Here is a 55,855-nt window from a genome sequence, read left to right as displayed (position 1 = left end):
GCCATGCGCCAACAAGCAGCCACCGACTACCTGGTAGCGGTCGAGGGCTGCTGAGCCACGGTGAGATGGGCTTTGCGCCTGCGCCGGCGCAGATGCCCGCGCGTGGACCTGTAACCGGTCGATGCCCACGGCTTCAGCTGTATCGTGAGCCATGACGATTCGTGATCCGCACTGGGACCATGCTTGCTACGGCGCGTCAGAAACATGGATCGGCGCGCACGCGACGCGCAGGAGTATCCTTTCCGAGTCTGCGGCATGGTCGTAGGCACACGGGCCGATCCTCACAAGGAGATAGCGCCATGACAGTACACGACCTGAGCATCAAACTGCCCATCGAGCCGCCCGGGCCCGGACCGTGGAAACAGGACAGCGTGCACTTCCCTCGGCCAATGACGCGCTACTTCCAGGAGATGCACCCAGGCCCGTTCCGCGCCGGCACGCAAGCCTTTGCGCGCTACTACGGCATGCTCATCGACGGCCTGCAGATGGCCTACGTGCAGGGCTTCGGCTACAACCAGGTGGTACCGGCACCGGAATCCGAGCTGCCCGAACGCTTTCAGCGCGCCGAGCAGGTCTATGCGCAAAAGCTCTGGCGCGAGCAGCTGCGAGAATGGGACGACCAGTGCAAGCCCGCGGCAATCGCGATGCACCGCGAGCTGCAGCTTGTCGACGCGGATGCGCTGTCCGACGCCGAGCTGGTGGCCTATCTGCGGCGCTGCCGCGACCATCACGCGGCGATGATCACGCAGCACATGCGCTTTACCGGTGGCGCGGTGCTGCCAGTCGGCGACTTCCTTGCCCATGCGGGCGCCTGGACCGAGTTGCCACCGTCGGAGTTGCTGGGCCTGATGCGCGGTTCGGCCGAGGTCTCGTCCGGCGGATCCGACGAGATGGCGCGCCTGAAGGGCGCCTTCGCCACGGACGCGGCGGCACGCACGCTGCTGGCCAGCGACGCCGACCCGGCGCAACTGCTCGAACGTCTGCGCACGCTCGGCGGCGATGCCGGCGCGGCGGTGCGCGGCTATCTCGACCTGGTCGGTCACCGACTGATCGACGGCTTCGACATCGCCGAGCCCACGGCACTGGAGCTGCCTGACGCCCTGCTCCGCTCTCTTCGTATCGCGTTGTCGGGCGAGGCCGCGGTCGCGTCGGACCTCGACGTGCGCGTCGCCGAGGTGCGTGCCCACGTGCCCGTGGCGCACCAGGCGCAGTTCGATGAATTGCTGGGCGAGGCCCGCTTGATGTACCGGCTGCGCGACGAGCGCGGTATCTACAGCGACATCTGGGCCTCTGGCCTGATGCGGCGCGCGGCGCTGGCGGCCGGCCGGCGCGTGTCGGCGCGCGGCCGCATCGCCACCCCACTGCACATGCTGGACGCCGGCATCGACGAGATGTGCGCACTGGTTGCCGCCAGTGGTGGCCCCATGGCCGAGGAGCTGGCACAGCGCGCCGCCTATCGCGCGGCGCACACCGCCAAGGACGTGCCGCCGCTGCTCGGCCCGCCGCCCCCGCCGCCGCCGGACCTGGCGGCGCTGCCGCCGCCTGTGGCTCGCCTCATGCGCGCGACCTTCATCGCGCTGGGCCATTTGTTCGGCAGCTCCGAGGCCACCAACGAAGACCGGATGCTCTACGGGCTGGCCGCCAGCAAGGGGGTCTATGAAGGCCCGGCGCGGCGCGTCTCGGGCCCGTCGGAATTCGGCCGCATCCAGCAGGGCGACGTGCTCGTCACCGAATCGACGACCGAGGCCTTCAACATCCTGCTGCCGCTGCTGGGCGGCATCGTCACCGACAATGGTGGCTTGCTGTCGCATGCGGCGATCGTCGCGCGCGAATACGGTATACCCGGCGTGGTCGGCACGCGCGAGGCCACCGAACGCATCAGCGACGGCATGCGCCTGCGCGTCGACGGGGATGCCGGCGAGGTCACGGTGCTTGGGTGAAACAGCAAGTCGTCCCTTTTGCGAAGGCGCGCGACGCTGCGCTCTTCGGCTCCAAGGCGGTGGGCCTCGGCAATGCCGTGCATCACGGCCTGGCGGTGCCGCCAGGGGTGGCGCTGTCGGGCGACTTGGTCGAGGCCGTCGCCGGCGGCGACGAGAAGGCCATCGAGAGGCTCGCAGCGGCAATTGCCGAGCTGCCGGCGCCGTTCGCCGTGCGCTCCTCGGCCGTCGATGAAGACGGCGCCGCAGCCAGCTTTGCGGGCCAGCACCTGACGGTGCTCAATGTGCACACGCCCGCCGATGTGCCCGGCGCAGTGCGCGAGGTGTGGTGGTCGGCCAATTCGGATTCGGCCATCACCTACCGCCAGAAGGTGGGGCTGTTCACCAGGCCGAGTGTCGGCGTGGTGGTGCAGACGCTGCTCAGTCCCGATGTGGCCGGTGTCATGTTCACCGAACACCCGGTCACCGGCGCTGACGAGCGTCTGATCGAGGCCAGCTGGGGCCTGGGCGAAGCGGTGGTTGCCGGCCTGGTGGTGCCCGACCACTTCCGCCTCGATCGCGCCGGCGTGGTGCTGGAACGCAAGCCCGGACGCAAGCGGATCGCCGTGCGCTCGCTGCCCAACGGCGGGACCTTCGAAGAACAGGTGCCGGCGGCGCAGGTGACGCAGTTGTGCCTGGACGATGCGCAGCTGGCGTCGCTCGCCGGCCTGGCGCTGCAGTGCGAGAAGGCCTACGGCCCGCGCCGCGACATCGAATGGGCGATGCAGGAAGGCACGTTGTACCTGCTGCAATGCCGCGCCGTGACCACCGGCCAGTCGCGCAGTGAGGCCACATTGCCCAGCCCTCCGCCGCGCGACCCGGTGGGCGCTCTGCAGCGTGTGCGCTTCTTCGTCGACCTGGACCGGCGCCAGACCGAGCAGATTGCGCGGCTGCTGAAGCAGCGCCATTTCGCCCAGGGCGAGACCGTCATCCGCGAAGGTTCGGGCGCGGCTGCGTTCTTCATCATCGAATCGGGCGAGGCCGCGGTGTCGAGCAAGGGCGTGTCGATCAACACGCTGGGCCCGGGCGACCATTTCGGCGAGATCGCGTTGATCGACGGCGGGCCGCGCTCGGCCACCGTCGTCGCCACCACCCAATTGGTGTGCTACGGCCTGACCTTCTGGGAGTTCCGCCCGCTGATCGAACGCAACGGTGCCATCGCCTGGAAGCTCTTGCAGGCGCTGGCGAAGAGGCTGCGCGTGGCCGAACAGGACTGAGCCCAGGCAGGTGCGCGCTCAGCGCGCTGTCGCCCGCTTCAGCGGGCAGCTCTGGTGAGCTACGTTGCTGGCGTAGTTCGGGCTGGAGGCGTGCTCGATTGCCTCGCCGTGGCTCGCCTGGTCGGTGAGGGTTGCACCATCTTCCACTTCTGCGGTGTCGAGCCTAGACTTGCGTCGGGCGCTCTGCGCGCCCTCGATCAGCATCATGACCCTCGGGCCTCGTGATCGCCTTGGCATCGTTCGAGTGCCCAGCTTTATATGACGACAATCGTATACGTGGGCGAAGACAGGGCGATGCCGGTCGCCGATCCCACCATGACCATCCTCGACGTGTCGATCGCGCACAAAATCCCGCACGTTCGGGCATGCGGCGGACACGGGCGCTGCACGACTTGCCGCGTCCGCATCTGTGACGGGATTCAGAACGTCTCGGCGCGCACGCCGCGCGAGGTCGAGGTGGCCAGCGCGCTTCGCTGGGATGGGTTCACGCGCCTGGCGTGTCAGACGAGCGTCAGCGGGGACGTGAGCCTCGAACGGCTGATCAGGACCCACTCGGACGTGTCGTGCCTGCAGGTGGAAGAAGCGTCGGTCGCGCCGTCGCAGGAGCGAACGCTCGCCATCCTGTTCAGCGACATCCGCGACTTCACGCCCTTGGTCGAAGCGCACCTCGCCTTCGACGTGGTGCATATCCTCAATCGTTTCTTCAAGGCGGTCGGCGACGCGATTCTGATCAACAACGGTGTCATCTATCAGTATGTCGGCGACCAGATCGTTGGGCTGTTCGGTGTTGGCGGCGATCCGCCCGAGAAGAGTTGTCTCGACACGATTCGAGCCGGCTTGGGCATGCTCGCAGCGCTGAACGATCTCAATGCGGAGTTGTCCGACGAATTCGGAACGACGCTCGAGATCGGCGTCGGAGCGCATTTTGGCCCTCTCATCGTTGGCATGATGGGGCATCCGGATCACCGGCAGTTCACGGTAGTCGGTGATGCGATAAACATCGCCAGCCGCATCCAGGATGCGAACAAAACGCTTGGTACGAGATTCCTGATGTCGGAGGTTCTGTTCAATCAAGTTCCGCAGGCGCCCGTGAAGGTGCGCAAAGCACAAGCCGTATTGAAGGGTAGGCGCGGCGCGTTCCAACTCGTGGAAGCCATCGGCTTTGACGCGCCGGACTCCGTCTTGCTGGTCCAGTCGACGATCGGCGTTCTCCTGCAACATCAGAAGCGCTTTACGCAGGATCTTTATCGACGTTTGTTCGCGCTGGCTCCTGCGGCGGAAGGACTTTTCCGTGGCGACATGGACAGCCAGGGCCAGATGCTCTCTCACATGATGCAATTTCTCGTGCACGCGATGAGCCGCCCCGAGATCATGGCGCTCGGCCTGCGAGATCTCGGACGGCGACATGATGGCTACGGTGTCGCGGCCGAGTACTACCCGGCCTTTCGGCAAGCGTTTCTCGAGTCGGCACGTGGGATTCTCGATGAGAGGTACACGGCGCAGGTCGAGAAGGCCTGGGCGGAAACGATCGACATGATCATCGAATCGATGAGAGGGCCGGTAGCGGCATGGCACTCTGAATAACGGCAGGCAGGCAACGAGCTTGCGCGCTGTTACATCGGTTGAACAGGCCTATTCCTTGAGCTACTTCAAGGATTGGGTGGCAAGCCATGGCTCGAAGCCGGCGTCGACCTCAGGTCTCGGGCCTTGATCGCAATCAAGGCCTCGCGGCCCAGCCATCCCAGAATGTCGTGCAACGCCTGCCTCCGCGAGACGCTTCAGGCGGTCGGCGAGGATGTTGGACGGTGTGTCACGGTTGCCTTGTTGTTTGCTCCCATGTGATACATCGACGTTCACAAAGCTTTGATAGAGGTCAAAACGCCCTGCTGTCCGTCCGCCTATATTGCGACGGTACGCGATGCGGCCCGGTCAACACGCCAGTCGCTGCTCAGCCCCCGAGCCGGAATCGCCCTCCGCGGGTCGTCGACAGCATCCCGTTGTGAGGGGAGCGGCACGCGTGACCCGAAGGGAGTGCCTTCATGAATGAATTGCGCAACCGAGTCGTCCAGGTGAGCGGCTTCGGCGGTCCCGAAGCGCTCGAGGTGGTGGACGCCCCCCTGCCAGTGCCGGGCAGGGGTGAGGTGCGGGTCCGCGTGCTCGCCTCTGGGCTCGAGTACACCGATGTCCTGATTCGGCGTCATCTCTACCCGCAGACGTCGCAACGCCGGCCGCCGTTCGCGCTGGGTTATGACTTTGTCGGTGAAATTGACTTGGTCGGCGCAGCGGTGAATGACTTCCGGGTTGGCGATCGGGTCGCCGACATGACGGTTGTCGGCTCGAACGCGGCCTATCGCACGATCCGGGCCGACCGCCTCACCCGCGTGCCGGCGGGCGTCGACGCTTCGGAGGCAGCAGCGCTGATCCTGAGTTGGACGACGGCGTACCAGTTGCTTCACCGCGCGGCCCACGTGCGAAGGGGTCAGCGGGTCCTCGTGCATGGCGCCGCCGGCGCGGTCGGCCAGGCATTGCTCGTCCTCGGGCAACTCGCCGGCGTGGAGCTGTGGGGCGCTGCGCATGGTCGGCATGCACCGCTCATCCGCGAACTCGGCGCCACGCCGATCGACTACCAGGGCGAAGACTTCACGCGCGTCGTGCCTGGAGGGTTCGATGTCGTCTTCGACGGCATCGGCGAGGACAGTTATCGCCGATCCTTCTCGGCTGTCGGCCGCGGCGGCCTGCTGTGCGCCTATGGGTACTCGGCAGGCGTGCAGGCGCAGCGCCGCATGATCACCATGCTGATGTGGATCGCGCGCCTGTACTTGTGGAGGTGGCGGCCGGGCGGTAGGCGCGCCGCCTTCTTCTCGATCAACCTGCTGCGCGCCCTCCATCCCGCTTGGTTCCGCGAGGACCTCGAGCAGCTCTTCGGCTTGCTGGCCCGCGGGGCCATCCGGCCCCGCGTAGCGGGCCGCATCACCTTCGACGAGGTGTCCGAGGCACATCGCCGACTGGAAGCCGGCGGTCTCGAGGGCAAGCTGGTCCTTTGCCCGTGAAGATCGGCATCCGCTGCCGCCGCTGATGGGCCGGCAGGTCCCACGTGCGACTCAGTTCGCTCAGGACCAGACGTTCGTAGCTGGTTCGCAACGCACTACCACGTGAGCGCGTGCGCACTGACTGAGGTGCCAATCACAATAGGCCGGCGAAGAAGATTCCAATGACGTCAGCCGCGCTACCAATTCGTACGGCACGCACAAGTATTGCCTCGCACATCTCACGCCTGAATTTCTCCGGTGCCGCAGCACGTAGCCGGAATCGGGGCGCCATCGACCTCCTCCCACGAAGCAACCTCAATGTATCAACCGCTGAAACTAGCTTTCCTCTCGACGATTCTGGTCCTCACGGGCTGCGCGGCGAACGTGCAGCGCCAAGGCGGCACCGAGCAGAAGTTCGCTCTCTCGCCTGCAGCAGCCAAGCGAGTGACGCTAGACGTCCGGGCGAGCAAGGAACTGGCGGCCTCGAAGGACTGGGAACAGTTCCGCAACGAATGGCGAGTCGGCATGACCGAGGCCACCGCGGCTGCGGGCATGACGCGGGCCCCCACCGACACAGCCGTTGCATCGGCGACCGAGCCCTCGACATTGGTCACGGTCAACATTAACGACTATCGATACATCACGCGCGGTGCCCGTGTCGCTGCCGGCATCATGACGGGCAACGCCTACATCGATGCCGATGTTTCATTTTCCGAACTCCCGGGTGCAACGCCCATGGGCACGCGAAAGTACGCGACGACGTCGTCGGCCATGCAGGGCGTATTTGCGCCCATGACGGAGAACCAGATTCGTAGCATCTCCGACGAAATCGTGAAGGACATTGCTCGACGCTAGGAACGGGTACACACGGTTCTCGTGTGCTTCCGTTCGCATGCCGACCAAGCGGCTGCTTCCCAAAATCATCCCTGGAAGCTCATCATCGAATACCGTTGACCGACCGGATTGGCGGACCGAGGTCGGCCTTCAGCGGACCGTCGAAGTTGACCTGCAAATTGCCTCAGGAGCCAACGTGTTTTCCCATGCCTTCGTCAGCGTCAGCGATTTCGAGCCGGCATGTTCGACGTCTACTTCCTTGCAGTATCAAAATGCGCGTGAACCCTTTATTGCTCATCATCGCGCTGGCGCTGACACTCCCCGCCATCGCCCAGCCCGCGGGCCGCACGGACAGCACTGAATGCAAAGCCGAAGAAGCAGCCATCGAGCGGGACATGGAACTCGCCCGCTCCAAAGGCCAAATGCTGCGTCGCCAACAACTTGCAGAGACATTGGCCGCGCTGCAAGCCCGCTGTGACATCCTCCCCCCGGAGCAGAGCCGCGCGGCGAACATCAACAGGTTGGAGCACGAGATACAGGACCTGCGCAAGGCCCTCGACCATGCGGAGGAGCAACTACGCAGTTTGAAGAGTGGCGGCTCCTGACGGTTGGCCTTGCGCCGGTCCGAAGCACGCAGGCCGTGGTGGAGTACGCCAAAGCGCGGCGTGACGGTCTATGAACGGGTCGCGACCAGCATCGGCATTCTTGTCTCCGTGTGTTATGGATGCGCGGCCGCGTGATGCCCATGGCGCCAGGTGCCCGGCGAGCTTGCTCAACTCGTCAGCGCCGGGCGCGCGGAGGTCACCGGCCGGTGTCGTCGCCGCTACTCGACGAACAGCAGCGCCGGGGTTTCGATGAATGCGCGCATCGCCTGTACGAACCGCGCGGCATCCATGCCGTCGACGACCCGGTGGTCGAACGAGGACGACAGATTCATCATCCGGCGCGACACGATGGCGCCGCCGCGCAACACCGGACGGTCCACGATCCGGTTGACCGCGACGATGGCCACCTCGGGCCGGTTGATCACCGGGGTCGACGCAATGCCACCGAGCGCGCCGAGGCTGCTGAGGGTGATCGTCGAGCCACTCAGTTCCGCGCGCGTCGCCCGGCCTGCCCTCGCAGCGTCGACCAGGCGCGCCATTTCGGCGGCCACGGCCCACAGATCGCGCGCCTCGACGTGCCGGACCACCGGCACGACCAGCCCGTTCGGCGTCTGCGTCGCGACGCCGATGTGCACTGCGCCGTGACGTGTGACGACGCCAGCTTCATCGTCGAAGCGGGCATTGATCTGCGGGAACTCGCGCACCGCGAGCACCGTCGCCCGCATCAGCAGAGGCAGCAGGGTCAGGCGCCCGCGCTCTGAGGTCCACTTCGCGTTGAGCGCCGATCGGAGGGCCTCGAGCTCGGTGACGTCGACCTCCTCGACGTAGCTGAAATGTGGGATGCGCCGCTTGGATTCCTGCATCTGCAACGCGATGCGACGGCGCAGGCCGATGACGGGGATGGCCTGCTCGTCGTCGCGTTCGGCGTTCGCTGCGCCGGGCGCACGGTCCGCCGGGCGGCCGCCATGCGCGGCGAAGTGGGCGTCGAGATCGGCGTGCACGATGCGGCCGGCGGTTCCGCTCGGCACGACGTCCTTCAGATCCACGCCGAGCTCCCAGGCCCGCCGGCGCACCGCCGGCGAGGCAATCGGACGATCCTCCGCGGCCCGCGTGGACGACGGCGCCGGTCGCGCCGACGCTGTCGCCGGCGCGTTCGGCACTGCCACGCGCTCCACGGGCGGGGGTGGCGAGGCCGCGCGCGTGGGCGCGGGCGCCCCCGCATCGTCACGCGAGCGCTCGATACGGATCAGTTCGGAGCCGACGGCCAGGATCTGTCCGACCTCTCCACCAAGCGCGATCACGCGGCCGGCGACCGGCGAAGGGATCTCGACATTGGCCTTGTCGGTCATCACGTCGGCCAGCCCCTGGTCCTCGACGACCGCATCGCCCGGCTCGACGTGCCAGGCCACGAGCTCGACTTCGGCGATGCCTTCGCCCACGTCGGGCACCTTGATCACATGGATGCTGCCGGACATGTCAGGTCTCCATCGCTCGCCGGAAAGCCGCAGCCACGCGCGCCGGCCCGGGGAAATAGGCCCATTCGAGCGCATGCGGATACGGGGTGTCCCAGCCGGTCACGCGTTCGACGGGCGCTTCCAGGTGATAGAAGCAATGCTCCTGCACCAGCGCCACGAGTTCGGCACCGAAGCCGCTGGTGCGCGTCGCTTCGTGCACGACGACACAGCGACCCGTCTTCTTCACCGAGGCGATGATCGCCGGCAGGTCCAGCGGCCAGATGCTGCGCAGATCGATGATCTCGGCATCGACGCCGCTCTCGGCCGCCGCCGCTTCGCAGACGAACACCATCGTCCCGTAGGCCAGCACCGTCAGGTCGGCGCCGGTTCGGAACACCTTGGACGTGTCGAGTGGCACCGTGTAGTGCCCTTCGGGCACCTCGCCCAATGCGTGCTGCGACCAGGGCACCAGCGGTCGATCGTGATGGCCGTCGAACGGCCCGTTGTACAGCCGCTTGGGTTCCAGAAAGATGACCGGGTCGTCGTTCTCGATCGACGCGATCAGCAGGCCCTTGGCATCGTAGGGATTGCTCGGCATCACGGTGCGCAGGCCGCAGACATGCGTGAACAGCGCCTCCGGGCTCTGGCTGTGCGTCTGCCCGCCGTAGATGCCGCCGCCGCAGGGCATGCGGATCGTGATGGGCGCTGAGAAGTCGCCGGCCGAGCGGTAGCGCAGCCGCGCCGCCTCCGAAACGATCTGGTCCGAGGCCGGATAGAAGTAGTCCGCGAACTGCACCTCGACCACCGGACGCAGGCCATAGGCGGCCATGCCGATCGCCGAGCCGACGATGCCGCCCTCGGAGATCGGCGCATCGAAGACGCGCGAGCGCCCGTATTTCGCCTGCAGCCCTTCGGTGCAACGGAACACGCCGCCGAAGTAGCCGACGTCCTGCCCATAGATCACGACGTTCGGGTCGCGCTCGAGCATCACGTCCATCGCCGAGCGCAGGGCCTGAACCATCGTCATGCGGGCCATGTCAGTCGTCCACCGCCCTATCGCGCGGCTTGCGTCCTCGCCTGCCGCATCTGCTCATGCAGGTGCGGCGGCATGTCCTTGTAGACGTCCTCGAACATCGACTCGAGCGGCGGGACATGGCCGTCGATCAGCGTGCCGCCGTAGGCCTCGGCCTCCTTCATCGCGGCCGCGACTTCGGCCTCGAGTTGCTCCTGCGCGCGCCGATGCTCTTCGTCGGACCAGGCGCCCAGGCGCACCAGATGCTGCTTCAGCCGTGCGACCGGATCGCCCAGCGGGAAATGCTGCCAGTCGTCGGCAGGTCGATAGCGCGAGGGGTCGTCGGAGGTCGAGTGCGCGCCGGCCCGATAGGTGACCCACTCGATCAGCGTCGGCCCCAGGTTGCTGCGCGCCCGCTCGGCCGCCCAGCGCGACGCGGCGAGCACCGCAAGGAAATCATTGCCATCGACACGCAGCGACGCGATGCCGCAGCCGACGCCGCGTGCCGCGAAGGTCGTTGCCTCTCCACCGGCGATCGCCTGGAAGGTCGAGATCGCCCACTGGTTGTTGACCACGTTGAGGATCACCGGCGCGCGATACACATGCGCGAAGGTGAGCGCTGTATGAAAGTCTGATTCGGCCGTGGCACCGTCGCCGATCCACGCCGAAGCGATCTTCGTGTCGCCCTTGATCGCCGAGGCCATGGCCCATCCGACCGCCTGGATGAACTGCGTGGCCAGGTTGCCGCTGATCGAGAAGAAGCCGGCGCGCTTGTACGAGTACATCACCGGCAGCTGGCGTCCCCGCATCGGATCGCGTCCGTTGCTCATCAACTGACAGATGAGCTCCACCATTTGGATGTCCTCGCGCGCCAGCAGCAAGCCCTGCTGGCGATAGGTCGGGAAGCACATGTCGCCCTGCTGGATGGCGAACGCATGCGCAGTCGCGATCGCCTCCTCGCCGAGGCACTGGATGTAGAAGGAGATCTTCTTCTGCCGCTGCGCAATCAGCATCTTGGCGTCGAAGGCGCGCGTCTTCATCATCGCGCGCAGCCCGCGCTTCAGAAGCGGCACATCGGGCTGCGGTGCCCACGGGCCCACAGCGCGGCCTTCGTCGTCGAGCACGCGCACCAACGTGAAGGCCAGGTCCGCGGTGTCGGCCGGTGTCGCGTCGACCGCGGGCTTGCGCACCGCGCCGGCAGGCGACAGGTGCAGATAGGAGAAGTCGGTCTCGTGACCCGGGCGCCCGGTCGGCTCGGGAACGTACAAGCGAAGAGATTCCGGCGAAGTCATCCTTGTTGTCTCACTGGCGGGGCTGGCTGGAAGTATGCGCTCCAAAGCGCCGCTGGGGAACGTGCGGGCCGAGGAGCCCGACGCTCGCGTGCGCACCCTGGTCATCCGAGGCAGACGGTCAACGCTTCGTGTGCTCCGACGACGGGTGACGCGACAGCACCCTGTGCCGGGCCTTCCGGCAGTTGTTCACGCTTTCGGAGCCCCTGCATGCGTGGGCGCGAATATTCCGGGGCGCACCACCGTACTGCACTACGAGGCTCAGAGGCCTCGACCACGGCACAGGTGGTGCCGCTCACCCCAGGAGATCATCATGCGTACATCCAAGCTCGCCCGCGCCACTGGCACGCTGTTCCTTCTCGCCGCACTCGGTGCAGCCGCCCATGCCGACGGCGACCTGACACGCGCGCAGGTCAAGGCCGATCTGGCCGAGGCAATGCGAACGGGCAACATGCTCGCCGCGGGCGAAAGCGGCATGACGCTGCGGGAGCTGAACCCGCAGCGCTACCCCGCTCCAGTCGTGGCAGAGGGCAAGACACGCGCTCAGGTCCAGGCGGAACTGGCCGACGCCATCCGGACGGGCGACATCATGGCCAATGACGAGAGCGGGCTGAAGGCCAACGAGGAGAACCCGCAGCGCTACCCTGCGCGCGTCATCGCGGCGGGCAAGACGCGCGCACAGGTCCGGGCCGAGTTGGCCGAAGCGATCCGGACAGGCGACATGCTCGCGAGCGACGAAAGCGGCATGAAGCTCAACGAGGAGCACCCGCAGCGCTACGCCAGGGCGCGGGCGACGACGGCCGCCGAGGCAGCCACGGCCTCGAACGTTGCCACGCAGTGAAGCATCTGCACGGGTTGGCTCGCGATGGTCGCGGCCGCCCGGATCGTCCGAACCGGAGCGCCGGCGTGCCAGTAGTGCCGGCGTTGCCGCACAATTCGCGCGCAAGCACATGCCTGGTTTCAGACGTCTTCGCACCCTGCGACCGGCCGGAGCGCGTTCCGTTCGGCTGGCGAGCGGGCTCGTGCTGTTCGTCTATATCGGGACGCACCTGCTGAATCATTCGCTCGGCAATGCCTCCTTGGCATGGCTCGAACGAGGCCTGCTGGTGCAGAAGTTCATCTGGCAGGGATGGCCCGGCACGATCCTGCTGTACAGCGCACTGGCGATCCATTTCTGCCTCGGCCTGTGGGCGCTGTATGAGCGCCGTTCGCTGCACTGGACGCCAGGCGAAGTCGCCCAGCTCACGCTGGGCTTGTGCATACCGCCGCTGCTGGCCAACCATCTCGTCAACACGCGCATCGCCTTTGCCGCGTTCGGCCTGGACAAGGGCTATGCCCAGTTGCTGTACTCGTTGTGGATTGCCCAGCCGTCGTTCGGCAGGGTGCAGCTGATGCTGCTCGTGGTGGCCTGGGTGCACGGGTGCTACGGCATCTGGTTCTGGTTGCGATTGAAGCCATGGTTCGGCGCATGGCGCAGTGTGTTGGCGAGCCTCGCAGTGCTCGTGCCGGTGCTGGCCTTGCTGGGCTACCTGCAAGGCGGCCGGGAGGTGATGGCGCTGGCGCAAGACCCGGGCTGGCGCGCCCATGCGCTCGCGCAGACAGTCATCGGGACGGCAGCGCAAGATCGCTGGCTCGTCGACTTGCGCAATGACTTCCTTCTCTTCGACGGTGGCGCGCTGTTGCTCGTGCTTTCGGCGCGAGGTGCGCGCTCGCTGTGGGAGCGCAAGAGAGGCCGAGTCTGCGTGCGCTATCCGGATGGGCGCGAGGTACACGTGCCCCTGGGGTTCTCGGTGCTGGAGGCAAGCAGGATGGCCCGCATTCCCCACGCAAGCGCCTGCGGCGGCCGTGCCCGGTGCTCGTTGTGCCGGGTGCGTGTGGTCGGCGACGCGAAGCTGCCGGCGCCGCGAGAGGCGGAACGACGCGTGCTGGCACGACTCGACGCGGACCCACGCTTCGTGCGTCTCGCATGCCAGCTGCGTCCGAAGGCGGATCTTTCGGTTTGGCCACTCGTGCCGACGTCGACCAACGTGAACTTCGAGCCGGGTCGGCGATGGGGCGTCATGCCGAAGGAGCGATTCGCTGCGTTCATGTTCGTGGACATGCGTGACTCCACGCGGCTCGCAGCAGAGCAATTGCCGTTCGACAGCCTGTTCATCGTCAGTCGCTTCCTGGCTGCGACCTGCGCTGCGATCGTGCGGGAAGGCGGGTTGCCGAACCAGTTCCTGGGCGACGGGGTCCTCGCCATATTCGGCCTGGATACCGAGCCCGCCATCGCATGCCGCCAGGCGCTCGACGCGGTGCCGCGGATCGCCACGAACATCGCGGCGCTGAACGATGCGATCGAACCCCAGTTGCGCCAGCCCATCCGCTTCGGCATCGGCGTGCATTGTGGCCGCGCCGTCATGGGCGAGATCGGCTTTCGCGAGCACGTGACATTCACCGCCTTGGGGGATCCATTGAACGTGGCCGCCAGGCTTCAGCAGTTGACCCGCGACGTCGGCTGCGAGGCCATCGTCTCGGATGCGGTGTTCCGGCACGCCGGGATCTCGGCCGGCCTACTGGCGCCGCTCGATGCCCACCTGCGCGGTCGTGACGAGGCGGTACGTGTCCGCGTCGTGCCGGATGCGCGGCTGATGCCTCGCTCGGAGGGCTAATGCGCAATAGCACCTTCGCGCGGCGCGACGCTTCGAACTCGCGCTGGAGTTTTCGCTGCAGGCGTGCCAGCTATGGGCGCTCTCAACGAACCGGGCTGTCTGGCTTGGTGTCACCAGACATCGAAGCCCGGACAGCCGCCGAAGCGCTCCCGATGAAAGGGATGGCCTGATTCGCCTGCACGAGCAATGACACCACCGTCGCGCGCAGAGGTTCGAGCTTCGCGTCGGAGAGGACGTTCTTCTTGCGGATCGTGTCCTTGAAGATGCTGATGAACACAACGACAGATTGCGGCTCGGCGTCTGTCAGATCAATCAAGACCATGTGAGTGTTCCCGGGTGTCGCATTTCCTGAGGCTGAGATCTCCACGATCTCGTTCACCGGAAGACGAGTTGCGACGAGGAATGGGCCCAGGCCGGCGAGTTTGCCTTCGAGCTCAGTGCGACCTTGGAGCAGATCGGCGAAAGTCGTCCGATAGACGCCCGCCAACTGAAAGTCATACGACGCATCCTGTGCCATCCCGACTTTCGACGGAACGAGGAACAGGTTCGCATTCACAACCGTCGGATCAAAGACGCCCCCCTGATCCATGGCACGCACCTCCTTTACGAGGGCCTTCAGATTGGCCCGGGCCTTGATCACCCGCTCGTCAGAGCCCCTGTACTCGTCCTGGCGGCCGACGTCACCCGCAAGCACGTAGGTATAGACCGCTGGGCGCACCCCACTCCAGGGTGCGGATGGCTGGACAGAGATGTTCCGCCATAGTTCGCTGGAGATCCTCGCCGCCTGTCCAGCGGAAGCAGGGGCATGGGAGCCACCGGCTCCAGGATAGGGCGATGGTCTCGGTAAACGAGGGACTCCCGGGGTGACGATGATGGCGCCAGGAGAGCGCCCGCCAATATCGCCGGGACCCGCACCAGGCGACGGTGAAGGGGCCACGGCCGAGGGCTGGTCACTCTTTCCATCTGCGCCAGCGACGGGAGGGGGAGGAGAAGGTATCGCGTGCGCTTCCGTGCGCGCACAGAAACAATGGCCACCCGACATGCATACTCTTTGCTCTCCGGGAGCGCACTGCTGCGCGAGGGCCGCCGCGCTTGCCAGATAAGCAAGCGCGCTTGCCACAAGCCAGAGACGGCGAGTCATGGCGAGTCCCCTTTCTTGCCGATTCGCCCTTTCGTCAAGAACCCTCCCAAGGCGCCGCCCGCGATCGCCACAACGCCGATCAGGTTTGTGAAAGCGCGTGGATCTACCTCGGGCGCAAACCAGCGAATGAAGAAATAGGCGGCCAGTCCGCAGAGCACCGCCGAAAGTGAGAATGACGCGAGGGCTTTCATCGCACCTCCTCAAGACTTCGCCTACTTCATTTTGGGACGAGTAGTTGCCCGCCGATTCATCAATTGGTTGTACGCCTTTAGGCATACGGTGCTGAGGCTCTCCTGGAGCGGCTCGGAGCCATGGAACCCCGCGCGAACAGGAAGCCTCCGCAGAGTAGATGCAGGCTCGGCCGGTCAGCGCCCGCAAGCGGCGCATCGTACGCCGCCTGCTCGCCAGAATGCCTCAGACGTCGATCTGCTCTGCAATGTCCAGGGCGTCATCTACCTCAATTCCGAGGTACCTGACGGTGCTTTCCAACTTGCTGTGAACCAGCAGAATCTGGACGGTTTTGTCGCGTCAAGTCGGTCGAGGCGGACGAAGTCCGGCACCTTCGGGTCAACGGACGGCGAGACTGTAGAAGAAGTCGGCATCCGAAAATGCCAGGCCACCGGGGCAGCGCAGCTGCCCCTTCTTGACCATGTGCATGGTCTCGATGCCGGCGATCAGCCGAGCAGCACAGACAAAGGACTTGAATCCCATCATCGGTCGGGTTCGCCGCTTGATGCTTCGATGGTCCTGCTCAACAAGATTGTTCAAATACTTGGACTGCCGAAGTTCGATGGTGACGCCGCTATCGGCGATCAGACCGCGCACGGCGGCGCTTCCGGCCGGTCAGCGGCACCAGGATGACGACGGAAGTTCGCTGCGTTCCGCTTCAATCATTGAATTTCATCGCACCAGACCTTGAATCCGTCCAGCTCGTTGGGGCCGAAGGTGTTGGACAAGGCCACGTCGCTGGCGTCGCGCCCCTGCGCAATCAGCACCCGGCCGATGCGCGGCACGTTGTTGCGCGCATCGAAGGTGTACCAGCGGTCACCCAGAAAAGCCTCGAACCAAGCGGCAAAGTCCATCGTGCCGTACGGCGGCAGGGTCCCAATATCGCCGAGGTAGCCGGTGCAATAACGGGCCGGAATGTTCAGGCAGCGGCATAGGGTGATCGCCAGGTGCGCATAGTCACGGCAAACGCCTTGCCCTTCCTTGAACGCTTCAAAGGCCGAACGCGTGCGCCGGGCGTGCTGGTAGCCGAACTCGATGTGCTGGTGCACGAAATCGCAGACCGCCTGCACGCGGCCCCAGCCGGTCTGTCCGGCCCCAAAGCGCTGCCAAGCGAAATCGGACAGCAGGTCGGTTTCGCAGTAGCGGCTGCCCAGCAGGTAGACCAAGGTGGACTCGGGCAGGTACTCCACCGGCGTCTGCGGCGCCGAGGGCACGACGACGTCCAGGGCGCCGCTGTCGTGGATCACGGCATCGGTATTCAATACAAAGCGGCCCGCGGGTGCGACCAGGCGTGTGCACCAGTTGCCAAACAGATCGCGGTACGCAGTGATGGGCACGGCCGGCTTCGTGAGCAGATAGTCCGGGCGCAGGAGATCCGAGGCGCGCGAGTAATGAATGCTGAGGGTCAGAATCATCGGCGTCGCGCGGGGAAACTGATAGGCGATCTCAAAACCGAGCTGGATATTCATCAGCCCATGATGCGCCTTAATTCGTACTTCCGCAGTGAATGCTCGGGTCGGTTCACAAACTGTCCTCGCCCCTGGTCCTGCAGATCAGCTCTACGGTCGCCGTGTGCAATAGGTGCGCGGTTTCCGGCAACTTGGCAACAAGGATTGTGGCCAGGCTAGGCATCCGTGGCCGGCACATCTCCCTGAAGCTGGCCGTCGTAGATATCGTATTGCTCCGACGGTTGCTCGTGCAGTGGCAGATTGTCCTTGTGGTTGAGCTGGTGCGCCGTCCGTTCGGTCAAGGTATCTGGATCTGGAGTACGCACAACATCGAAATGGGGCCCATACTGATTGCAAGTCGTCCCTAGCACTCTGACACCGCTTCCGACCTCCCGCCCGACCCTTGGGCAATCCAGAGGGCAATGGAGCAAACGTCATGTCAGAGCGCCTTCCTCCTGCCCCGCCGGCATCAAACCGGATGCTGGGTCACGAGAAGATCGTAGCCTGCCGCCGCTGGTTCATCCGAGTGCTGTTGTGCGTCGTGGCGATTCCCACCCTTTCCGATGATCCAGTACACGCGCAGCGCGTGTACCTGAGCAAGACGGAGATCGAGCAGACCCTGATTGGCAAGGCCATGATCTCGAGCAATCTTGCAACCGGAATGATCTCGCGGTGGGAATTCCATCCGGACGGCCGCGTAGATTTCGTCAACAGGAGCGGGCCCGGCAGCGCGTCCGGCAAGTGGATCGTCAATGCCGACGGATTGATGTGCGTCACGATGGTTTTGCGAACGCGTTGCCGCTACTGGTTCAGGAAGGACGGCACCATCGCGAATGCAGATGCCAAGGGACCGGATTCCCCGACGCGGGCTGAAATACGTCTTGAATAGCCAAACGAGTCAGCTATCAGGTCGGGGCGGAACATCCTACGTGCATGGCGACTCGCACTATCACCGCATCGACAAGCCGTTGCTCGATGCGTGGGACGTCGTCTGGAAAACTTCACCCGTGTCGAGACTTTCGGAAACAACCACCAGGCGAACGGCACCAACGACGTGAACCGACTGAAGGTGACAGTCGACACGCGCAGCCGCGAGGTGTTGTCCTACCAGGCGCAAATCGTTTCGGCAAATCGGTCGCGGTGCCGGCAGCGGGGTTAGCCTGTTCGTCGTGGGCCGGGGTCTACTTCTTGGGGGCCCCTGAAATCTGTGAAAGCATCGCCGAGCGGCAGACTTCCAGAATCTCATCAGCAAGTGGCGAATCGTCCGGGCAGGCGCGGGACAACATGATTGCGCCCACGGCATGTGCAATGCTGTCGATCCGCCGGGCGCGTGCCCTCTTCCGCCCGGCCGTATCCAAGCCCTCGCCTTCGCGGCCCAGGGCCGCCAGCAAGCTCTCGAGTCCCGCCGCAAAAGCCGCCTTGACTGGCTCCTCCTGACGCGCCGCGTCGCCGCAGAGCGCAGCCATCGTGCATCCATCGCCCGGACTGTCACGGTGCTCCCTGGACAGGTACTGCTGCACGTAGCCGACCATATCGGCACCCTCGGTCTTGGCCACCGTCTGTGCCACGCCGCATGCTGCCGCCTCGGCCATCAGGTCGGCCTTGGAGCCGAAGTGCTTGTAGAAGCCGCCGTGAGTGAAGCCTGCAGCCGCCATCAGGTCCGCAATGCCGACCCCGTCGTAACCGCGCTCACGAAAGAGCGTCGACGCCGTTTCGACGATGTGCGTTCGGTTGGCTTGCGCCTGCGCCTTGGTGACCTTCATACCCCGGAAGACTGTCTGTTTGGTGCCTGTGCTAGAGGTGCCACTATACATTGATGTCGATCATCATCAAAGCCCTTGACATCAATGATGATGACCATCATCATTAAGGCGGTCGCTTCAAGAGCGCCTTGCGCGTGCGACTCCGCCGACGGACTGGTGCCCCAATGCACCTGCCTCGATCGACCGCCCTCACCTCCAAATCATCGACACCACATGACTGACATGACGCTCTTCGAACCCTACGCCCTCGGCCCCCTGACGCTTCCCAATCGCATCGTCATGGCCCCTTTGACCCGCAACCGCGCAGGCTCGGGCCTGGTGCCCGGGGAACTGGCCGCGGCCTACTATGCGCAGCGCACGTCAGCTGGCCTGCTCATCACCGAGGCCACTCAGGTCTCGGCTCAGGCTCAGGGCTACCAGGACACGCCCGGCCTGTATACGCAGGCGCAGATCGCGGGCTGGCGCAAGGTCACTGACGCCGTCCACGCCAAGGGCGGCCGGATCTTCGTGCAGCTCTGGCATGTCGGCCGCGTCTCGCATGTGGACCTGCAGCCCGAGGGCGCCGCGCCGGTCGCGCCCTCTGCCATCCGCGCCGCGACCAAGACCTTCGTCAACAACGGTTTTTCGACTGTCTCCGAGCCGCGCGCTCTTGAGCTTGATGAGTTGCCAGGCATCGTGAACGATTTCCGCCAGGCCGCGGCCAACGCCATCGCCGCCGGTTTTGACGGCGTGGAGATCCACGGCGCCAACGGCTACCTGCTGGAGCAGTTCATCAAGGATGGCGCCAACCAGCGCAGCGATGCCTACGGCGGATCGGTCGAGAACCGCGCGCGCCTGCTGCTCGAAGTCGCTGCCGCCGTGGCGCAGGAGATCGGCGCCGAACGCATCGGGGTGAGGATCTCGCCGGTGTCGCCGGCCAACGGCATTTCTTGCAGCGATCCGCAGCCTCAGTACAACTACATCGCCGAGCGACTCAACGCGCTGGGCATCGTCTACCTGCACGTCGTCGAAGGCGCCACCGGTGGACCGCGCGACGTGGCGCCGTTCGACTTCGACGCGCTGCGCACCCGCTTCGAGGGCACTTACCTCGCCAACAACGGCTACGACCTTGACCTCGCCACCGCTCGGCTCAACATGGGCAAGGCGGATCTGTTCGCCTTCGGCCGGGCGTTCATTGGCAATCCCGATCTGGTCGAGCGCCTGAAGACCGGTGCCCCGCTGGCGCAGTTCAATCCGGCCACGCTCTATGGCGGCGGGGCCCAAGGCTACACCGACTATCCGACGTTGGCCGAAGCCGCAACCGAGTAGTAGCGCTGCAGCCTTCATCCCCCTTCTTTTTCGGAGAACATCCTCATGACGCCCCTTCCCATCGTCCTCATCACCGGCGCATCTTCCGGTATTGGTGCCACCTACGCCGAGCGATTTGCGCGGCGCGGCCACGACCTCGTGCTGGTGGCGCGGGACAAGGCTAGACTGGACGCGCTCGCAGTGCGCTTGCGCGAAGAGAGCAAGGTCGCCATCGACGTTCTGCAGGCCGACCTCACCCTCCCGGCCGATCTGGCCGCCGTGGAGGCCCGCCTTCGCGACGACGCGAGGATCGGCATCCTCATCAACAACGCCGGCATGGCTCAGCAAGGTCGGTTCGTCGATCAGACCGCCGACAGCATCGATCGCCTGGTGATGCTCAACACCACCGCGCTCACACGCCTTGCGGCCGCCATTGCTCCGCGCCTTGCGCAGGCCGGCGAAGGCGCGATCGTCAACATCGGATCGGTCGTCGGCTTCGCGCCGGAATTCGGCATGTCGATCTACGGAGCGACCAAGGCCTTCGTGCTGTTTCTGTCGCAGGGCCTGAACGTCGAGTTGGCGCCCAAGGGCGTCTACGTACAGGCGGTACTTCCGGCGACCACGCGCACCGAGATCTGGGAGCGGGCCGGCATCGACCTCAACGCCTTGCCCGAGGTGATGGAAGTGGGCGAACTCGTCGATGCGGCGCTGGTCGGATTCGACCGCCGCGAGTTGGTCACGATTCCGCCGCTGCACGAAGCCGCGCGGTGGGACGCGCTGGATGCCGCCCGCCAGGCATTGCTTGCAGGCCTGCGACAAGCGCACGCCGCGCAGCGCTATCAGCCGACGGCCTGAGGTGCCGCGCATCCACGAGGAACATCCATCAACACATGAAAGCCTTCATCATCGATCGCTACGGCAAGAAGGAGACCGGACGGATTGCGGACATGCCGGCGCCCGAAATGCGAGAGGACGACGTTCTGGTCCGGATCCATGCAGCGAGCGTCAATGCCTTGGATTCGAAGATCAGGAGCGGCGAGTTCAAGCTGATCCTTCCCTATCGGCTGCCGCTCATCCTGGGCAACGACGTTGCCGGGACCGTGGTGCGGGTCGGCCCGCGGGTTAGCCGCTTCAAGCCTGGTGACGAGGTCTACGGTCGCCCGGATCAAGATCGCATCGGAGGGTTCGCCGACTTCATCGCGGTCAGAGAGGCATCGCTTGCGCTCAAGCCGGCGAACCTCTCCATGGAGGAAGCCGCGTCCGTCCCTCTGGTTGCGCTGACCGCCTGGCAGGCGCTGGTGGAGACCGCGAAGCTGAAGAAGGGACAGAAAGTGCTGATCCATGCCGGCTCCGGCGGCGTGGGCACCATCGCGATCCAGCTGGCCAAGCATCTCGGCGCCAATGTCACCACGACCACCAGTACCGGCAATGTCGAGTGGGTCAAGGCCCTGGGCGCAGACACCGTGATCGACTACAAGGAGCAGGACTTCGCAGCCGCGCCGCGCGACTACGACGTGGTGCTGAACAGTCTTGGCGGCGACGTGCTGAAGCGATCCTTGCAGGTGCTCAAGCCAGGCGGGCAGCTCATCTCCATCTCCGGTCCCCCTACCCCTGAGTTCGCCGACCAACAGGGACTTTCGTGGCCCTTGAAGCAGGTGCTGCGACTGTTGAGCCAAGGCATCAGGAAGCGAGCCAAGCGGCTTGGCCTTACCTACACGTTTGTGTTCATGCGAGCGGATGGGGAACAGCTGCGAAAGATCACCTCGCTGATCGAGTCAGGGAGTATCAACCCGGTCGTGGACCGAGTGTTTCCTTTCGACGCGACCGCAGATGCCTTGGCCTATCTCGATCGGGGACGCGCGAAGGGAAAGGTTGTCGTAAAGATCGGTTGAGACTGCAAGGGACAGCCGACCAGCAGCCCGCGGCGAGCGGTCGGCGATGCCACTGCGCGCCTGTGCCCGCCCCCGCTCCACGGCAGCAGTTCCCAGGGGCACGACTCAGCGCCTGAACACTCCCAATCCGAGTCGCACCCCGCGGCGGCGGCCTCCCGCTTCCGACAGATTGCGCTTTCGCCGCGGTGCCCTCCCCTGCCGGATCTGTTGACGTCCCGGCCGTGCTGGCGCTGCTTGCGCAGGCCGCCAGATGAGACAGAGAATCCCCTCATGGACTCCACACAGGTGAAGAGCCTTGTTTCTCAGATCTTGAGGGAGCAAGGGCTTTCAGGGGCGCTCGCATTTTTGAACGACGCAGTGCCACTGCGCTACACCGCGATCCACCGTTACGCCGGGCGCCTGGTGAAGAGCGTTTGCTTTCATGACGCTTTGGGCAAACGTCGACCGTCATTCTTGTCGGTACTCCCTCTGGACAGGAGCCTGGCGCAATTCGTCAAGCCCGGAAGTCCTTTCCGCACGGATGATTCATCGAAGGACCCGCGGCTCCTTGGCCATGCCTACGAACATGTGATCTTCTCCTACCATGGAACCGCCCTGTTGTCGCCAAGTGGCCAGCCGTGGGGCGTGCTATGCCATTTCGATCTCCAGGCAGGCTCTGTCTCCGATCGCGCGTTCGAGGATCTGGAGACAGTGGCGCCCATCGTTGCGTCTTTTGCTATCGATCCTCATCAGCGATTCATTGAGCCCGGTTACCCGCCAGATCCAACCGCGGACCAGGCGCTTTGAAACATAGGCGCGCGATCGGCACGCTCTCGTCCGTAATCACGCTAAGGCTGCAATGGGCACGAACCCGCAGTTCCGCCCTCCCCTACTGAAAGACGGTTTGCGCTGCACTACGGTATTCGGCGTTCGGCCGGAAGATCCAGGCGGCCAAGCTGGATGACGTTGTCGGGTCGCGGATCGCTTTCACGTCGCCGGCCTAGCTAGACCCTAGGCGGGACTGCCGTGGAGGTATGTGCCGCCAACCTCGGGCACCCTCCTGTCAGGGCAGGCGAGTGAAGACCGGCACGCCGGCGTCGCGAAGGCACTGGGCGGTCACGCTGCCAGTGACGACACGCTGGAAGCCAGTCCGGCCGTGCGTCGTCATCGCCAGCATCGCGTCACCGAGCCCGCGAACGAAATGCGGAATCACCTTCTTCGGGTCGCCGTGCAACACTTCCCAGCCGACCTCCACGCCGTAGCGTTCGGCGATGTCGCGGGCGCGCTCGTTGACATAGCCCGATTCCTGGACATCGCCCGACAGGACGATAGGATCCTGCTGCATCGACGGCTCGATCGCCGAGACGACGATCAACCTGGCGCCGAGCCACTTTGCCAAGGCCGCCGCCTGGGGCACGATGGCCTCGGAAGCATCGCTGCCGTCGAGCGGCAGGACAACGCGGCCGACCTTCGACAGGGCGGCCGGGCTCGTCGGGTCGGGCCGAAAGACGACCAGCGGCCCACCCAGGCCACGCAGCACTTCAAGCGCGACGCTGCCGAGGATCGCCTGCATCGCACCGCCGCGGGCGTGCGTGCAAATCGCCAGCAGCGTGGCCGGCACCTGTTGCGCTTCTTCGCGGATCGCCGCTGCGACCCCCGCGCTGGCGCTCGTGCAGACTGCCTTCGCGCCGGCGCCCGCCGCGAGCCTCTCGACATAGAGCCTCGCCGCCTCGTAGTCCTCGGCATTCCCGACGACGCGCAGGAGGGCAAGTTCGGCGCCGGTGGCCTTGGCGAGCGCGGCCGCCGGGCCGATCAATTGCTCGGAAAACGTGGAGCCATCAACGGGGACCAGGATTCGCGTGTACATAGTCGGCACTTCCGGGTTAGGGGATCTTGGATGGGGATCCTGCTGGCGAAAATCATAGGCCGGATTCGGGATTGGGGGCCAGAGGCCAATACCCGGGTCGCCCTTGAAAGCGGCCATTCGGCGCCCATGTCGACCACCAGCGCGGTGGGTGCGCTGGCCTGCCCTGCCCTTCGGCTGCTCTCGCTGCTCAACGAGCGCCCGCGCAACCCGTCCAACGGAATCCCCGTCGGGCGCGGAGTCGCCTGTTGAGCATCTCTCATTGGGTCGGAGGAACCCCACCGCTGGGTCACAGTTCGAGGCAAGGTGCGGGCGGCGACAATGCCCGCATGACCAAAGGTAAGCGCATCTCGGCAGACATCGGTGGAGACGCACTGCACTCGATTCGGGAATTGGGTGCGGCGGCCAGGCAGGCCCGGACGACGGCCGGGGAAGGGCAGGCCGCAGCGGCCGCGCGTTTGGGCGTGCATATCCAAACCATCGGGCGCATCGAAGCGGGGGAGCCCGGCGTTGCTGTCGGGCACGTGCTGGGTCTGCTCGCGCTCTACGGCATCGGTGTGAGACTGCAGCTGCCGGAGGACCGTTGAGCCATGGGCTTGCTAACGACCGAGCCCACCACCATCGTTCTTCGCACGCTTGCGAACGGCGTTCGGCTTCTCGCCATTCCCATGCCCCACGTGCAGAGCGCCAGTGTGGGGGTGTTCCTGCGCGTTGGTGCACGCGATGAAACCCCGGCCACGAACGGCATCGGCCATGTCCTTGAGCACATGGCGTTCAAGGGGACAGCCACCCGTTCCGTGCAGGCCATCAACCTGGACGCAGAGCGGCTGGGCGCGGACGTCAACGCGTTCACCAGCAAGGACACCACCGGCTACTTCATGACCGGCCTGGGCCGGCACGCGGAGCATCTGCTGCGCATGACGGCTGACATCGTCCTGAACAGCACGTTTCCTGAAGACGAACTTCAGCGGGAGCTCGAGGTCATCCGCCAGGAAGCCATCGAGTACGAGGAGGACCCGGAGGATACGTCCGGCGAACTGCTCGACCGCGCCGTCTGGGGCGACGACCCGATGGGCATGCCGGTGATCGGCACCGTCGGGAACATTGAAAGCTTTACCCGGCAGGATCTGGTGCGGCACGTCCAGTCCCACCACGTCGCGGAAAACACCATCGCCGCGGCGGCCGGGAATTTCGATGTCGAGGCCTGGCTGGCGCTCGCCGGGGAACTCTTCTCCGCGATGCCCTCGGCCCAGTTGCCTGGGCCGCTGCCGCCGAAGCCCGCGAAGTACATGGGTCTGGCCGTGGCCCGGCGCTTTCCGCAGGTGTCTCAAGTCTTCCTGAACATCGCCTACCCACTGACGCCAGTCCGGCACGATGAAATCTCGCAGCAGCGTTGGCGCCTTGCGGCGTCGCTGGCCGCCAACCTGTTTGGAGGCGGGATGTCCGCGCCCCTGGTCGACAGAGTCCGCGAGCAGCTCGGCTTGGCCTACACGGCGCATTCCACGATGGACAGCGGGGACGTCTGGGCCAACTTCGTAATTCATGCGGTCACGACCCCGGACAAGCTCGACGCGCTGGTGACGTCGACGGCCGGCTTGCTGCGTGAGCAGGCCACGAACATCGATCCGGTGCACCTGGAGCGGGCGAAGAACCAACTGATCGTGTCGCGTGTGCGTGCCGGAGAACGGACCTACGCGGCGATGGAGCAGGCCGTCGAGGAACTCTTTGCCAGCGCAACCGTGACGCCACTTGCTGGTGCGATTGCGGCGATCCAGGACATCTGTGCAGCAGAGGTGCAGGCTGTCTTCGAGCGAATGCTGGCCAACCCTCCGGCGCTGGCGATTGCCGGCAAGGGCGCTAGCGCGCGAACCGCGCGGCGTTTGGCAGCGCGCCTCGCTGCCGGTGGCTGCTGACGGATCGGCCGTGGTCATCTAAACCGCGCAGCGATAGCCCGCCGCGAAGCTTGTGGAGGAGGCAGACGCGCGACGGGAGCACGGCGAATGTCGTCATCAGTCAGGCTTGGACGCCTCACCGTGGAGGGGGTCCGTCGGAGCGTTGCCTTGCACCGCCTGGCGCTGAAACGGTTGCCGGCGCGCCGCGTACGGGTCCACCGATCGGTGTGTCGTCGAAAGCGACCGCCGAAATGTCGTCAAGGCGTGCCACGACATCACCTCCCTCCGTTCGCAGTCGAACAAACTGGCCATCAACGAAGGAGACGATGCCTCTGGGCAAGGGCGATCCCGCCGCGCGCATCGTGATGGAGACCTGGCCCCCTTGAATCTGCGCGTCGGCCAACATAGGGCCCCAACCACCCGGCACCTGCACGGGCTCCATCGTGAGCTTGGCGCCGGTCGCGTCGGGTGCGATCTTTCGAACGCGCTTCTTGAACGCCTTCTTCATCGTGTTCTGAATGGTAGTCAGGCCTTCGGCGATCTTCGGTGCCTCGGAGATCGCCTTGAGCGTGCCATAGGCAAAGGGAACCGTGATCGACAAGGCCTGCAGCGCCTCGATGTACCAGGAGCCGGCGTGGGATTCGAGGATCGTCAGTTTGCCTCGGACAACCACATCGAGGTCCATGTCCATGATCATCGCGTCCATCGCCTCCTCGGAGGCCTCGATCAACGCGACGTTCAGCATGGGCCCGTGCTGTTCCACGGGGCCGGAAACGACGACAACCACCTTCGCTATGGGTCGGTAGGTCTCAGACGCGCCAAATGCTTCTTCCATGGCAGGCCTCCTCATATAGCCGCCGCGGGAGACGGCCGTCCATCCATCCATCATGCTATGCCGATCGCATTCGGCGCGATAGCCCTTTCCGATCCGTTAGATTCGCTCACGTTGTGCGTGAGGCGTTTGGAAACCAGGAGCGAGGATGCAAGCTGTATCGCTCCATGTTCCGCGGATTCTTCCGAAGAGGGTGCCGTGCAATAGAGGACGATCTCGCTGCGCTTAAGGCAAGCCGTGAGATCGACGACCTGTTAAACGCGTCGCCCGGCTGTGGACAAGCCTTTGACAAATCGCTTCGGACTTCTCGGCCCTCCATGGATCCCTGCGTAGCCGGGCCAGCACGCGCAGCACCCTGACAGACTATGCGAGTTGGCAGCACCGCCAAATTGATCTGGATCAACGCAGCGCAATCGCTCGCGGCACGCCCTAACCCACGGCGGCGGTAACACGGTCTCGGTGATCGGCACGGACGTCCGGGCTTGGGTTCGACGGGCACAGTTCCACCCTTGCGACGCGCCGCTCGAAGAGCGCCAGGAAGTGCGCTGTTAAGTGACAGCGTCCGAATACTGTGCTCATCGAGTTCACCCCATAGCCGAGACCCCGAGCGTCGATGCGCTCGCAGAGATCTCAAGGCGGACATGCGCATTGCTCCTTCGGGCGATGTCAGGCGGTCGGCCACCGGCCGCAGTGCACTAACGAGAACGTGAGCTCTCGGAGCCGTCCTCAGCGAATGCCGAAGTCGTTGCTAGACCGCTCGATGCGGAAGAGCTCGGAGAAGTCTGCAATGGGCACGAAGCCGCAGTCCGCCCCGCCCTCTTGAAAGACTGCACTCGCTGCATCGCGGCCGTCCGACCAAGCCGCGTTGACTGTGATGCGGATCAGGGAACGGCTCTTCTGTTCAACTGCAATTGTGATGGGGCGTTGCGTACTCCAGCCGACGGATGGGCCAACGGCCCAAGGCCTTGGCAGAACGCTCTTCACCTACTCGCGACGGATGCCGCCGGTTGCGACCTGTTCAGCAAGGCGTACCTGCTCTGCTCTCAATGACTGTCGGCCTGCGTGATGAAGGAGTCGGCAAAGAAGGCGTTTGCCGGTAGCTTGCAGCGGGTGCTGTACTCGGCGCGCGCCGCATTGATGACGACGGGCGCGCCGCAGGCATAGACCTGGTGCCCGCTGAGGTCGGGGTAGTCCTGCATGACGGCCCGGTGGACGAAGCCCGTGCGGCCGGTCCATAGGTCCTCGGCCAGTGCGTCGGAGATCACGGGGACGTAGCGCAGCTGCGGCATGTCCGCGAGCCGCTCGCGCACCCAGCCGTCTAGGTACAGGTCCGCGAGGCGGCGGCCTCCCCAGTACAGGGTGGCCTGCCGTCGGATGCCCTGTCGCTGCATGTGTTCGATCAAGGCCTTGATCGGCGCGAGGCCGGTGCCCGAGGCCAACAGGATGAGCGGCTTGTCGGAATCCTCGCGCAGGTAGAAGCTGCCGAACGGCCCCTCCACGCGCAGGATGTCCTTTTCCTTCATTGCGCCGAAGACGTGGTCCGTGAACCGGCCGCCCGGCATGTGTCGGATGTGCAGCTCCAGTTCGGCGCCATCGTGGGGGGCGTTGGCCATCGAATAGCTGCGCCGGAAACCGTCGCGCAGGATGATGTCGATGTACTGGCCCGCGCGGTAGCGCAGCGGGTCGTTGGCCGGCAGCCGGATCTTCATCAGCGTGACGTCGCTCGCCTTGCGCTCCAGTGCAATCACGCGCGCGGCCATCTTGCGGACGGGGAAGGCGCCCTCGTCGGTGATGTGCGGCGACTCCAGCACCACGTCGGTGGCGGGCACTGCACAGCACGGCAGGATCAGTCCGTCCGCTTCCTCCTGTGCCGACAGGGCCTGGCTCTGGTGCGGGCCATGGTTGACGGCGCCCTCGAGCATGCGGCACTTGCAGGAGCCGCAGGCGCCGTCCCTACAGCCGTAGGGCATCCCGACGCCTTGACGAATCGCGGCGGCCAAAATGGCTTCACCGCCCTGTGCCCCAAAGGTGCGGCCGCTGGGCTGAGCAGTAATCCGGAACGGTCCGGCAGCCATGCTCAGTCAGTCCCCAGGTTGCTTGCGCGGCGCGCGCTTCTTGCCGTCCTGCGGCGGGTATGTCAGCCCCACGCCCCGCAGCACCAGCTTGAGGATCTCCGCGCAGATGAGCTCGCGGTCAAGCGCCTGCTCCGCCGCGCGCCCGGTGAAGAAGCGCACCTGCATCTCGTAGTCGGCGTAGTGCTGGGTCAGCGCCCAGATGTGGAACAGCAGGTGCAGCGGCTCCACCGGTGAGATACGGCCTTTGTCCACCCAGCGGCCGATGACCCTTTCGGCCTCGCGCACCGGGCCGCGCCCGTTCTCCCAGATGCCGCGAATGGCCTGGCCGCCGCTCATGATCTCGCTGGTGAACAGGCGCGAGACGTGCGGGTACTCCAGCGTGAAGTCCAGCTTGCGCCGAACCACGCGCTCTAGCACCGCCGCCGGGTCGTCGCGATCGTCCTCGGCACTCAGGCCGATGTGGCCCCAATGCTGGACGGTCTGGCGCAGGATGTTCTCGTAGAGGGCTTCCTTGCTCTCGATGTAGTAGTGCAGTTGCTGCTTGGAGAGCCCCGCGCGCTCGGCGATTTGCTGCGTGGATGTTCCACGCAGGCCATACAGCGAGAACTGCTCGAGCGCGGCGATGTAGATCCTGTCCATCGTCTCGGCCCGGCGCGTGGCCGAGTCCGTCGAGCGGCGGTCCTGCGGTGCGGGTGCGGGCGGCGCCGTCAGCACTACTTCACCAGCTTGGCGCGAAGGTCCAGCCCCACGCCCTTGTTGACGAAGCGCTCGGTGCCCAGGGAGTCCACATCCACGGCCCCGGCTGCGAACACGCCGGCCTTGACCATCTCGGCATTGAAGCGCCGCAGGCGTTCGACCGACAGGGCGCCCAGGCCCTTGGTCAGCGCGTCGCCCGAGTCGATCAAGCCGCGCTTCATCGCCATGCCCACTTCCGCGTCCATCTTGGCGTCGGTCATGTCGGGGTTGTCTTTCTTGATCAGTTCATAGGCGGCCTTGCGGTCGCCGTACATGAAGTTGTACCAGCCGATTGCCGATGCGTCGATGAACTTCTGGATCACCTCTGGCTGCTTGTCGATCATGTCGCGGCGTGCCTCGACCATGTTCGCATACGCCTCGTATCCCAGGTCGGCGAGCAGGAAGACGTCAGTCTTGACGCCTTGCATCTCGAGGTACAGCGGCTCGGCAGTCACGTAGGCCTGCTGCACGGACGCCTTGTCCGCCAGGAACGGGGACATGGAATAGTTGTACTGCTTGAACTGCGCGTCGCTGAAGCCGCGGCTGGCGGTCAGCCACTTCCAGAAGCCGAACTGGCTGGCCTTGGCGACGAACACGGTCTTGGCCTTCGAGAGTTCGGCGAAGTCCTTGTACTGGCCGGCATGCGCCATCAGCGAGGTGGCGTCCTTCTGCATGAAGGCGGCGACCACCGTGGTCGGCATCTTGGTCGCGTTGGCTTCCATGGCCGAGATCAGGCTCTGCGACATCAGCAGGTCGACCTTGCCCACCATGAGCAGGGGGCGCGCATTCACCTGGGGGCCGCCCTGCATGATCTCCACGTCCAGGCCGTAGCGCTTGTAGGTGCCGTCCGCAATGGCCTGATAGAAGCCGCCGTGGCTGCCCTGGGCCTTCCAGTTCGTGGCAAACACCAGCTTCTGCTGGGCGTGCGCCAGGCCGGAGGTCATCAGTGCTGCGGCGAGGCAGACGCCGACGGTCTTGGCAATGCTTTTGAGCATGATGTGAGTTCCTCGTAGGTTGTGAACGGACCCCGTCACTGGAGCGACAGGATCTTTCCGGGGTTCATGAGATTCAACGGATCGACACTGCGCTTGAAGCGCAGTTCCTCGGCGCCCATCTCCTTGCGGCCGCCTTTTTCCAATGTGTTGACGTGCGCGTTCATCACGTGGCAGCCGTCCTGCACGAGTTCGGCCATCACCTCGTCCAGGCGTTCCTCGTCCAGGAATTGCAGCGCCACCAGGCCCGAGATCCGGGGCTTTCCGGCCAAGCGTGCGAACTCGTGGTGCATCAGCATCTCGTCGCCGTAGCGATCCATCTGCACGGCCACCAACTCGGGCGCTCGCTCGGGCGGCACAACCATTTGCAGGTAGGTCCAGGATCGGTCCACCTTCAGTGCGCGCAGGGTCGTGTGGTTGTAGGCGCACTCGTGTACCGGCGGCAGGCCGCTGGCCGTGTGGTCCTGCGGCGTCATGCACATGCCAAGCCGGCCGCCGTGCACCGAAACGAGGGCGGCGAAGCGGTCCTGGTCTTTCGGGTTGACCATGCTGAACATCGCGTCTGCGCTACCGTCGAAACGGTAGCCAAAGTCCGCGTAGTAGGGCGCGAAGCGGCGGTCGACGGCGCTCAGCAGGAACACGTCGATGCCGGCCTCCAGCACCGCGCCGCCGAAGCGCATCACGTCCACGTAGCTCGGGAACAGGGCAATGCACTGCAGCCAGTCCACCGCCGGCACCAGGGCCAGGTCGAGCTCGATGATGATGCCGTTGGTTCCCCAGGCATGGTGCACGAGCTCGATGTCCGGGCCGGTGAGCGTCAGGGTGCGCGGGCTTTCTTCCAGCGTGACCACGCGCAGAGAACGCATGGTGCCCGATTCGCGAAGGATGCCGTGGCGAACCGCGCCAATGCCGGCCGATCCGCCGGCGATGAAGCCGCCAACCGTCGCAATGCTCATGGTCGAGGGGTAGATCATCAACTGCTGGCCGGTGGTCCGCACGGCGTCGAGCACTGCCTCGAGGTACGCGCCGGCCTGCACGCGCACCGCACCGGGCTCGATCTGGACGATCCGGTTCAGATGCGTCATGTCCAGCACCACGCCGCCGCGAAGCGGCACCGCCTGGCCATAGTTGCCCGTGCCGCCGCCGCGGATAGTCAGGTGCAGCCGGTGACGTGCCGCCGCGCCCGCGACGCGCACGACTTCTTCCTCAGTGGCCGGCAGTACGACGATGTCGGCGCGGCAGCCCTTCAGCAGCTCTTCCAGCACCGGGCTGTACCAGTAGTAGTCACGCGCACGCGCCCGAAGCTCGTCGTCCGCCGTGAGGCAGGCAACGCCTTCGATGTCGCGCTGAAAGTCTTCCAGCGCCTGCCGGCGGCTTGCCGCTTCCACGCCCGAGGGGTCTGTCGCCATGTTCATTGTTCTCTTTTCAGTTCACTCTCGTGCCAATGGCCCAGCACCTTGCGCGACACCCAGGCGGTCGCCAGGAAAATGAGGACACCGCACAAGGACACGAGCAGCAGCGCGGCGAACATAAGCGGCACGTCGCTGCGAAAGCTGGCCTCGAAGATGCGGGACGCCAGCCCGGTCTCCTTGCCCGCGGCGCCGGCCACGAATTCGGAGACCACCGCGCCGATCAATGCCAGGCCGCCCGAGACCCGCACGCCCGACATGAAGTAGGGCAGCGCCGAGGGCATCAGCAGATGGCGAAAGCGCTGCCACGGGCTGGCCCTGTACAGCGCGAACATATCGCGCAGGTTGTGGTCGGCGCTGCGCAGTCCGATGACCGTGTTGGACAGGATGGGAAAGAACGCGACGATCCATGCGCAGATCAACAGCGCGACCGTGGTGCTGTCCACGTAGATCATGATCAGCGGCGCGATCGCGATGATCGGCGTCACCTGCAGGATGACCGCATAGGGAAACAGGCTGACCTCGACGTAGCGCGACAGCGCGAAGAGCGTTCCCAGTCCGACGCCGCCCACGATCGCAAGTGCCAAGGCCCATAAGGTGAGCTTGGCCGTGAAAATCAACGAGGGCTGCAGCGACGCCCATTGGGTCCAGAGCGTCTCCAGCACGCGCGAAGGCGCGGGCAGCAGGTAGGGCGGAATATTGTTGAGCCGCACGAACAGCTCCCAGCTTCCCAGCGCGAAAACGAGCACCGCTAGCGGCGCGCAGATGCTGATCCATCGTTCGCGCCGCGCGCGATTGCGCGCCGCGTCGTTGGCCACTGCGGGCATCGGCAGGTTATCAATGGTCGACGTCTGCATGCGACAGGGTCTCCTTCAGGGACTGCGTCACGCGGACGCATTGATCGGTGTAGACCGACGTCGTACGGAACGCTTCCGCGCGTTGCTGCGGGCCGTCGATCGGGATGTCCTCGATCACGCGGCCGGGCCGCGCGGCCATCACGACCACGCGCGTCGAGAGGTACACCGCCTCCCAGACGTTGTGGGTCACGAAGACCACCGTCAGCCCGAGATCGCTCCACAGCTTGCGTACGTCGTCGTTGAGCTTGGCGCGGGTCATTTCGTCGAGCGCGGCGAAGGGCTCGTCCATCAGCAGAAGGCGCGGGCGCGTCACCATCGCGCGGGCGATCGAGACCCGCATCTTCATGCCGCCAGACAACTCGCGCGGGTACACATCGGCGAAGCGCGACAAGCCCACCAAGGCCAGGGCCGCCTTCACATCGTCCGTGGCGCGTGCCCGAGACAGGCCGGCCAGGCGCTGTGGCAAATAGACGTTCTCGAAGACCGTCGCCCAGGGCATCAGGGTGGGTTCCTGGAACACGAAGCTGATGTCACGCGCGTGCGCCTCGGCGCCCGTCTTGTCGCCGGGCCACCGGATGGCGCCCGAGGACGGCTGCAGCAGGCTCGCCATCATGCGAAGCGCCGTACTCTTTCCGCAGCCGGAAGGCCCAAGCAGACTGACAAAGTCGCCGCGGGCGATGGACAGGGACATTTCGCGCAGCGCAACCGTGCCGTTGCTGTAGCGCTTGTCAACGCGGTCGAGTTGAATCAGCGCTGCCGCGTTGTCCTTCATCTGGTGGGCATCTGGCACGGGGTTTCCTCAGCCGACGACGGGCAACTGGTCCAGCCACGCGGGGCTGGTGGCATCCAGGTCGCGCAGCATTTCGATGAAGTGCTGCGCCACGTGGGCGATCACCGCCTCGCCCTTCTCGGCCGTTGCCATGCTCGCATCGCCGCACGCGCCTTCCGGGTTCAGGTCCTGGATCTGCCAGCCGAGCTTGGCGCGGGCGTTGATCGACAGGTGCCGCGTTTCGGATACGAGCGTTTCGGCACTCGAGCGGAAGTTGCGGGCCTTGTCCATGTCGACCAGGTCGGGCCGCAGTGCCAGCACCACCGAGGTCTCCTTGTCCCCGCCGTGAATGCCGTGCTGGGTTTCCGCCGCGCTGAACATGCCCGCGGGCGTGCCGAACGAATAGGTGTTGGTGGCTACCACCAGCATGTTGTGCTTGACGCGCAGGTCGCGCGCAACGATGTCGCCCACCATGCCCTGGCCGCCGTGGCTGTTGAAGATGACCATCTTGCGCACGCCGGCGGCGGCCACGCAATCGCCAATCTCCATCCACAGGCGCACAAGGGTCTCGAGCGACAGCGTGAGTGTTCCCGGGTAGCGCGCGTGTTCGTTGCTCTTGCCGATGCGCTGCGTCGGCAGGAACACCGCGGGCACGTCGGAGGGCAGGTCGGAGACCACGCGATCGACGATGCCTTCGATGATCGTCGTGTCGACGGACAGCGGAAGGTGAGGCCCGTGCTGTTCGATGGCGGACACGGGGAGAACGGCGATCATTCGGCTCCGGTCCTGTGCGGCAAGTTCCGAAGAGGTGAAGTCGGACCAATAGCGTTTCATGGCTTCTTTCGGGTTCCGATGACGTCGTCCAAATGAACTGTCCAATCGGTCAAAAACATGGGCGATTGTCGGAATCCCTGCGCGCTTTTTCAATCGAGGGCTAACCCGCAGGGAAAGAAAGGACGGGGCAGGCTTGAGCTTCAGGCGCCGGCAGGCGACGGGCGCGCCTGCACCATGCACATCAGCGCGTACAGGGATTCCAGGCTGGGCGCGGACACGCCGTGCTCACGGGCCGATCGGACCACGTTGCCAAGAATCGGTTCGACCTCGAGTTCGCGTCCAGCCTCGAAGTCCGCGGCCATGCTGGTCTTGTACGCGGGCATCGCTGCGGTGCTGCGCAGGGTGTCCTCGATGACGGATTCGGCAATGGGATAGCCGTTGGCCGCCGCCACCGCGGCCGCCTCCTGCATGACGCGCCGCACGAACTCTCTGCCTTGGGGCGGCGCGAGGATGGTGCGCGTGTCCATGGCGCCGCCGAGCACGGAGATCGGATTGAAGGCGACGTTCCAGAGATTCTTGAGCCACCGCGACGCCGTGATGTCGGCCTGCACGTCACACGGCACGCCGACTGCCGCGAACAATTGTGCAAGGCGTTCGACGGCGGCGGAGGTGCCCGCAGGATAGCAGCCCATCGCCAGCCTGCCGAGGGCGTGGTGGCGGACCTCTGCGGGGCCCGCCCGGGTCGCGGCGACGAAGGCGAGCACGCTGACCAGTTCGTTCTGTGGGAACGCGGCGGCGATGTCTTCCTCGATGCCGATGCCGTTGCCGACCAGAACAATTGCCGTTCGAGGGCCGATGGCCGAGCGGATCAAGGCGCACCGGTCCACGCCGCGCACGGCCTTGAGCGCGACCCACAGATAGTCCGGTGGATCCGCGACTTTGCCGGCCTGCCCGGGACTGTCCAAAACCCGAGCCGGGCGGAACACGCCGTCTCCCCATTGTGTGCTGTAGATCCGTATCCCCTGCTCGCGAACGGTGTTGCGGTCGGACCTGCTGACCACCGACACCTCGGCGCCGGAGCGCGCCAGCATCGCGCCGTAGAGGGATCCGATCGCGCCGGTACCGAGGACGAGAACGCGGGGAGGTCTGTCTCGCTCTGCCATGAGGGCATGTCTCCAAGAATAAGCGCGATCAATGTACGACTGGTTTGACCAATCGTCAAACAATCATCCGAGCGACTTGGAAGTACCCCACCAGGATCGTTGTCTCGTTGTCTCGTTGTCTCGTTGTCTCGTACCTGGGACATCGTGATTGGCGGGCATGGCCCCGATCTGGAGCGCCTGGACGCAGCGTTGTCCCTGGTGGCCGAGCATTTCCGGATCGACCCGCAGCGCCTTGCATTTGCGGGCTTCTCCGACGGCGGCAGCTACGCGCTGTCGCTGGGCCTGACCAACGGCGACGTGGCAAGCCGCGTGATTGGAATGTCGGCAGGTTTCATGAACGCGTTCACTCAGACGGAAACACCGCGAGTTTTTCTCGCACACGGCGCAGTGACAGCCAGTTGCCCATCGAGGCCAGCGCCCACACGAATGCGCGCCGAAGCGCCCTAGCGGCGTTGGAGTTGTGGGCACGAAGGCGTCAAGCAAGAGGAACTCCCCGTCTGAGAAGGCCTCTGCGAAGGTGCTGCCCGCAGGAAAACCGGATCTGAAGAAGGAGCCCACCAGGAAGGCCGCCTCCAGCAAGGTCGCGGCACCGGCGAAGGGTCCCGGCCAACAAGAAGTCCCCGGCAAAAAAGGCGCCTGCCAAGAAGTGAGCACTTCGATGGAATTAGGCCTCGGGCCTAGCATCGTTTACGACTCTATTAGCCTGTTTACGACCTTATTGGCTCGTTTACGACTGTATTGGTCTTGAACAACTTCGGTGCGCCCCAGACCAGACAGACAGATCACGAATCACGTTTAGGATCAGAGGCTCTGTAACAAGGAGTTTCAATCGTGATCCTGAGGTTCCCATCGACCGCTTGCGCCATTGCGGCCGCGGCATCTGTCCTGATTGCGGGCTGCGCCACGCAGTCCAAGAAGGCCGAATCCGAACCAGTGACCGCCGCTGCGGCGCCTGCTGCCGTTCCCGCGCCGGCGCCAGTGGCCGCACCGGTCAAGCCCGAAGCAACGAAGGTCGTGCGCAAGGGACCGCAGCCGCTCACCTACGACGACGTGAAGAAGACAGCGCGCAGCGCAGGCAGCCATGCCGCGGCTTCGAAGCGGCTCGTCGGCAAGACGGTGGAGCTCGAGCTCGCGAAGAACAACGAAGGCGGTCGTGTGCCCGCCAACGCCTATGCAGTGCCGGGATCGGACGACACGTATTTCTTCTGCCGCAATGCGCCGGCAGGATTCACCGGCGGCGAAGTGACCGGGAAGATCGTGAAGTACGCCTACCGCTCCGACGCAGACTTCATCGCGGTCGACCTCGATCGCTGCGTGCCGAACGCAACGCAAGCCAGCGCACCCGCGGCCGCGCCAGCTCCCGCACCCGCCCCGGCGCCCGTTGCAGCGGCCCCCGCCCCGGCACCGGCGGCAGCCAAGGGCGGCGCCAAGCCCGGCATGGACGCGCAGGGCAATGTGATCGACTCGTCGAAGATCGAAGCCGGCAGCGGCCGGACCGTGAAGGGCATCAACGACTTCGAAGGCGAGATCACCGGGAATCCGGCGAAGAACTCGAAGTTCACGCAGCTGCAGATCGGGATGTCGGTGCGCCAGGCAACCGACATCGCTGGTCCGCCGACCGACCAGGGCGCCTACATGACGGGCAAGGCGTGGATTCCGTTCTACTTCGGCAGCGACCGCCACCGCTTCGAGATGACCTACAAGGGCCAGGGCCGCCTGATCTTCGCCGGCGGCGGCATGGGCGACTTCTCGAGCGGCAATCTCATCTGGATCATTCACAACCCGAACGAGAGCGGCTATCGTTGACAGTCATGCCACAGCGCATGAGGCCCTGACGGAGGGAAATGCATGACCAGTGCCCAGACCGATCGCGCAACATTTGCTGGCGTTCTCGCGCAACTCGTGCGAAACCGCTGCGCTTCGGGCGCCGATCGAACGTCGCGCACGGGTCTGCAGGCCACCATTCCGGTCAGTGAGCGTCCAGCGGTTCGCCGCGGCATCGAGGGGCTGATCGATGCCGGCGTGCTCGCGGTACACGGCGAGGACATCGGGTTCACGGCCGATGGCTGGCAGTTCCTGGCCTATGCCCAGAAGACGCAAGGCCAGAAGGCGGTGGTCGAACGCCATCACGCCGACCCTGCCGCCCTGGAGCGCGTTCTCGGGAAGATCGAGCAGGACGAGCGATTCGAGCCCTACCGTGACCTCGACGAGGTCCGCACCCTTCCTGCGCGTCTCGAGAACTACCGATCGCTGCGCCACGACAAGCGGATGCCGATGGGCTGGCTCGTCGTCACCACCGTGCTCGTGATCGTCGCAGCCGTGGTGACGCTTTTCATCAGGCGCTGAGCGCATGACTCACGCCATGATGTGCACCCCACCATCCACATAGACCGTCCCGCCGCTGATGCGGCGCGCGTAAGGTGTGGCGAGGTAGGCGCAGGCGAAGCCGACGTCCATGATGTCGACCAGCTCGCCGACCGGCGCCTTCTGCGCCGCCTCGGTGAGCAGGAGGTCGAAGTCCTTCAGCCCCGAAGCCGCGCGGGTCTTCAGCGGCCCCGGCGACATCGCGTGCACGCGGATGCCTTTCCCGCCCAGCTCGTAGGCCAGGTAGCGGCATGAAGCCTCGAGGGCGGCCTTCACCGGGCCCATGACGTTGTAGTTCGGCACCACGCGATTGGCACCGTAGTAGCTCATCGCGATCATCGTGCCACCATCGCGCATCAAGGGCGCGGCAAGCCTGGCCATGCGGATGAAGGAGTGGCACGAGACATCCATCGCCTTGGCGAAGCCGTCCGCCGAGCAGGACAGCAGGCCACCCTGCAGGTCATCCTTGGGCGCCCAGGCGATCGAGTGCACGAGGATGTCCAGCTTGCCCCATGTGCGCTCGACTTGCGAGAACACGGCTTCGAGCTGTCCGGGCTCGCTCACGTCCAGCGGCATCAGCAAGGATGCATCGAGCTGCTTCGCGAGCGGCTCGACGTAGCCTCGCGCCTTCTCGTTGAGATAGGTGAGCGCGAGATCCGCGCCGAGCTCGTGAAACGCGCTCGCGCAGCCATAGGCGATCGAGTGCTCGTTGGCAACCCCGACCACCAGGGCCTTGGCATCCTTGAGGACGGGGTGCGGCGTGCCGTAGGTCATTTGCGCGCTCCCCGTGCGGTCTTGGCCGCGGCTCGGGCCGGCGCGGCCGCCTTCACGACCTTGGCGGTCTTCGCGGGCTTGGCCGTGCTCGTCGATGTCTGGGTGCGCGCTCTCTTCCGCGCGGCGACAGCGAGCATCGGCTGTTGCCGCATGCCAGGGGTCGGCAGCGCTTCGCGGATGCGCTCGTAGGTCGCCTCCTGTGTCGGCGTCGCGCGGATCGCCGACACCCGCGGATCGGCGAGCAGCCGGTCGAGCAGGGTCACGAAGCGCTCACGATCTTCCGCCGATTTCAAGAGGCCCGGCAGCGTCGCCAACGCATGCTCCGGCTCGTAGCGGCAGATGAGTTCCTGCCGGCCGCGTATGGCGTGCCACTCCTGCGCGCTCAGCGGCGGGAGCAGATCCGCGTACTCGCGTGCGAGCTGGCTCTTGAGCTCGACGCGCGCCAGCGGCAGCGGCTCGCCCTTGCGCGCGAGCAGGCACGCGGCGCGCGCCAGCGCCTCGGCGTAGCCGCCCTGCCCGATCGCAGCGAGGGCCTCTTTCACCACCGGCTGTTCGCGCGGCGCGATCGGCTCCTCGCCGGCCTTGGCGGTGTGCTTGCGCAGACCCGGATGCAGGGCCGGGAACAGAATGCCGAAGGTCTGGAAGAACATCGCCTCGCTCGCCGCGTCGCGCATGTCGCGGTAGTAGTCGAGCGACGCGCTGATCCAGGTCGAGGCCACGCGCTCGGCCTGCTTGAACGGCGAGCCTTCGGGCGCGGGCTGGCGCGCGCCCCGCACCGCTTCCGCCATGGGTCCAACCCATGCGAACCAGGGATTGCGGTCCGACGGAATCGATTGCTCCAGCCGCATCGGATTCAACCGGCGGCCGATCTCGGCCGTGGTCTCGTTGGACATCGCCTGCACCAGCGGCTGCACGAAGAGCTCATAGGCCTTCTGGTTGAACTCGGACATCTCGGCCACGGCCTCGAACGGTTCCTCGTCCTTGCGCTCGAAGCGGTTGAAGTGCGCCACGATGTCCTCGAGCTCCTTCTCGACGAAGCTCACCTCGTAGCGGATCTTTCCGTTGCCATCGCCGACCTCTTCGATGTGCATGCCATAGAGCCCCGGCGGCAGCGCCTCGATGGACTCCAGCACCTCGACGATCTGCGCATGCTCCTTCGTCGCGACCTTGCCCGAGACGAAGATGCCCAGGTGCCCCACGTCCTTGTGCAGCAGGCCGATGATGACCTGCCCGCGCGCCTTGATCTCGTCGGTGGAGCCGTAGACATCGGCCACCCAGTTGAACGCCTGCTCCGGCGGCGTGATGTTGTCGCCCATCGATGCGAACAGGACGATCGGCGAGCGGATCTCGCGCAGGTCGAACGACTTGCCATTGCTGCCCATCGTGCCTGACCACAGCTTGTTGCCGACGAACAGGTTCTGGACGATCCAGTCGATCTCCTTGCGGTTCATCAGGTAGAAGCCGCCCCACCAGCGCTCGAATTCGAGAAAGCGCGGCGGCTCGGTGTCGATCTTGGCGTAGAGGTTGTAGTACTTGTCCCAGAGCGCGTTGGCCGGGTTGAGGTTCGCGAAGTTCGACACGAGGTGTGCGCCGTCGAACACGCCATTGCCCAGGTCCGCGCTGAGCGATGAGAGCCAGCTGCCGCCGAGCAGGCCGCCCGAATAGCGCATCGGGTTCTCCGCCTCGCCCTCGTTCCATGCGCCGCCCCAGTAGGACATCGGCGCGCCATTGATGACGATCGGGCCGGTGTCGTCGGGGTCCGACGACGCCAGCATCATCGCGGCCCAGCCGCCCTGGCAGTTGCCCACGATGGCGGGCTTGAGGCTGTCCGGATGCAGCTCGCGCACCTTGCGAACGAAGATCTGCTCCGCGGTGCACACGTCGGGCAGCGTCTGCCCCGGCTGGGGATCGGGAAAGAAGATCACGAAGTACACCGGATGCCCCGCGCGCAGCGCGACGCCGACCTGCGAGTCGTCCTTGAAGCCGCCGATGCCCGGGCCGTGGCCTGCGCGCGGATCGATGATCACGTAGGGCCGCTTCTTCGGATCGACCGTCACGCCCTTGGGCGGCACGATGCGCACCAGCGCATAGTTGACCGGCCGCGCGAAGCCACGCGCATCGAGCACCATCTCGCACTCGAAATGCAGGAGCGGCGGCCGGCCCGCCTCCTCGTGCTCGTGGTAGTTGTTGCCACGCTGGCGCAGCGTGTCCAGGAACAGAACCGACCGCTGCGACGAATCGATCACGTACTTCGCCCAGTCGTTCCAGAACGACCACGTCGGCAGACTCGCGCTCTTCGCATCGGCCGGCCACGCCTGGCCGGCCTGTTCCACGCGATCCTTGAAGCGCTTCTGCGCCACCTGCGTGCGATGCTGGTACAGCCGCGCGAGCCGGGCGGCGCGCTCGGCGGACTGGGTCAGTCCCTTTTGGACGGGCATGTCGGTTCCTTTCATTGGGATTCGGGAGCGGCCGGAGCCGCGAGATCCATTTCGATGTGCGTCACGCCGCCATCGCGTCGCTTGCGCATCGGAAGCCCGCAGCGGTTGAACACTGCGAGCATCGGGGCGTTGTCGGCAAGCACGTCGGCCTCGAAGCGCACGATGCGGTGCCTGCGCGCGATCTCGATCATGGTTTCGAGCAGGCGCGTCGCCAGGCCGTTGCAGTGGTAGTCCTCTTCGACCGTGAAGGCCACCTCGGCGGCCCGCGCGCCGTCGGGCGCATCGAAGACCACGTAGGTGCTGCTGCCGATGACGATCTCGTCGTCGCCCTCCCCGAGGGTCACCGCGAGCCCGGCGAGGTGCTCGAAGTCGATGTCCTTCAGGCGATCGAGCGTCTTCTCGGGCAGCGCCTTCACATGCGTGAAGTAGCGGGTGTAGATCGATTCCGGCTCCAGCGCCGCGAAGGCCGCGACGATGCGGCCCCGGTCATCGGGGCGCATCGGCCGGATGAGTGCGGGCGTGCCGTCGCGCAGCGCGATCCGGCGGCGGAACTGCATGTCGTCGCTGCTTTCGCCCATGGCGCTTTCTCCAGCCGGTGTTGAACGGTGACCGCTTCGATGCGCGGGCAACCTGCGAAGTGCAGGTTCAGTGGTGCTCCATCCGCTTCTGCAGCCGCTCGCGGATGGTGTCGATCAGCGCCTGTGCCTCGACCGGGCCGAGCACGTCATAGGCCTTTTCGCGCACCATGAAGGCCATCATCAGCGTCTCGCGCAGCTTCTTGAAGGCGAGCGGGTTCTGGTGCCCGCAGACCGAGTCGTTGTTCTTCAGCACGGCCTCGATGACGCCGGGGTCCATCATCTTCACCTGGCAGATCGATGCTTCCCGCATGATCTGCGACAGGACGTCGTCGATCTGGTGAGTCCAGACGCTTTCTCTGGGTGTATCGGTCATATGAGCCCCATTGGTGAAAGTGATGGTCGTTGAGTCTAGTCGCGAGATTCATGCCTGACCATGAAAAGCGTATGAATCCGGAGCCTCTCAATCCCTGCCCTCGACCACGCGCCGGGTGTGGCGCGCGATCATCAGTTCCTCGTTCGTCGGGATGACCCATGCCGCCGTCCTGCTGCCGGCCGTGCTGATGCGCGGGCCGCCGCCGGCGTTGGCCTGCTTGTCGAGTTCGATGCCCAGCCAGGCCGCGTCGCGGCACACGCGCTCGCGGATCGCGGCGCTGTTCTCGCCGATGCCGGCGGTGAACACCAGCGCATCCAGTCCGCCCATCGCCGCGGCGAGCGAGCCCAGTTCGCGGCGGATGCGATAGACGAAGACATCCACCGCCGTCTTCGCGCGCGGGTCATTCGATTCGAGGAGATTGCGCATGTCGCTGGAGATGCCCGACATGCCCAGCAGGCCCGACTGGCTGTAGAGCAGCTTCTCGATCGCGCGCGCATCCATCTTGCGCTCGTCCATCAGGTAGAGCAGCACGCCCGGGTCCAGCGAACCCGAGCGCGTGCCCATCGGCAGGCCCTCGACCGCGGTGAAGCCCATGGTGTTCGCGACGCTGCGGCCGCCGTCGATCGCGCACATGCTCACGCCGTTGCCCAGGTGGCAGACCACCACCTTGCCCGCCGCCGCCGCCGGATCGTGGGCGGGCAGCGCGGCGCTCACGTACTCGTACGAAAGCCCGTGGAAGCCGTAGCGGCGCACGCCGGCATCGTGCAGTTCCGAAGGAATCGCGAAGCGGCGCGCCACGTCCTCGTTGGTCGCATGAAAGGCGGTGTCGAAGCACGCGACCTGTGGCAGATCGGGCTGGTGCTCGAGCAGCAGCCGGATCGGCGCGAGGTTGTGCGGCTGGTGCAGCGGCGCGAGCGGCACCAGCTTGTCGAGCGATGCCAGCAATTCGGGCGTGACGCGCTCGGGGTGGACGTGATGCATCCCGCCGTGCACCACCCGATGGCCGACCGCGTGCAGGTCGTAGTTTGATCCTTCTGCGCGCAGGAACGCAGCGAGATGCGCGACCGCACCCTGGTGCCCCAAGGCGGTGCCTTCGCCCCATCGCTTCTCGCCGACCACGCGGCCCTCGCCGTCGCGCGCGATGAAATGGGGCGCGGTGTGCAGCCCTTCGACCTGGCCGCGCAGCACCGGTGCCAGCCCGTCATGCTGCTCGACGAAGAAGAGGAACTTGATGCTGGAAGAGCCGGCGTTGAGGACCAGGATGCCCGGCTGCTTCATGCGACCACTTTCGGCGGCTGTTCGCGTCGTGCGCGTGCGACCAGACTGGCTACGGCGCACGAGGCGAGCCGCGCGATCAGCGAGTCTGCGCGGCTCGTGAGGATGATCGGCACGCGCGCCCCCAGCACGATACCCGCCGCATCTGCACCGGCCATGAACGTCAGGCTCTTGGCGAGCATGTTGCCCGCTTCGAGGTCGGGCACGATGAGGATGTCCGCTTGTCCCGCCACCGGCGAGGCGATCTTCTTGATCTTCGCCGCGTTGAGGTCGATGGCGTTGTCCAGCGCGAGCGGCCCGTCGAGGATGCCGCCGGTGATCTGCCCACGATCGGCCATCTTGCACAGCGCGCCGGCCTCGACCGTGGTGGGCACGTTGGGGTTCACCGTCTCCATCGCCGAGAGGATCGCCACCTTGGGTGCACCATTTCCGAGCGCATGGGCCAGGTCGATCGCGTTCTGGATGATGTGGACCTTGTCCTGCAGCGTCGGAAAGATGTTGACCGCCGCGTCGGTGATGATGAGCGGCTGATGCAGCGCCGGCACGTCCATGACGAAACAGTGACTGACGCGCCGCCCGGTCCGCAGGCCCGTCTCACGCTTGACCACCGCGGCCATCAGCTCGTCGGTGTGCAGGCTGCCCTTCATGAGCGCCTCCACCTTGCCTTCGCGCGCGAGGCGCACCGCCGCTTCGGCCGAAGCTTCGCTGTGCGGCGTGTCGACGATCGAGAGGCCGGAGATGTCCAGGTCGCAATCGGCGGCCACCGCCCGGATGCGCTGCTCCGGCCCGACCAGGATCGGGGCGATCAGGTTTTCTTCCGCCGCCTCCAGCGCGCCCCTGAGCGAGCTCTCGTCGCAGGGGTGCACCACCGCGCACGGAATCGGATCGAACGCCCGGCAGGCTGCAATCAGGCGTTGGTACTTCTCATGCTTGTTCTCCATCGGGAGAGTCCTCCAGCGCATCAGGAGGAGACATCGTGTGTCGCGAAGACGCTGATGTCAACGCAACTTCCGTGACGATGATCAAATTGACACGGGGTTGGCATGCCGCGGCCGCGACGCCGTGTAAGCGCTTGTTGCCGCGCCGCAGCCTCAGCTCAGATCGGCCTTCTCGAGCCCGTATGCCTTGTCCGCCGATCCGGGCGGGGTCTTGAACGCGGCGTTGGCGCGGTTCCAGGCGTTGATCGCCATGACCAGGAACGTGAGGTCCGACAGTTCCTTCTCGGAGAACTGTGTGCGCGCACTTTCGAAGAGTTCGTCGGACACGCCGTGCGGCGGCAGATGGGTGAGCGCCTCTGTCCAGGCCAGCGCGGCGCGTTCCTTCGCGCTGAAGAGCGGGGACTCGTGCCAGATCGCCACATGGTGGAGTCGCAGCTCGCGCTCGCCGTGGATCTTCGCCTCCTTCACATGCATGTCGAGGCAGAAGCCGCAACCATTCATCTGCGAGGCCCGGATGTTGACGAGGTCGTGGATGGCGCGGTCGATCCCGCTTTCCTTCAGCGCGTTGCTGAACTCGACGAACTTCTTGAACAGCTCGGGCGAACGCTGGATGTAGTTGATGCGTTGGGTCATGGTTTCTCCGGGTTTGAGGCGCACACCGTGTGCGCCATATCCGGAAGACGTTCGACCCCGTGCGGTTGTGACACGCGCCGCGCAATCAATACCCGAGCATCGCCGCAAGCCGCGCCAGCTTGTCCGGATTGCGCTGCACATGGATGCGCACGATGCGCTGCCCGTCCGTCTCGTACGACTGCGCCGATTCGAGCGCGCCATCGATGAAGCGCAGCAGGCCCCACTGCCCGTTGAGGTTCGCGATTTCGACGCGCTGCGCCGCACCGTGGCGGCGCGCGCTCGCAAAGTACAGCTGCGCGATGCGCTGGCTGCCCACCAGCGGCTTGCCGAAGCTCGGCACCTTGCCACCGCCGTCGCCGATCAGCTCGGCCCGTTCGGACAGCATCGACTTGAGCGCCGCAAGGTTGCCGTCGGTGATCGCCGCCGCGAAGTCGCCGAGGAGCCGTCGGTGCGCGTCGGGCGAGACCTCGAAGCGCGGGCGCTCCTCGCGCAACTGCGCCTTCGCACGATGCACGAGCTGCCGGCAGGCGGCTTCGCTCTTTCCGATCATCTCGGACACCTGCGGATAGTCGGCATCGAACACCTCCCGCAGCAGGAAGGCGGCGCGCGCCTCCGGCGACAGGCGCTCCAGCAGCATCAGGAAGGCGGTGGAAACCTCGTCGGCCCGCTCCAGCATCTGGTCGGGGGTCGGCGGCGAATCGGTCAGGATCGGTTCGGGCAGCCAGATCCCGACGTAGTGCTCGCGGCGCACCTTGGCGCTGCGAAGCCGGTCGATCGACAGGCGCGTGGCGATCGTGACCAGCCAGGCCTCGGCGCTGTCCAGCGTCGCCGGGTCGGTCTCGTGCCAGCGCAGCCAGACGTCCTGGACCACCTCCTCGGCCTCGGCCATCGAGCCGAGCATGCGGTAGGCGATGCCCTCCAGGCGGGGGCGGAGCTGGTCGAAAGTGCGGGTTGAATCGTCCATATCTCGCGTAGACGTTCGGGGCCGGCGGTTTGTGACATCCGGGCGGGGCGGCGATCTTGCCACGCCGATTCCGTACGCCGCTAGACTCCACGCCGTATGCGCCGCCGGCGCGTACACCACCCTACCGCAGGAGCCCGACGCCCCATGGCAGAGTCCCGGTCCCGGCCATCGTCGCGACTTGCCGCTCGCGCAGGAGCCGCACCGCGCCTGCCGCTGGAACGCCTCGTCGACAGCGGGATCCGCCTGAACGCCCTCGGCAGCGAGCGCGAACTGCCGGCCGTCCTGGTCCGCGAGGCGGCGGCGTTGCTGGGGGCGCAGCGCGTCATGCTCGTACTGGACTCGGGTGGCAGCCTTCGCATCGCCGGGTCGAAGCTGCCGCGCGGCGAGAAGGCCGCGGAACTGCTCCGCGCGATCGGACCCTGGCTGGCCGAAGCCCGCCACAACCGCTCGGCCCGTCTGCGCCATGGTCCGGAAGGCGCGAAGCCCGCGGCGCAGCGCTCGTGCCTCATCGCCCCGCTGATCGCCCCATCGATCGCGCCAGGCGACGTGGCCGGCTTTCTCTACGCCGACGTCGAAGGCCCGCGGGGCCGCTTCGAGCGCGCGCACCAGGATGTGCTTGCGGCACTCGCGGCCCAGGCGGCGGGCGCGCTGGCCGGCATCCGCACCCGCGAGCGCCTCGAAAACGCGCTGGCCGCGCGCACCGCCGAGCTTGCGCAGAACGCGGGCGCGCTCACGCTGATCGACAGCATCCAGGAAGGCATCGCAGCGCGGCTGGAGTTTTCCGCCATCGTCCAGATGGTCGGCGACAAGCTGCGCGAGGTCTTCGACTCCGGCGACGTCACCATCCTGTGGTGGGACGACAAGACCAACCTCGTGCAGGCCCTCTACCGCTACGAGCACCACCGGCCCCTGCCGCTGCCGCCGGCCCGCCCGCTGAAGCCTGGCGAGCCGCTGGAGCGCATCCTGCTGCGCCGCGAGGTGGGTGTCCTGAACACACGCGAGGAGCAGACCCGCATCGGGCTCGCCCCGCACCCAGGCACCGACTGGGCGCTTTCGCTCGCCGCAGTGCCGATCCTCGGGCGAGACCGCGTCCTGGGGGCGCTCGGTCTGCAGAATCACGAGCGCGAATACGCCTTCGGCCGCGAGCAGATCCAGCTGCTGGAAACCGTGGCCGCGACCATGGGCGTGGCGCTGGAGAACGCCCGGCTGTTCGACGAAACGCAGGAGGCGCTCGCGCGGCAGACCGCCACCTCGGAGGTGCTGAAGGTGATCAGCGGCTCGCCGACCGACGTGCAGCCTGTGCTCGACACCGTCGCAGAGCGCGCCGGGTTGCTGTGCCGCGCCGAAGGCAGCCGGGTGTGGCTGGCCGCGGGCGACTGCCTGCGCGCCATGACCCGCTACGGGCCCGCCTACGGAGGCGACGGCGCGGGCCTGGAACTGCCGATACGCCCCACCTCGATCGCCGGACGAGCCTTCGTCGAGCGGCGCTGCGTGCATGTCGAGGATGTCGTTCCGCTGATCGACGCCGAGTATCCGGATGTCCGCGAGCTTCAGGCGCGCAACGGCTTTCGCACGGTGCTGGCGGTGCCCATGCTGCGCGACGGCCGGGGCATGGGCGTGATCTCGCTCCTGCGCAACGAAGTGCGGCCCTTTTCTGCGGCCGAAATCTCGCTGGTGCAGACCTTCGCCGACCAGGCGGTGATCGCGATCGAGAACGCGCGCCTCTTCAACGAGACGCGCGAGGCGTTGGAACAGCAGACCGCGACCACCGATGTGCTTCAGGTCATCAGCGGCTCGATGGCGGATGCCCAGCCGGTCTTCGACAAGATCCTCGAGAGCTGCCAACGCCTGTTCTCCAGCGCGCAGATGGGCATCGCGCTGATCGGCTACGACGGCCTGGTCCATCTTGGAGCGCATCGCGGTTCCGCGCGCGAGGTGCTGGAGAGGCACTATCCACGCGCTCCGGAACACGCACCCGAGGGCAGCAAAGTCATGGCCGAAGGCGAGGTGATGCACATCCCGGACGTGATGGCCGAGCCGCACCTGCCGCAGTTCATGCGCGAAATCGCGGGAAGGGTCGGCAGCTACGCGATCATGATCGCGCCGCTGATGTGGGAAGGCCGCTCCATCGGTTCGATCCACGTCACGCGCCAGCCCGTCGGCCCGTTCGCGGACAAGGAGATCAAGCTCCTGAAGACCTTCGCGGACCAGGCGGTGGTCGCGATCCAGAACGCCGCACTGTTCAAGCAGGCGCAGGAGGCGCGCGCCGCCGCCGAGGCCGCGAACGAGGCCAAGAGCGCCTTCCTCGCGACCATGAGCCACGAGATCCGCACGCCGATGAACGCGGTGATCGGCATGAGCGGGCTGCTGCTCGACACGCAGCTCGATGCAGAGCAGCAGGACTACGTCTCGACGATCCGCGAATCCGGCGATGCGCTGCTGACCATCATCAACGACATCCTCGACTACTCGAAGATCGAGGCGGGCCGGATGGACATCGAGTCGCATCCCTTCGATCTGCGGGACTGCGTGGAGACCGCGCTCGATCTCGTGAGCGCGCGCGCCACTGAAAAGAACCTCGACACCGCCTATGTGTTCGAAGGCGATGTGCCCGATGCGGTCAGCGGTGATCTCGCGCGATTGCGGCAGGTGTTGCTCAACCTGCTGAGCAATTCGGTGAAGTTCACGGAACGGGGTGAAGTGGTGGTGTCCGTCAGCGCCGAAAACCTGCCCAATCGCGCGGTGCGCCTCACCTTCGCGGTACGCGACACCGGCATCGGGTTGTCGGAGCAAGGCAAGAGCCGGCTCTTCCAGTCCTTCTCGCAGGCCGATTCGAGCACCACCCGCAAGTACGGCGGCACCGGGCTGGGCCTCGCGATCAGCAAGCGGCTGGCCGAGCTCATGGGTGGCACCATGTGGGTCGAAAGCGCCGGGCCGGGCACCGGCTCGACCTTCTTCTTCACCATCGAGGCGCCGATCGCGGGCGCACAGCCGAGCCGCCGCCGCGACTTCGTCGGCGTTCAGCCCGAGATGGCCGGCAAACGGCTCCTCATCGTCGACGACAACGCGACCAACCGCCGCGTGCTGTCGCTGCAGACGGCCAAGTGGGGCATGGATTCGCGCGCGACCGCATCGCCGCTCGAAGCGCTGCAATGGCTCGACGCGGGCGAGCGCTTCGACGTCGCGATCGTCGACATGCACATGCCGGAGATGGATGGACTCACGCTCGCGCAGCGCATCCGTGCAGGGCATGCCGCGCTGCCACTGGTCCTCTTCAGTTCCGTGGGCCGGCGCGAGACGGGCGATGGCGAATCGGTGTTCAGCGCCTACCTCTCGAAGCCGATCCACCAGTCGCAGCTTTTCGACACGCTCGCCGGCCTGCTGGTGCGCGACCCCTCGGCCCGGCCTGCCCCCACCGCAGCGCCGAAGCCGCAGATCGACCCCTCGATGGGTGCGCGGCATCCGCTGCGCATCCTTCTCGCGGAGGACAACGCGGTCAACCAGAAGCTCGCGCTGCGCCTGCTGCAGCAGATGGGCTATCGCGCCGATCTCGCTTCCAACGGGATCGAGGCGGTGGAATCGGTGCAGCGGCAGGCCTACGATGTGGTGCTGATGGATGTACAGATGCCGGAGCTCGACGGGCTCGATGCCGCGCGCCAGATCTGCACGATGCTCAAGGCGCCTGCGCGCCCGCGCATCGTCGCGATGACCGCGAACGCGATGCAGGGCGACCGAGAGATGTGCATGGCCGCGGGCATGGACGACTACCTCACCAAGCCGATCCGGGTCGACCGGCTTGTGGAGGCCCTGAATAGCGTGCCCGCCAGAAAGGACCGTTGAAATGAGCGAACCGATCATCGACCCCGCGACCTTTGCAGAACTGCAAGAGACTGCGGGCGCCGATTTCGTCAATGAACTGGTGCAGACCTTCATGGAAGAAGCGCCGGCGATGCTGCAGGAGCTTCGCGAGGCGCTCGCGGGCGGCAATGCCGACGACTACCGCCGGGCGGCACATTCGCTGAAATCGAACAGCCTGACGTTCGGCGCGCGCACGCTCGGCGCGATGGCGCGGGAGCAGGAACTCGGCGGCATGCCCGCGGACCGCTCGCCCGCGCCATTGGAAGCACTGGCACAGGAATACGCGCGCGTCGCCGCGGCGCTCACGGAGCTTTGTCATGGGTGAACCCCGCCATGCGCCCGCCCGCCTGCTGGTGACGGACGACAACAAGGTCAATCGCCTGCTGATGACACGCAGCCTTGAACTGCAGGGCCACACCGTCGAATGCGCCGAGAACGGACGGGTGGCGCTCGAATTCCTGCGCCGCGCCCCCTTCGACCTGATGCTGCTCGACATGGAAATGCCCGAGATGAACGGCTTCCAGGTGCTGGAGCAGCTCAGCGACGACCCCAAGCTGCGCGACCTGCCGGTGATCGTCACGTCCTCGCTCGAAGGCGTGTCGAACATTGCGCGCTGCATCGAACTGGGCGCCGAGGACTACCTGCACAAGCCCGTCAATCCGGTGCTGCTCAAGGCGCGCATCGATTCGAGCCTCGAGAAGAAGCGGCTGCGCGATCAGCAGAAGGAAATGGTGCGGCGCTTCGCAACCTCCGAAGTCGCGCAGGACCTGCAGCAGTCCGGCTTCGCGCTCGGCGGCCGGCGGGTGCATGCGACGGTGATGTTCTGCGACATCCGCGGCTTCACCGCGCTGGTCGAATCACAACCGCCGGAAGAGACGATCGAGCTGCTCAACACCTACTACACGCTGATGTTCGATGCCATCAACGGCCATGGCGGCGTGGTGAACCAGATGATCGGCGACGGGCTGATGGCGATCTTCGGCGCGCCGCTGCCGCTCCCGGACCACAGCGCGGCTGCCGTGTACGCGGCGCTCGACATGATGGAGATGATCGAGTTGCTGAACGTGGAGCGCGTTGCCGCGAAGAAGACCGCGCTGCGCATCGGCGTGGGCATTGCCACCGGCGAAGTGGTCGCCGGCTACACCGGCACGCATCAGCGGGCCACCTACACCTGCATCGGCGACACGGTGAACCTCGCGGCGCGGCTGGAGGAGCACACGAAGCTCGCCAAGCGCTGGATCCTGATCGACCCCGCGACGTGCGCCGAGATCGAGGGCCGCATCGAGGTCGAGGCGCTCGGCCCGGCGCAGTTCAGGGGAAAGTCGGCGCCGGTCGAAGTGCACGCGGTCGCCGGGCCGGCGCCCACTTAGGCGCTGCCCACGACCCTGTCGATCCACGCGAGGAGCACGGCGACGACTTCCTCGCGGTTGGTCTCGTTCAGCGTCTCGTGGCGCGCGCCGCCAAAGACGTGGGCCGACACGTCGCGCAGGCCGGCCTCGCGATAGCGTCGCACGAGCGGATAGAACCACTCGCCCTTGTGGCTCACCGGATCCTGGTCGCCGATGAACAGATAGAGCGGCAGCTCGGGACGAATGTGCTCACGCATGACGGCCGGCGTGAGATCGGTGACGTTCGCGAACATCGAGCCCATGCCCTCGGGCGTGACAGTGAAGCCGCACAGCGGGTCGTCGACATAGGCATCGACCTGCGCCGGGTCGCGGCTCAGCCAGTCGAAAGGCGTCCGCACTTCGGGCAGCGCGGCGTTCATGTCTTCAAGACGGAAGCCGGATTGCAGTGCCGCGCCCAGCAGGTCCAGCGCAGCAGTGCCGGAGAGCACGGCGCCGGCCAGCATCTCGCTGTACTTCAGGAGGTAGTACTGCGTCGCGAACGATCCCATGCTGTGCCCCAACAGGATCAACGGCAGGCCCGGATGCCTGCCGCGCGCATGGCGGCTCAGCACGGCCATGTCGTCGACCAGGCCCGCGAAACCGCGCGTGCCGAAATCGCCCAGCTCTCCGCGTGACTGCGCCAGCCTGCCGTGGCCGCGATGCTCGTTGGCATACACCGCGCAGCCGGCCCGCGTCAGCGCGTCGGCCAGCGGCCTGTACCGAAGCGAATGCTCGCCCATGCCATGCGCGATCTGCACGACGGCGCGCTCACGCGATGGGTCCGTCCCTTGCCAACAGTGAGCCTCGATCGGCTGTGCGTCGCTTGCGGTAAGTTGGAAGTGGGTTTCCGTGCTTTCCATCTGTCGTCATCTCCCGTTTGTGAAGACGAGAGCCTACCGCTTGCAGATGCCGAGCACCATCTCCTGTTCGGTACAGGGACGCGTCCTGGGTGGTGGGCTGGAGGTGTACGACGGCGCGGCGGCCTGGCTTGCGATGCAGGTGCGCAGCCGCTTCTCCATCGGCCCGTAGTAGCGCCAGCCCTGCCGCAGCGGCGGCAGTTCGAGGCGCACCTGCTTCCACTTCGGATGGCCGTTGGCCTGCAGCTTGTCGAAGTTCGTGCACAGCGAATCGGCGAACCGCACCAGATTGCCGACCGTCGACTGCAGCCCGTAGTCGTAGGTGACGAGGTAGGCCTTCACCGTCAGCGTCGGCACGTCCTCGGTGAGCCAGCTGGGGTAGCTCGAGGTGCGGATCGTCGCGGGGAAGTAGGTCTTCATCGCGCGGGCCGATTCCACGGCCTTCTCATCGAGCTTGAGAATCTTGATGTACTTGCGCGCCTCGGGCTTCATGTCGGAGAACAACTTCGCGGGCTGCCCGGCGACGATGATCGCGACATCGATGCTCTTCTCGACGGTGAGCTGCGCGAGCGCCTCCTCGTTGGTGAGGTACTGCGCGCTGGCAGCGGGAATAGCCTCGTCGAACATCATCTGGTAGAGCGTGCGCGAGGTCAGTGCGGTGCCGCTGCCGATGGGGCCGACGCCGATCTTCTTGTTCCTGATCTCGTGGATGTAGTCGAGTGGCGAATCGGCGCGCGCGACGAAATAGATCTCCTCGTCATAGAGCGGCATGATCAGCCGCAGCGGCCGGATGATGTTGCCCGCATCGGGATTGCCGGTCTTCGCCTCGTCGAGGAAGGCCTGATACACGTCGGACTGCACCAGCGCAAGCTTCACGCCGGGCTCGAAGCGCATGCGCGAGATGTTCTCGGCCGAACCCTTGGACTCCAGCACCTCGAGCTCGATGCCCGCCGGCTCGGCAACGTACTTGGCAAGGTCCCGGCCGATCTGGATGTAGGTGCCGGCCTTCGACGCGGTGACGATCTTGTACTGCGCCCTGGGTTGCGCGCCGGCAAACGGCAGAAGGGCAATCAGGATCAGCCCGGTCAGTATGGATCTGAGTGGCATGTCGGCTCCTTCGGGGTTGATGATCGATTGCGCTGCAACGGCGCCTCACGGCGCCTTGCGTGCCTCCGTCGAACACAGCGACAGCGCGGCGAGCGCTTCATTGCATTGCGCGTCCTTCGCCTGCGCGGGCGCACTGCGCCTGGCCGCGGCCGGCGCCGCGGATGGCGGTGTCGTGGCGACCGGCGTCGCCGGCGCGGGAACCTGTGCTGGCGTCGTCGCGCCCGCCGTCGGCGGTTCGCGGGGCTCCGGCACGCCGAGTGCCTGCGACGCCCTCTTCGCGGCATCGCGAAGCTGCTCGCGCCGGGTTTCCTGCTCCTGCAGGCGCCGGTCGAGTTCCTCGCGCAGGGGCTGCAGGGTCGGGTTGTCCGAATAGTCGGCGTCGAGCGAGTCGAGCGTGCGTTCGGCAGCGCTCAGGTCGCCGCGGCCGAGGGCCGCGCGCACCTGCGCGATGTCTGACTGAAAGGCGCGGGCCTTGCCGGGCTCGGTGCGCTTGTCGAAGTAGAAGTAGTCGAGCGCGAGCGTGAGCGCGAACAGCACCATCGCCGCCACGAGGCTGACGGCCAGTCCGCCGATCCACCGCATCGGGCGTGAACGCGCGGGCTCCTCCTTCTGCCATAAGGTGTCGGGGGCGGTGTAGGCAGGCCGGCCGGCGCGCAGGGCGATCGGCGCCGCAGGGGCCGCGACGACGGCGCGTCCCGCCGCCGCCTTCTGCCGCGTGCGCCTGGGCATGATCAGCGTCTGGTCGTCGTCCAGCGGCGGCAGCGTGTCGGGGCTCTCGAACTCCGAGAGGGCATGCAGGCCGTCCACCTCCTCGGTGGGCGCGCCCTGGTCATAGCTGCAGAAGGGGCAGATCCTCTCCTGCGGATGCAGCAACGCCGCACAGTGCTTGCAGGGCACCGAAAACGCGGGCGGGTCCGAATGGGCCGAAGTCGACATGGCTCCCCACGACGGCTGGTGATACCCGGCAGGCGCGCGCACTTCCTGTGCGGTCGGCCATGCCGTGGATGGATCAAACCATGGCGAGCCGCACCGACTTGTTTCAAGTTGAAAGCGCGCCCGCGGCACACCTCCTCCATGCACCAAAGTGCCATAGACCACCTCCGGACGATCCAGTACGTTGAGCTTGCGGACTCCCCGCCAAAGCCCCGAAAGGAACGCGCTCCATGGTCGGCCGCTTCGCCGCACGCTGCAGAAATGCCCTCGTTCTGTTGCTTGCTGCCGGCACCCTGTCCCAGCCGGCGCGTGCCTTCATGGAAGGCTTCATCGACCAGCAGGACGGCCACCTCGACATCTCGGACTGGATGATCGAGCGCAAGGGCTTCCTGCCGGTGCCGATCGTCATCACCGAGCCAGCGGTCGGCTACGGCGGCGGCGTGGCGCTGCTGTTCGTGCGCAATTCACTCGGCGAGAGCGCCGAGCGCGCCAAGGAGACCGGGCACATGACGCCACCGGACATCTTCGTGGTCGGCGGGGCCGCAACCGAGAACGGCACCAAGGCCGCCTTCGCCGGCGGCATGATGACCTTCCTGGATGACCGCTGGCGCTGGCGCGGCGGCGTGGGGCGCGCGGACGTCAACCTGGCCTTCTACGGCATCGGCGGCAGCGGGCTCGGTGGCGGCGCGAACAGCATCAACTATTCGCTCGACGGCTGGATGTCGCTGCAGCAGGTGCTCCGGCGCATCGGCGAGAGCGACAACTGGCTCGGCGCGCGCTGGATCTTCCTCGATCTCAACAGCAAGCTCGATCTCAGCCAGGACCCGCGCTCGGGCCTCTCGCCGGATCAGACCACACGCCGATCCTCCGGGCTCGGGCTCACGCTGGAGCACGACTCGCGCGACAACATCTTCACGCCTTCGAAGGGCTGGACCGGCGCGATCGACGCGACCTTCTACGACCCCGACTGGGGCAGCAACACGCGCTTCCAGAGTTACCGCGCGCACGTGTTCGCCTACCTGCCGCTCGACAGGAGCCTGGTGCTCGCCGGCCGGCTCGACGGCCGCAGCGTGAGCGGCCGGGTGCCCTTCTACATGCTGCCCTTCATCGACATGCGCGGCATTCCTGCCGCGCGCTACCAGGACGACCACACCGCAGTGGTGGAGACCGAACTGCGCTGGTCGTTCACGCCGCGCTGGGCGGCGGTCGGCTTCATGGGCGCCGGGCGCGCGTGGGGCAAGTCGACGGACTTCAGCGACGCGACGACCGCAGTGAGCCGGGGCGTGGGCTTGCGCTACCTGATCGCCAGACGGCTCGGCCTGTGGGTCGGGATGGACTACGCCAAGGGTCCGGAAAGCGGCACCTGGTACATCCAGGTCGGCAACGCGTGGCGCTGATTGAGCGCGCGCTCCGCACTGTAGGGAATCTTTGAAGTTTTCAGTTAGTCAACCTTTAGTTCAGTAAAAGTTCAGTAGAAGGCCTCACCTTCACCTACTTTTCAGTGAGCACGACCGGCGCGCCAGCGCCCTTGTCCGCTTCCCCCAAGCAGCCGCGCGCCGCAACGTCGGTGCTCGGATGAAAGCGCAGCCGCCCAGTTAACCCATGCTGGATTCCACCACCTCGCTGCAGGAAGCCCTCCACTGAGGAAGTGCCAGTGCGGCACCCGGAATGGCCGGAAAGCGGCGACATGCAGTCGTCCGCGCTCAAAGAGGGGGAGAACCGCAATCGCTGCAGAACGGCATTCCCCGGTCTGCCGTTCGACAGCAATTCCGGGCCCAACTCAGTCCATCGACCTCGACTGCTCTCCGGCGGGTCACCGGCGCAAAGCGGATCTCGTCTCAGATCCGGCCATCAGCCCCGCCTTTCTGCGCAGAGCGGACGTCTCGATCACGCAGCCGAGAACTTGCCAGGCTTAGAAGGCATCGAGCGCCAGCGCGGTCACGCTGTCCGCGCCATCGACGATGCTGTCGCGCAGGCCGGGGGCCTTGTTCAGGATGTGCTCGGCGTAGAAGCGCGCCGTCGCGATCTTGGCCTTCATGAAAGGCACGTCGGTGCCCGCCTTCACGAGGTCTTCGGCCACCAGCAGCGAGCGTGCAAGCTGCCAGCCCGACACCAGATTGCCCGCCAGCATCAGGTAGGGCACGCTGCCCGCGAACACCGCGTTGGGCGACGCCTTGGTCTGTCCGGCGACGAAGCCGACCACAT

53 protein-coding genes and 2 pseudogenes (1 of these 55 cut by a window edge) are annotated in these 55,855 nt (G+C 66.0%); 23 read left to right on the top strand and 32 right to left on the bottom strand.

Features of this window, described 5'->3' with window-relative positions:
- The 3 genes from BLW05_RS33390 to BLW05_RS33380 all read left to right on the top strand — a co-directional run.
- On the top strand, positions 1-54 hold the end of the coding sequence (locus BLW05_RS33390; protein WP_093168906.1) for a DUF1330 domain-containing protein. Its footprint begins 234 nt before the window's first position; the window shows 54 of its 288 coding nt (coding positions 235-288); the start codon falls outside the window, past its left edge; it ends in the stop codon at positions 52-54.
- Between the two features lie 245 nt (positions 55-299).
- Entirely contained in the window at positions 300-1,940 is a 1,641-nt protein-coding gene (locus BLW05_RS33385; protein ID WP_177142926.1) for a PEP-utilizing enzyme, read from the top strand.
- On the top strand, positions 1,937-3,193 hold the full coding sequence (locus BLW05_RS33380) for a PEP/pyruvate-binding domain-containing protein (RefSeq protein WP_093168902.1): 1,257 nt from the start codon (positions 1,937-1,939) through the stop codon (positions 3,191-3,193). The genes BLW05_RS33385 and BLW05_RS33380 overlap by 4 nt, the downstream gene beginning before the upstream one ends.
- An 18-nt stretch (positions 3,194-3,211) precedes the next feature.
- Here the strand turns inward: BLW05_RS33380 and BLW05_RS33375 are convergent, their stop codons facing one another.
- Positions 3,212-3,400, bottom strand: coding sequence for a hypothetical protein (locus BLW05_RS33375; protein ID WP_093168900.1), 189 nt, complete (start codon positions 3,398-3,400; stop codon positions 3,212-3,214).
- Between the two features lie 51 nt (positions 3,401-3,451).
- Here BLW05_RS33375 and BLW05_RS33370 point away from each other — a divergent pair, with 51 nt between their 5' ends.
- From BLW05_RS33370 to BLW05_RS33355, 4 genes are all read left to right on the top strand, one after another.
- Positions 3,452-4,777, top strand: coding sequence for an adenylate/guanylate cyclase domain-containing protein (locus tag BLW05_RS33370; RefSeq protein ID WP_093168898.1), 1,326 nt, complete (start codon positions 3,452-3,454; stop codon positions 4,775-4,777).
- 455 nt (positions 4,778-5,232) lie between these two features.
- Entirely contained in the window at positions 5,233-6,243 is a 1,011-nt protein-coding gene (locus BLW05_RS33365) for a medium chain dehydrogenase/reductase family protein (protein WP_093168896.1), read from the top strand.
- A 297-nt stretch (positions 6,244-6,540) separates the two neighbouring features.
- Positions 6,541-7,077: a DUF4410 domain-containing protein gene (locus tag BLW05_RS33360; protein WP_093168894.1), complete on the top strand. Its 537-nt coding sequence runs from the start codon at positions 6,541-6,543 to the stop codon at positions 7,075-7,077.
- A gap of 251 nt (positions 7,078-7,328) precedes the next feature.
- On the top strand, positions 7,329-7,661 hold the full coding sequence (locus BLW05_RS33355) for a DUF1090 family protein (protein WP_256330625.1): 333 nt from the start codon (positions 7,329-7,331) through the stop codon (positions 7,659-7,661).
- A gap of 218 nt (positions 7,662-7,879) precedes the next feature.
- Here BLW05_RS33355 and BLW05_RS33350 read toward each other — a convergent pair whose 3' ends face one another.
- The 3 genes from BLW05_RS33350 to BLW05_RS33340 are packed head-to-tail and all read right to left on the bottom strand — an operon-like array spanning position 7,880 to position 11,419.
- Positions 7,880-9,136, bottom strand: coding sequence for a dihydrolipoamide acetyltransferase family protein (locus BLW05_RS33350; RefSeq protein WP_093168890.1), 1,257 nt, complete (start codon positions 9,134-9,136; stop codon positions 7,880-7,882).
- Position 9,137: 1 nt separating this feature from the next.
- Positions 9,138-10,151, bottom strand: a complete 1,014-nt coding sequence (locus tag BLW05_RS33345; protein ID WP_093168888.1) for an alpha-ketoacid dehydrogenase subunit beta — start codon at positions 10,149-10,151, stop codon at positions 9,138-9,140.
- Positions 10,152-10,168: 17 nt separating this feature from the next.
- The gene (locus BLW05_RS33340) at positions 10,169-11,419 is read right to left on the bottom strand and encodes a 3-methyl-2-oxobutanoate dehydrogenase (2-methylpropanoyl-transferring) subunit alpha (protein WP_093168886.1); all 1,251 of its coding nucleotides are present in this window, start codon (positions 11,417-11,419) and stop codon (positions 10,169-10,171) included.
- A gap of 310 nt (positions 11,420-11,729) precedes the next feature.
- Here BLW05_RS33340 and BLW05_RS33335 point away from each other — a divergent pair, with 310 nt between their 5' ends.
- Together BLW05_RS33335 and BLW05_RS33330 are read left to right on the top strand one after the other, a co-directional pair.
- Positions 11,730-12,257, top strand: a complete 528-nt coding sequence (locus BLW05_RS33335) for a DUF4148 domain-containing protein (RefSeq protein WP_093168884.1) — start codon at positions 11,730-11,732, stop codon at positions 12,255-12,257.
- A 181-nt stretch (positions 12,258-12,438) separates the two neighbouring features.
- Complete coding sequence (locus BLW05_RS33330; RefSeq protein WP_256330624.1) at positions 12,439-14,070, top strand: adenylate/guanylate cyclase domain-containing protein; 1,632 nt, start codon at positions 12,439-12,441, stop codon at positions 14,068-14,070.
- An 82-nt stretch (positions 14,071-14,152) separates the two neighbouring features.
- Here the strand turns inward: BLW05_RS33330 and BLW05_RS33325 are convergent, their stop codons facing one another.
- From BLW05_RS33325 to BLW05_RS33305, 5 genes and pseudogenes are all read right to left on the bottom strand, one after another.
- On the bottom strand, positions 14,153-14,788 hold the full coding sequence (locus BLW05_RS33325) for a hypothetical protein (RefSeq protein ID WP_093168880.1): 636 nt from the start codon (positions 14,786-14,788) through the stop codon (positions 14,153-14,155).
- A gap of 419 nt (positions 14,789-15,207) precedes the next feature.
- The gene (locus BLW05_RS33320) at positions 15,208-15,402 is read right to left on the bottom strand and encodes a hypothetical protein (RefSeq protein ID WP_093168878.1); all 195 of its coding nucleotides are present in this window, start codon (positions 15,400-15,402) and stop codon (positions 15,208-15,210) included.
- A 223-nt stretch (positions 15,403-15,625) separates the two neighbouring features.
- A pseudogene (locus tag BLW05_RS36700) lies at positions 15,626-15,733 on the bottom strand (integrase); the annotation flags it as partial.
- Between the two features lie 45 nt (positions 15,734-15,778).
- Positions 15,779-16,021: pseudogene (locus tag BLW05_RS33310) on the bottom strand (DDE-type integrase/transposase/recombinase); the annotation flags it as partial.
- Between the two features lie 80 nt (positions 16,022-16,101).
- Positions 16,102-16,908: a transglutaminase-like domain-containing protein gene (locus BLW05_RS33305; RefSeq protein WP_093168876.1), complete on the bottom strand. Its 807-nt coding sequence runs from the start codon at positions 16,906-16,908 to the stop codon at positions 16,102-16,104.
- A gap of 415 nt (positions 16,909-17,323) precedes the next feature.
- On the opposite strand from BLW05_RS33305, the gene BLW05_RS33295 reads away from it, so the two are divergent.
- Positions 17,324-17,776 (top strand): hypothetical protein, encoded by a 453-nt coding sequence (locus tag BLW05_RS33295; protein WP_256330623.1) that lies wholly within the window; start codon positions 17,324-17,326, stop codon positions 17,774-17,776.
- Between the two features lie 292 nt (positions 17,777-18,068).
- Here the strand turns inward: BLW05_RS33295 and BLW05_RS33285 are convergent, their stop codons facing one another.
- Positions 18,069-18,650, bottom strand: coding sequence for a TetR/AcrR family transcriptional regulator (locus tag BLW05_RS33285; RefSeq protein ID WP_093168871.1), 582 nt, complete (start codon positions 18,648-18,650; stop codon positions 18,069-18,071).
- A 213-nt stretch (positions 18,651-18,863) separates the two neighbouring features.
- On the opposite strand from BLW05_RS33285, the gene BLW05_RS33280 reads away from it, so the two are divergent.
- The 4 genes from BLW05_RS33280 to BLW05_RS33265 all read left to right on the top strand — a co-directional run bounded on the left by BLW05_RS33280 (position 18,864) and on the right by BLW05_RS33265 (position 22,615).
- The gene (locus BLW05_RS33280; RefSeq protein WP_093168869.1) at positions 18,864-19,958 is read left to right on the top strand and encodes an alkene reductase; all 1,095 of its coding nucleotides are present in this window, start codon (positions 18,864-18,866) and stop codon (positions 19,956-19,958) included.
- 45 nt (positions 19,959-20,003) lie between these two features.
- On the top strand, positions 20,004-20,792 hold the full coding sequence (locus BLW05_RS33275; RefSeq protein ID WP_093168867.1) for an SDR family NAD(P)-dependent oxidoreductase: 789 nt from the start codon (positions 20,004-20,006) through the stop codon (positions 20,790-20,792).
- A gap of 35 nt (positions 20,793-20,827) precedes the next feature.
- Positions 20,828-21,829: an NADP-dependent oxidoreductase gene (locus BLW05_RS33270; RefSeq protein WP_093168865.1), complete on the top strand. Its 1,002-nt coding sequence runs from the start codon at positions 20,828-20,830 to the stop codon at positions 21,827-21,829.
- Positions 21,830-22,099: 270 nt separating this feature from the next.
- Positions 22,100-22,615 carry a hypothetical protein gene (locus BLW05_RS33265; RefSeq protein WP_093168863.1) on the top strand — a complete coding sequence of 172 codons (516 nt, stop codon included), beginning with the start codon at positions 22,100-22,102 and terminating at the stop codon, positions 22,613-22,615.
- Between the two features lie 256 nt (positions 22,616-22,871).
- Here BLW05_RS33265 and BLW05_RS33260 read toward each other — a convergent pair whose 3' ends face one another.
- Positions 22,872-23,792 (bottom strand): universal stress protein, encoded by a 921-nt coding sequence (locus tag BLW05_RS33260; RefSeq protein ID WP_093168861.1) that lies wholly within the window; start codon positions 23,790-23,792, stop codon positions 22,872-22,874.
- A 209-nt stretch (positions 23,793-24,001) separates the two neighbouring features.
- Here BLW05_RS33260 and BLW05_RS33255 point away from each other — a divergent pair, with 209 nt between their 5' ends.
- Together BLW05_RS33255 and BLW05_RS33250 are read left to right on the top strand one after the other, a co-directional pair.
- Complete coding sequence (locus BLW05_RS33255; protein WP_093168859.1) at positions 24,002-24,259, top strand: helix-turn-helix domain-containing protein; 258 nt, start codon at positions 24,002-24,004, stop codon at positions 24,257-24,259.
- Between the two features lie 3 nt (positions 24,260-24,262).
- Positions 24,263-25,585, top strand: coding sequence for a M16 family metallopeptidase (locus BLW05_RS33250; protein ID WP_177142924.1), 1,323 nt, complete (start codon positions 24,263-24,265; stop codon positions 25,583-25,585).
- A gap of 115 nt (positions 25,586-25,700) precedes the next feature.
- On the opposite strand, the gene BLW05_RS33245 is transcribed toward BLW05_RS33250, so the two are convergent.
- The 9 genes from BLW05_RS33245 to BLW05_RS33205 form a co-directional block, all read right to left on the bottom strand.
- Positions 25,701-26,399 carry a hypothetical protein gene (locus BLW05_RS33245; protein ID WP_143045008.1) on the bottom strand — a complete coding sequence of 233 codons (699 nt, stop codon included), beginning with the start codon at positions 26,397-26,399 and terminating at the stop codon, positions 25,701-25,703.
- 1,040 nt (positions 26,400-27,439) lie between these two features.
- A complete protein-coding gene (locus BLW05_RS33240; protein WP_093168855.1) occupies positions 27,440-28,471 on the bottom strand; it encodes a CDP-6-deoxy-delta-3,4-glucoseen reductase in 1,032 nt (343 codons plus the stop codon).
- Positions 28,472-28,477: 6 nt separating this feature from the next.
- Entirely contained in the window at positions 28,478-29,185 is a 708-nt protein-coding gene (locus BLW05_RS33235) for a TetR family transcriptional regulator C-terminal domain-containing protein (protein ID WP_093168853.1), read from the bottom strand.
- Positions 29,185-30,201 carry an ABC transporter substrate-binding protein gene (locus tag BLW05_RS33230; protein ID WP_218135270.1) on the bottom strand — a complete coding sequence of 339 codons (1,017 nt, stop codon included), beginning with the start codon at positions 30,199-30,201 and terminating at the stop codon, positions 29,185-29,187. The genes BLW05_RS33235 and BLW05_RS33230 overlap by 1 nt, the downstream gene beginning before the upstream one ends.
- A 35-nt stretch (positions 30,202-30,236) precedes the next feature.
- Positions 30,237-31,607, bottom strand: coding sequence for an FAD-binding oxidoreductase (locus tag BLW05_RS33225; protein ID WP_177142923.1), 1,371 nt, complete (start codon positions 31,605-31,607; stop codon positions 30,237-30,239).
- A gap of 2 nt (positions 31,608-31,609) precedes the next feature.
- Positions 31,610-32,464 carry an ABC transporter permease gene (locus tag BLW05_RS33220; protein ID WP_093168849.1) on the bottom strand — a complete coding sequence of 285 codons (855 nt, stop codon included), beginning with the start codon at positions 32,462-32,464 and terminating at the stop codon, positions 31,610-31,612.
- Positions 32,445-33,236, bottom strand: coding sequence for an ABC transporter ATP-binding protein (locus tag BLW05_RS33215; protein WP_093168847.1), 792 nt, complete (start codon positions 33,234-33,236; stop codon positions 32,445-32,447). Before BLW05_RS33215 ends, BLW05_RS33220 begins: the two co-directional genes overlap by 20 nt.
- Positions 33,237-33,263: 27 nt before the next feature.
- Positions 33,264-34,067, bottom strand: a complete 804-nt coding sequence (locus BLW05_RS33210; RefSeq protein WP_093168845.1) for a creatininase family protein — start codon at positions 34,065-34,067, stop codon at positions 33,264-33,266.
- 140 nt (positions 34,068-34,207) lie between these two features.
- On the bottom strand, positions 34,208-35,170 hold the full coding sequence (locus BLW05_RS33205; RefSeq protein ID WP_093168843.1) for a ketopantoate reductase family protein: 963 nt from the start codon (positions 35,168-35,170) through the stop codon (positions 34,208-34,210).
- Between the two features lie 123 nt (positions 35,171-35,293).
- On the opposite strand from BLW05_RS33205, the gene BLW05_RS33200 reads away from it, so the two are divergent.
- The 3 genes from BLW05_RS33200 (at position 35,294) to BLW05_RS33190 (ending at position 37,516) form a co-directional block, all read left to right on the top strand.
- On the top strand, positions 35,294-35,617 hold the full coding sequence (locus BLW05_RS33200; RefSeq protein WP_177142922.1) for an alpha/beta hydrolase: 324 nt from the start codon (positions 35,294-35,296) through the stop codon (positions 35,615-35,617).
- A gap of 384 nt (positions 35,618-36,001) precedes the next feature.
- Positions 36,002-36,976: a hypothetical protein gene (locus tag BLW05_RS36695; RefSeq protein WP_256330622.1), complete on the top strand. Its 975-nt coding sequence runs from the start codon at positions 36,002-36,004 to the stop codon at positions 36,974-36,976.
- A gap of 42 nt (positions 36,977-37,018) precedes the next feature.
- Positions 37,019-37,516, top strand: coding sequence for a hypothetical protein (locus BLW05_RS33190; protein ID WP_093168841.1), 498 nt, complete (start codon positions 37,019-37,021; stop codon positions 37,514-37,516).
- A gap of 9 nt (positions 37,517-37,525) precedes the next feature.
- On the opposite strand, the gene fabI is transcribed toward BLW05_RS33190, so the two are convergent.
- From fabI to BLW05_RS33150, 8 genes are all read right to left on the bottom strand, one after another.
- Positions 37,526-38,308: an enoyl-ACP reductase FabI gene (gene fabI, locus BLW05_RS33185; protein ID WP_093168839.1), complete on the bottom strand. Its 783-nt coding sequence runs from the start codon at positions 38,306-38,308 to the stop codon at positions 37,526-37,528.
- Positions 38,305-40,746: a DUF3141 domain-containing protein gene (locus tag BLW05_RS33180; protein ID WP_093168837.1), complete on the bottom strand. Its 2,442-nt coding sequence runs from the start codon at positions 40,744-40,746 to the stop codon at positions 38,305-38,307. The genes fabI and BLW05_RS33180 overlap by 4 nt, the downstream gene beginning before the upstream one ends.
- Positions 40,747-40,757: 11 nt before the next feature.
- Entirely contained in the window at positions 40,758-41,324 is a 567-nt protein-coding gene (locus tag BLW05_RS33175; protein WP_093168835.1) for a GNAT family N-acetyltransferase, read from the bottom strand.
- A gap of 67 nt (positions 41,325-41,391) precedes the next feature.
- Positions 41,392-41,697, bottom strand: a complete 306-nt coding sequence (locus BLW05_RS33170) for a hypothetical protein (protein WP_093168833.1) — start codon at positions 41,695-41,697, stop codon at positions 41,392-41,394.
- 87 nt (positions 41,698-41,784) lie between these two features.
- Complete coding sequence (locus BLW05_RS33165; RefSeq protein WP_093168831.1) at positions 41,785-42,975, bottom strand: acetate/propionate family kinase; 1,191 nt, start codon at positions 42,973-42,975, stop codon at positions 41,785-41,787.
- Positions 42,972-43,913, bottom strand: a complete 942-nt coding sequence (locus BLW05_RS33160; RefSeq protein WP_093168829.1) for a bifunctional enoyl-CoA hydratase/phosphate acetyltransferase — start codon at positions 43,911-43,913, stop codon at positions 42,972-42,974. The genes BLW05_RS33165 and BLW05_RS33160 overlap by 4 nt, the downstream gene beginning before the upstream one ends.
- A gap of 150 nt (positions 43,914-44,063) precedes the next feature.
- Positions 44,064-44,543, bottom strand: coding sequence for a carboxymuconolactone decarboxylase family protein (locus BLW05_RS33155; protein ID WP_093168826.1), 480 nt, complete (start codon positions 44,541-44,543; stop codon positions 44,064-44,066).
- An 85-nt stretch (positions 44,544-44,628) separates the two neighbouring features.
- Entirely contained in the window at positions 44,629-45,507 is an 879-nt protein-coding gene (locus BLW05_RS33150) for an RNA polymerase sigma-70 factor (protein WP_093168824.1), read from the bottom strand.
- 144 nt (positions 45,508-45,651) lie between these two features.
- On the opposite strand from BLW05_RS33150, the gene BLW05_RS33145 reads away from it, so the two are divergent.
- From BLW05_RS33145 to BLW05_RS33135, 3 genes are read left to right on the top strand one after another with little or no spacing between them, the layout of a single operon-like run.
- A complete protein-coding gene (locus BLW05_RS33145; protein WP_177142921.1) occupies positions 45,652-49,347 on the top strand; it encodes a GAF domain-containing protein in 3,696 nt (1,231 codons plus the stop codon).
- Between the two features lies 1 nt (position 49,348).
- Positions 49,349-49,690, top strand: coding sequence for an Hpt domain-containing protein (locus BLW05_RS33140; RefSeq protein ID WP_093168820.1), 342 nt, complete (start codon positions 49,349-49,351; stop codon positions 49,688-49,690).
- Positions 49,683-50,735, top strand: a complete 1,053-nt coding sequence (locus tag BLW05_RS33135; protein ID WP_093168818.1) for an adenylate/guanylate cyclase domain-containing protein — start codon at positions 49,683-49,685, stop codon at positions 50,733-50,735. Before BLW05_RS33140 ends, BLW05_RS33135 begins: the two co-directional genes overlap by 8 nt.
- On the opposite strand, the gene BLW05_RS33130 is transcribed toward BLW05_RS33135, so the two are convergent.
- The 3 genes from BLW05_RS33130 to BLW05_RS36220 all read right to left on the bottom strand — a co-directional run bounded on the left by BLW05_RS33130 (position 50,732) and on the right by BLW05_RS36220 (position 53,653).
- Positions 50,732-51,511, bottom strand: coding sequence for an alpha/beta fold hydrolase (locus BLW05_RS33130; RefSeq protein ID WP_371127011.1), 780 nt, complete (start codon positions 51,509-51,511; stop codon positions 50,732-50,734). The two genes, BLW05_RS33135 and BLW05_RS33130, sit on opposite strands and share 4 nt — an antisense overlap.
- 135 nt (positions 51,512-51,646) lie before the next feature.
- A complete protein-coding gene (locus BLW05_RS33125) occupies positions 51,647-52,717 on the bottom strand; it encodes a TAXI family TRAP transporter solute-binding subunit (RefSeq protein ID WP_093168814.1) in 1,071 nt (356 codons plus the stop codon).
- 45 nt (positions 52,718-52,762) lie between these two features.
- Positions 52,763-53,653 carry a hypothetical protein gene (locus BLW05_RS36220; protein WP_093168811.1) on the bottom strand — a complete coding sequence of 297 codons (891 nt, stop codon included), beginning with the start codon at positions 53,651-53,653 and terminating at the stop codon, positions 52,763-52,765.
- A gap of 227 nt (positions 53,654-53,880) precedes the next feature.
- Between BLW05_RS36220 and BLW05_RS33115 the strand changes: the two genes are divergently transcribed.
- Positions 53,881-55,047, top strand: a complete 1,167-nt coding sequence (locus BLW05_RS33115) for a BamA/TamA family outer membrane protein (protein ID WP_093168809.1) — start codon at positions 53,881-53,883, stop codon at positions 55,045-55,047.
- Between the two features lie 515 nt (positions 55,048-55,562).
- Here BLW05_RS33115 and BLW05_RS33110 read toward each other — a convergent pair.
- On the bottom strand, positions 55,563-55,855 hold a 293-nt coding region (locus BLW05_RS33110), incomplete at its 5' end, for an acyl-CoA dehydrogenase C-terminal domain-containing protein (RefSeq protein ID WP_177142920.1).

The sequence above is a fragment of the Variovorax sp. YR216 genome (assembly GCF_900107745.1).
In the GTDB taxonomy this organism is placed as follows: domain Bacteria; phylum Pseudomonadota; class Gammaproteobacteria; order Burkholderiales; family Burkholderiaceae_C; genus Variovorax.
Note: the sequence above shows the minus strand (reverse complement) of the source record. Positions and strands in the feature narration are given on the sequence as shown.

Excerpts from the sequence above, each read along its gene's own strand:
- BLW05_RS33385 (WP_177142926.1), top strand. The coding sequence starts at position 300 with ATGACAGTACACGACCTGAGCATCAAACTGCCCATCGAGCCGCCCGGG.
- BLW05_RS33375 (WP_093168900.1), bottom strand. The coding sequence starts at position 3,400 with ATGATGCTGATCGAGGGCGCGCAGAGCGCCCGACGCAAGTCTAGGCTC.
- BLW05_RS33370 (WP_093168898.1), top strand. The coding sequence starts at position 3,452 with ATGACGACAATCGTATACGTGGGCGAAGACAGGGCGATGCCGGTCGCC.
- BLW05_RS33365 (WP_093168896.1), top strand. The coding sequence starts at position 5,233 with ATGAATGAATTGCGCAACCGAGTCGTCCAGGTGAGCGGCTTCGGCGGT.
- BLW05_RS33360 (WP_093168894.1), top strand. The coding sequence starts at position 6,541 with ATGTATCAACCGCTGAAACTAGCTTTCCTCTCGACGATTCTGGTCCTC.
- BLW05_RS33355 (WP_256330625.1), top strand. The coding sequence starts at position 7,329 with ATGCGCGTGAACCCTTTATTGCTCATCATCGCGCTGGCGCTGACACTC.
- BLW05_RS33350 (WP_093168890.1), bottom strand. The coding sequence starts at position 9,136 with ATGTCCGGCAGCATCCATGTGATCAAGGTGCCCGACGTGGGCGAAGGC.
- BLW05_RS33345 (WP_093168888.1), bottom strand. The coding sequence starts at position 10,151 with ATGGCCCGCATGACGATGGTTCAGGCCCTGCGCTCGGCGATGGACGTG.
- BLW05_RS33340 (WP_093168886.1), bottom strand. The coding sequence starts at position 11,419 with ATGACTTCGCCGGAATCTCTTCGCTTGTACGTTCCCGAGCCGACCGGG.
- BLW05_RS33335 (WP_093168884.1), top strand. The coding sequence starts at position 11,730 with ATGCGTACATCCAAGCTCGCCCGCGCCACTGGCACGCTGTTCCTTCTC.
- BLW05_RS33320 (WP_093168878.1), bottom strand. The coding sequence starts at position 15,402 with ATGAAAGCCCTCGCGTCATTCTCACTTTCGGCGGTGCTCTGCGGACTG.
- BLW05_RS33305 (WP_093168876.1), bottom strand. The coding sequence starts at position 16,908 with ATGAATATCCAGCTCGGTTTTGAGATCGCCTATCAGTTTCCCCGCGCG.
- BLW05_RS33295 (WP_256330623.1), top strand. The coding sequence starts at position 17,324 with ATGTCAGAGCGCCTTCCTCCTGCCCCGCCGGCATCAAACCGGATGCTG.
- BLW05_RS33285 (WP_093168871.1), bottom strand. The coding sequence starts at position 18,650 with ATGAAGGTCACCAAGGCGCAGGCGCAAGCCAACCGAACGCACATCGTC.
- BLW05_RS33280 (WP_093168869.1), top strand. The coding sequence starts at position 18,864 with ATGACTGACATGACGCTCTTCGAACCCTACGCCCTCGGCCCCCTGACG.
- BLW05_RS33275 (WP_093168867.1), top strand. The coding sequence starts at position 20,004 with ATGACGCCCCTTCCCATCGTCCTCATCACCGGCGCATCTTCCGGTATT.
- BLW05_RS33270 (WP_093168865.1), top strand. The coding sequence starts at position 20,828 with ATGAAAGCCTTCATCATCGATCGCTACGGCAAGAAGGAGACCGGACGG.
- BLW05_RS33265 (WP_093168863.1), top strand. The coding sequence starts at position 22,100 with ATGGACTCCACACAGGTGAAGAGCCTTGTTTCTCAGATCTTGAGGGAG.
- BLW05_RS33260 (WP_093168861.1), bottom strand. The coding sequence starts at position 23,792 with ATGGCCGCTTTCAAGGGCGACCCGGGTATTGGCCTCTGGCCCCCAATC.
- BLW05_RS33255 (WP_093168859.1), top strand. The coding sequence starts at position 24,002 with ATGACCAAAGGTAAGCGCATCTCGGCAGACATCGGTGGAGACGCACTG.
- BLW05_RS33250 (WP_177142924.1), top strand. The coding sequence starts at position 24,263 with ATGGGCTTGCTAACGACCGAGCCCACCACCATCGTTCTTCGCACGCTT.
- BLW05_RS33245 (WP_143045008.1), bottom strand. The coding sequence starts at position 26,399 with ATGGAAGAAGCATTTGGCGCGTCTGAGACCTACCGACCCATAGCGAAG.
- BLW05_RS33240 (WP_093168855.1), bottom strand. The coding sequence starts at position 28,471 with ATGGCTGCCGGACCGTTCCGGATTACTGCTCAGCCCAGCGGCCGCACC.
- BLW05_RS33230 (WP_218135270.1), bottom strand. The coding sequence starts at position 30,201 with ATGCTCAAAAGCATTGCCAAGACCGTCGGCGTCTGCCTCGCCGCAGCA.
- BLW05_RS33225 (WP_177142923.1), bottom strand. The coding sequence starts at position 31,607 with ATGGCGACAGACCCCTCGGGCGTGGAAGCGGCAAGCCGCCGGCAGGCG.
- BLW05_RS33220 (WP_093168849.1), bottom strand. The coding sequence starts at position 32,464 with ATGCAGACGTCGACCATTGATAACCTGCCGATGCCCGCAGTGGCCAAC.
- BLW05_RS33215 (WP_093168847.1), bottom strand. The coding sequence starts at position 33,236 with ATGAAGGACAACGCGGCAGCGCTGATTCAACTCGACCGCGTTGACAAG.
- BLW05_RS33210 (WP_093168845.1), bottom strand. The coding sequence starts at position 34,067 with ATGAAACGCTATTGGTCCGACTTCACCTCTTCGGAACTTGCCGCACAG.
- BLW05_RS33205 (WP_093168843.1), bottom strand. The coding sequence starts at position 35,170 with ATGGCAGAGCGAGACAGACCTCCCCGCGTTCTCGTCCTCGGTACCGGC.
- BLW05_RS33190 (WP_093168841.1), top strand. The coding sequence starts at position 37,019 with ATGACCAGTGCCCAGACCGATCGCGCAACATTTGCTGGCGTTCTCGCG.
- fabI (WP_093168839.1), bottom strand. The coding sequence starts at position 38,308 with ATGACCTACGGCACGCCGCACCCCGTCCTCAAGGATGCCAAGGCCCTG.
- BLW05_RS33180 (WP_093168837.1), bottom strand. The coding sequence starts at position 40,746 with ATGCCCGTCCAAAAGGGACTGACCCAGTCCGCCGAGCGCGCCGCCCGG.
- BLW05_RS33175 (WP_093168835.1), bottom strand. The coding sequence starts at position 41,324 with ATGGGCGAAAGCAGCGACGACATGCAGTTCCGCCGCCGGATCGCGCTG.
- BLW05_RS33170 (WP_093168833.1), bottom strand. The coding sequence starts at position 41,697 with ATGACCGATACACCCAGAGAAAGCGTCTGGACTCACCAGATCGACGAC.
- BLW05_RS33165 (WP_093168831.1), bottom strand. The coding sequence starts at position 42,975 with ATGAAGCAGCCGGGCATCCTGGTCCTCAACGCCGGCTCTTCCAGCATC.
- BLW05_RS33160 (WP_093168829.1), bottom strand. The coding sequence starts at position 43,913 with ATGGAGAACAAGCATGAGAAGTACCAACGCCTGATTGCAGCCTGCCGG.
- BLW05_RS33155 (WP_093168826.1), bottom strand. The coding sequence starts at position 44,543 with ATGACCCAACGCATCAACTACATCCAGCGTTCGCCCGAGCTGTTCAAG.
- BLW05_RS33150 (WP_093168824.1), bottom strand. The coding sequence starts at position 45,507 with ATGGACGATTCAACCCGCACTTTCGACCAGCTCCGCCCCCGCCTGGAG.
- BLW05_RS33145 (WP_177142921.1), top strand. The coding sequence starts at position 45,652 with ATGGCAGAGTCCCGGTCCCGGCCATCGTCGCGACTTGCCGCTCGCGCA.
- BLW05_RS33140 (WP_093168820.1), top strand. The coding sequence starts at position 49,349 with ATGAGCGAACCGATCATCGACCCCGCGACCTTTGCAGAACTGCAAGAG.
- BLW05_RS33135 (WP_093168818.1), top strand. The coding sequence starts at position 49,683 with ATGGGTGAACCCCGCCATGCGCCCGCCCGCCTGCTGGTGACGGACGAC.
- BLW05_RS33125 (WP_093168814.1), bottom strand. The coding sequence starts at position 52,717 with ATGCCACTCAGATCCATACTGACCGGGCTGATCCTGATTGCCCTTCTG.
- BLW05_RS36220 (WP_093168811.1), bottom strand. The coding sequence starts at position 53,653 with ATGTCGACTTCGGCCCATTCGGACCCGCCCGCGTTTTCGGTGCCCTGC.
- BLW05_RS33115 (WP_093168809.1), top strand. The coding sequence starts at position 53,881 with ATGGTCGGCCGCTTCGCCGCACGCTGCAGAAATGCCCTCGTTCTGTTG.